The sequence below is a fragment of the Trichococcus patagoniensis genome, assembly GCF_003051085.1.
GTDB lineage: Bacteria > Bacillota > Bacilli > Lactobacillales > Aerococcaceae > Trichococcus > Trichococcus patagoniensis.
This window is the reverse complement of the sequence record NZ_QAOM01000013.1, coordinates 1-57,671: the sequence shown is the minus strand read 5'-3', so window position 1 is coordinate 57,671 and position 57,671 is coordinate 1. Positions and strand designations below refer to the sequence as shown.

52 protein-coding genes and 1 other annotated feature (1 of these 53 running past the window's edge) are annotated in these 57,671 nt (G+C 48.8%); of the genes, 42 read left to right on the top strand and 10 right to left on the bottom strand.

Going from position 1 to position 57,671, the window contains the following annotated elements:
- Positions 1–1,032: the 5' portion of a DNA polymerase III subunit beta gene (dnaN, locus tag C8U37_RS10000; RefSeq protein ID WP_108033094.1), read on the bottom strand. 120 nt of this gene lie to the left of the window's left edge; the window shows 1,032 of its 1,152 coding nt (coding positions 1–1,032); its start codon is at positions 1,030–1,032; the stop codon falls past the left edge of the window.
- A 177-nt stretch (positions 1,033–1,209) separates the two neighbouring features.
- Positions 1,210–2,541: a chromosomal replication initiator protein DnaA gene (gene dnaA / locus C8U37_RS09995; RefSeq protein ID WP_068562126.1), complete on the bottom strand. Its 1,332-nt coding sequence runs from the start codon at positions 2,539–2,541 to the stop codon at positions 1,210–1,212.
- Between the two features lie 570 nt (positions 2,542–3,111).
- Between dnaA and rpmH the strand changes: the two genes are divergently transcribed.
- From rpmH to treC, 6 genes are all read left to right on the top strand, one after another.
- Entirely contained in the window at positions 3,112–3,246 is a 135-nt protein-coding gene (gene rpmH, locus C8U37_RS09990) for a 50S ribosomal protein L34 (protein WP_072763781.1), read from the top strand.
- Between the two features lie 227 nt (positions 3,247–3,473).
- Positions 3,474–3,818, top strand: coding sequence for a ribonuclease P protein component (gene rnpA, locus C8U37_RS09985; protein WP_108033093.1), 345 nt, complete (start codon positions 3,474–3,476; stop codon positions 3,816–3,818).
- 35 nt (positions 3,819–3,853) lie between these two features.
- Complete coding sequence (gene yidC, locus C8U37_RS09980; RefSeq protein WP_108033092.1) at positions 3,854–4,684, top strand: membrane protein insertase YidC; 831 nt, start codon at positions 3,854–3,856, stop codon at positions 4,682–4,684.
- 35 nt (positions 4,685–4,719) lie between these two features.
- Positions 4,720–5,535 (top strand): RNA-binding cell elongation regulator Jag/EloR, encoded by an 816-nt coding sequence (gene jag, locus C8U37_RS09975; RefSeq protein WP_108033091.1) that lies wholly within the window; start codon positions 4,720–4,722, stop codon positions 5,533–5,535.
- A 216-nt stretch (positions 5,536–5,751) separates the two neighbouring features.
- Positions 5,752–7,197: a PTS system trehalose-specific EIIBC component gene (gene treP, locus C8U37_RS09970; protein ID WP_108033090.1), complete on the top strand. Its 1,446-nt coding sequence runs from the start codon at positions 5,752–5,754 to the stop codon at positions 7,195–7,197.
- Positions 7,198–7,276: 79 nt separating this feature from the next.
- Positions 7,277–8,932, top strand: coding sequence for an alpha,alpha-phosphotrehalase (gene treC / locus C8U37_RS09965; RefSeq protein WP_108033089.1), 1,656 nt, complete (start codon positions 7,277–7,279; stop codon positions 8,930–8,932).
- Between the two features lie 354 nt (positions 8,933–9,286).
- Here the strand turns inward: treC and C8U37_RS09955 are convergent, their stop codons facing one another.
- A complete protein-coding gene (locus tag C8U37_RS09955; protein WP_245879816.1) occupies positions 9,287–10,270 on the bottom strand; it encodes a DUF438 domain-containing protein in 984 nt (327 codons plus the stop codon).
- Between the two features lie 87 nt (positions 10,271–10,357).
- On the opposite strand from C8U37_RS09955, the gene C8U37_RS09945 reads away from it, so the two are divergent.
- Positions 10,358–11,488: a GerMN domain-containing protein gene (locus C8U37_RS09945; RefSeq protein WP_108033085.1), complete on the top strand. Its 1,131-nt coding sequence runs from the start codon at positions 10,358–10,360 to the stop codon at positions 11,486–11,488.
- A gap of 53 nt (positions 11,489–11,541) precedes the next feature.
- On the opposite strand, the gene treR is transcribed toward C8U37_RS09945, so the two are convergent.
- The gene (treR, locus tag C8U37_RS09940) at positions 11,542–12,258 is read right to left on the bottom strand and encodes a trehalose operon repressor (protein WP_108033118.1); all 717 of its coding nucleotides are present in this window, start codon (positions 12,256–12,258) and stop codon (positions 11,542–11,544) included.
- A 204-nt stretch (positions 12,259–12,462) separates the two neighbouring features.
- On the opposite strand from treR, the gene C8U37_RS14485 reads away from it, so the two are divergent.
- From C8U37_RS14485 to C8U37_RS09830, 23 genes are all read left to right on the top strand, one after another.
- A complete protein-coding gene (locus C8U37_RS14485) occupies positions 12,463–12,606 on the top strand; it encodes a hypothetical protein (RefSeq protein WP_170100253.1) in 144 nt (47 codons plus the stop codon).
- Between the two features lie 31 nt (positions 12,607–12,637).
- The gene (gene purE, locus C8U37_RS09935; protein ID WP_108033117.1) at positions 12,638–13,126 is read left to right on the top strand and encodes a 5-(carboxyamino)imidazole ribonucleotide mutase; all 489 of its coding nucleotides are present in this window, start codon (positions 12,638–12,640) and stop codon (positions 13,124–13,126) included.
- A complete protein-coding gene (gene purK / locus C8U37_RS09930; protein ID WP_425445663.1) occupies positions 13,110–14,252 on the top strand; it encodes a 5-(carboxyamino)imidazole ribonucleotide synthase in 1,143 nt (380 codons plus the stop codon). The genes purE and purK overlap by 17 nt, the downstream gene beginning before the upstream one ends.
- Position 14,253: 1 nt before the next feature.
- Positions 14,254–15,552: an adenylosuccinate lyase gene (gene purB, locus C8U37_RS09925; protein ID WP_086986327.1), complete on the top strand. Its 1,299-nt coding sequence runs from the start codon at positions 14,254–14,256 to the stop codon at positions 15,550–15,552.
- Between the two features lie 192 nt (positions 15,553–15,744).
- On the top strand, positions 15,745–16,455 hold the full coding sequence (gene purC / locus C8U37_RS09920; protein WP_108033083.1) for a phosphoribosylaminoimidazolesuccinocarboxamide synthase: 711 nt from the start codon (positions 15,745–15,747) through the stop codon (positions 16,453–16,455).
- Positions 16,456–16,522: 67 nt separating this feature from the next.
- Positions 16,523–16,774, top strand: a complete 252-nt coding sequence (gene purS / locus C8U37_RS09915) for a phosphoribosylformylglycinamidine synthase subunit PurS (RefSeq protein WP_108033082.1) — start codon at positions 16,523–16,525, stop codon at positions 16,772–16,774.
- Positions 16,774–17,454 carry a phosphoribosylformylglycinamidine synthase subunit PurQ gene (purQ, locus tag C8U37_RS09910; protein WP_086628702.1) on the top strand — a complete coding sequence of 227 codons (681 nt, stop codon included), beginning with the start codon at positions 16,774–16,776 and terminating at the stop codon, positions 17,452–17,454. The genes purS and purQ overlap by 1 nt, the downstream gene beginning before the upstream one ends.
- Positions 17,454–19,682 carry a phosphoribosylformylglycinamidine synthase subunit PurL gene (purL, locus tag C8U37_RS09905; RefSeq protein ID WP_108033081.1) on the top strand — a complete coding sequence of 743 codons (2,229 nt, stop codon included), beginning with the start codon at positions 17,454–17,456 and terminating at the stop codon, positions 19,680–19,682. Before purQ ends, purL begins: the two co-directional genes overlap by 1 nt.
- Entirely contained in the window at positions 19,658–21,118 is a 1,461-nt protein-coding gene (gene purF / locus C8U37_RS09900) for an amidophosphoribosyltransferase (RefSeq protein ID WP_108033080.1), read from the top strand. The genes purL and purF overlap by 25 nt, the downstream gene beginning before the upstream one ends.
- Positions 21,118–22,167 carry a phosphoribosylformylglycinamidine cyclo-ligase gene (gene purM, locus C8U37_RS09895; protein ID WP_108033079.1) on the top strand — a complete coding sequence of 350 codons (1,050 nt, stop codon included), beginning with the start codon at positions 21,118–21,120 and terminating at the stop codon, positions 22,165–22,167. Before purF ends, purM begins: the two co-directional genes overlap by 1 nt.
- Entirely contained in the window at positions 22,164–22,736 is a 573-nt protein-coding gene (gene purN, locus C8U37_RS09890) for a phosphoribosylglycinamide formyltransferase (protein WP_108033078.1), read from the top strand. The genes purM and purN overlap by 4 nt, the downstream gene beginning before the upstream one ends.
- Positions 22,737–22,824: 88 nt before the next feature.
- Positions 22,825–24,366, top strand: a complete 1,542-nt coding sequence (gene purH / locus C8U37_RS09885; RefSeq protein WP_108033077.1) for a bifunctional phosphoribosylaminoimidazolecarboxamide formyltransferase/IMP cyclohydrolase — start codon at positions 22,825–22,827, stop codon at positions 24,364–24,366.
- 305 nt (positions 24,367–24,671) lie between these two features.
- Positions 24,672–25,946: a phosphoribosylamine--glycine ligase gene (gene purD / locus C8U37_RS09880; RefSeq protein ID WP_108033076.1), complete on the top strand. Its 1,275-nt coding sequence runs from the start codon at positions 24,672–24,674 to the stop codon at positions 25,944–25,946.
- Positions 25,947–26,042: 96 nt separating this feature from the next.
- Positions 26,043–27,035, top strand: coding sequence for a zinc-binding dehydrogenase (locus C8U37_RS09875; RefSeq protein WP_245879815.1), 993 nt, complete (start codon positions 26,043–26,045; stop codon positions 27,033–27,035).
- Between the two features lie 108 nt (positions 27,036–27,143).
- On the top strand, positions 27,144–27,353 hold the full coding sequence (locus C8U37_RS09870) for a hypothetical protein (RefSeq protein ID WP_108033075.1): 210 nt from the start codon (positions 27,144–27,146) through the stop codon (positions 27,351–27,353).
- 190 nt (positions 27,354–27,543) lie between these two features.
- On the top strand, positions 27,544–28,935 hold the full coding sequence (gene mnmE, locus C8U37_RS09865) for a tRNA uridine-5-carboxymethylaminomethyl(34) synthesis GTPase MnmE (protein ID WP_108033074.1): 1,392 nt from the start codon (positions 27,544–27,546) through the stop codon (positions 28,933–28,935).
- Between the two features lie 129 nt (positions 28,936–29,064).
- A complete protein-coding gene (mnmG, locus tag C8U37_RS09860) occupies positions 29,065–30,960 on the top strand; it encodes a tRNA uridine-5-carboxymethylaminomethyl(34) synthesis enzyme MnmG (protein ID WP_108033073.1) in 1,896 nt (631 codons plus the stop codon).
- Between the two features lie 432 nt (positions 30,961–31,392).
- Positions 31,393–32,862: a prolyl oligopeptidase family serine peptidase gene (locus tag C8U37_RS09855; protein WP_108033072.1), complete on the top strand. Its 1,470-nt coding sequence runs from the start codon at positions 31,393–31,395 to the stop codon at positions 32,860–32,862.
- A 248-nt stretch (positions 32,863–33,110) separates the two neighbouring features.
- Positions 33,111–33,935: a hydroxyethylthiazole kinase gene (thiM, locus tag C8U37_RS09850; RefSeq protein WP_108033071.1), complete on the top strand. Its 825-nt coding sequence runs from the start codon at positions 33,111–33,113 to the stop codon at positions 33,933–33,935.
- Positions 33,922–34,560, top strand: a complete 639-nt coding sequence (gene thiE / locus C8U37_RS09845) for a thiamine phosphate synthase (protein ID WP_108033070.1) — start codon at positions 33,922–33,924, stop codon at positions 34,558–34,560. Before thiM ends, thiE begins: the two co-directional genes overlap by 14 nt.
- On the top strand, positions 34,557–35,201 hold the full coding sequence (locus C8U37_RS09840) for an HAD family hydrolase (protein ID WP_108033069.1): 645 nt from the start codon (positions 34,557–34,559) through the stop codon (positions 35,199–35,201). The genes thiE and C8U37_RS09840 overlap by 4 nt, the downstream gene beginning before the upstream one ends.
- An 8-nt stretch (positions 35,202–35,209) precedes the next feature.
- Positions 35,210–35,992, top strand: a complete 783-nt coding sequence (gene thiD / locus C8U37_RS09835) for a bifunctional hydroxymethylpyrimidine kinase/phosphomethylpyrimidine kinase (RefSeq protein ID WP_108033068.1) — start codon at positions 35,210–35,212, stop codon at positions 35,990–35,992.
- 555 nt (positions 35,993–36,547) lie between these two features.
- Positions 36,548–37,210 (top strand): HAD family hydrolase, encoded by a 663-nt coding sequence (locus C8U37_RS09830; RefSeq protein ID WP_108033067.1) that lies wholly within the window; start codon positions 36,548–36,550, stop codon positions 37,208–37,210.
- A 53-nt stretch (positions 37,211–37,263) separates the two neighbouring features.
- On the opposite strand, the gene C8U37_RS09825 is transcribed toward C8U37_RS09830, so the two are convergent.
- The 6 genes from C8U37_RS09825 to C8U37_RS09800 all read right to left on the bottom strand — a co-directional run bounded on the left by C8U37_RS09825 (position 37,264) and on the right by C8U37_RS09800 (position 44,172).
- Complete coding sequence (locus C8U37_RS09825; protein ID WP_108033066.1) at positions 37,264–38,592, bottom strand: amidohydrolase; 1,329 nt, start codon at positions 38,590–38,592, stop codon at positions 37,264–37,266.
- Positions 38,589–40,301, bottom strand: a complete 1,713-nt coding sequence (locus tag C8U37_RS09820) for an adenine deaminase C-terminal domain-containing protein (RefSeq protein WP_108033065.1) — start codon at positions 40,299–40,301, stop codon at positions 38,589–38,591. The genes C8U37_RS09825 and C8U37_RS09820 overlap by 4 nt, the downstream gene beginning before the upstream one ends.
- 85 nt (positions 40,302–40,386) lie before the next feature.
- Positions 40,387–41,460, bottom strand: a complete 1,074-nt coding sequence (locus C8U37_RS09815) for an ABC transporter substrate-binding protein (RefSeq protein WP_108033064.1) — start codon at positions 41,458–41,460, stop codon at positions 40,387–40,389.
- A 29-nt stretch (positions 41,461–41,489) separates the two neighbouring features.
- Entirely contained in the window at positions 41,490–42,527 is a 1,038-nt protein-coding gene (locus tag C8U37_RS09810; RefSeq protein ID WP_108033063.1) for an ABC transporter ATP-binding protein, read from the bottom strand.
- A gap of 33 nt (positions 42,528–42,560) precedes the next feature.
- The gene (locus tag C8U37_RS09805; RefSeq protein ID WP_108033062.1) at positions 42,561–43,340 is read right to left on the bottom strand and encodes an ABC transporter permease; all 780 of its coding nucleotides are present in this window, start codon (positions 43,338–43,340) and stop codon (positions 42,561–42,563) included.
- Complete coding sequence (locus C8U37_RS09800) at positions 43,333–44,172, bottom strand: ABC transporter permease (RefSeq protein ID WP_108033061.1); 840 nt, start codon at positions 44,170–44,172, stop codon at positions 43,333–43,335. Before C8U37_RS09800 ends, C8U37_RS09805 begins: the two co-directional genes overlap by 8 nt.
- A gap of 454 nt (positions 44,173–44,626) precedes the next feature.
- On the opposite strand from C8U37_RS09800, the gene rsmG reads away from it, so the two are divergent.
- From rsmG to msrA, 12 genes are all read left to right on the top strand, one after another.
- A complete protein-coding gene (rsmG, locus tag C8U37_RS09795) occupies positions 44,627–45,343 on the top strand; it encodes a 16S rRNA (guanine(527)-N(7))-methyltransferase RsmG (RefSeq protein WP_108033115.1) in 717 nt (238 codons plus the stop codon).
- Between the two features lie 316 nt (positions 45,344–45,659).
- A complete protein-coding gene (locus C8U37_RS09790; protein ID WP_086628685.1) occupies positions 45,660–46,424 on the top strand; it encodes a ParA family protein in 765 nt (254 codons plus the stop codon).
- Positions 46,414–47,307, top strand: a complete 894-nt coding sequence (locus tag C8U37_RS09785; RefSeq protein ID WP_108033060.1) for a ParB/RepB/Spo0J family partition protein — start codon at positions 46,414–46,416, stop codon at positions 47,305–47,307. The genes C8U37_RS09790 and C8U37_RS09785 overlap by 11 nt, the downstream gene beginning before the upstream one ends.
- A gap of 37 nt (positions 47,308–47,344) precedes the next feature.
- Positions 47,345–47,551 carry a DUF951 domain-containing protein gene (locus C8U37_RS09780; protein WP_086628836.1) on the top strand — a complete coding sequence of 69 codons (207 nt, stop codon included), beginning with the start codon at positions 47,345–47,347 and terminating at the stop codon, positions 47,549–47,551.
- Positions 47,552–47,601: 50 nt separating this feature from the next.
- Positions 47,602–48,702 (top strand): redox-regulated ATPase YchF, encoded by a 1,101-nt coding sequence (ychF, locus tag C8U37_RS09775; protein ID WP_108033059.1) that lies wholly within the window; start codon positions 47,602–47,604, stop codon positions 48,700–48,702.
- Positions 48,703–48,924: 222 nt separating this feature from the next.
- The gene (locus tag C8U37_RS09770; protein ID WP_108033058.1) at positions 48,925–49,611 is read left to right on the top strand and encodes a DUF1129 domain-containing protein; all 687 of its coding nucleotides are present in this window, start codon (positions 48,925–48,927) and stop codon (positions 49,609–49,611) included.
- Positions 49,612–49,883: 272 nt separating this feature from the next.
- On the top strand, positions 49,884–51,368 hold the full coding sequence (guaB, locus tag C8U37_RS09765) for an IMP dehydrogenase (protein ID WP_086986303.1): 1,485 nt from the start codon (positions 49,884–49,886) through the stop codon (positions 51,366–51,368).
- A 177-nt stretch (positions 51,369–51,545) separates the two neighbouring features.
- Entirely contained in the window at positions 51,546–52,238 is a 693-nt protein-coding gene (locus tag C8U37_RS09760) for a response regulator transcription factor (protein ID WP_108033057.1), read from the top strand.
- Between the two features lie 56 nt (positions 52,239–52,294).
- Positions 52,295–53,434: a sensor histidine kinase gene (locus C8U37_RS09755; protein ID WP_245879814.1), complete on the top strand. Its 1,140-nt coding sequence runs from the start codon at positions 52,295–52,297 to the stop codon at positions 53,432–53,434.
- A gap of 140 nt (positions 53,435–53,574) precedes the next feature.
- A complete protein-coding gene (locus C8U37_RS09750) occupies positions 53,575–54,894 on the top strand; it encodes a serine hydrolase (protein WP_170100252.1) in 1,320 nt (439 codons plus the stop codon).
- 98 nt (positions 54,895–54,992) lie between these two features.
- Positions 54,993–55,225 (top strand) — a binding site (T-box leader).
- Positions 55,226–55,277: 52 nt separating this feature from the next.
- Complete coding sequence (gene serS / locus C8U37_RS09745; protein WP_108033055.1) at positions 55,278–56,579, top strand: serine--tRNA ligase; 1,302 nt, start codon at positions 55,278–55,280, stop codon at positions 56,577–56,579.
- Positions 56,580–56,662: 83 nt separating this feature from the next.
- Positions 56,663–57,196 carry a peptide-methionine (S)-S-oxide reductase MsrA gene (gene msrA, locus C8U37_RS09740; protein WP_108033054.1) on the top strand — a complete coding sequence of 178 codons (534 nt, stop codon included), beginning with the start codon at positions 56,663–56,665 and terminating at the stop codon, positions 57,194–57,196.
- The last annotated feature ends 475 nt before the right edge of the window (positions 57,197–57,671 follow it).

Here is a 57,671-nt window from a genome sequence, read left to right as displayed (position 1 = left end):
TTGGCCGAATGTGCGCAGCGCATCCTTCATGTAATCAGGATTGAAGGAAATGATCAGCGGATCGCCACTGGCGGACTCATAAGCCAAGGATTCTTCCACATTGCCGACTTCAGGAGAGTTTCCAGATAATTCGACTTTGTTTGCGTCGATGGACAGTTTGACGACGTTGTTTTTTCCTTCATGCGAAAGCAGGGAGGCACGGTCGGTAGCCTGCAGCAAATCATACGCATTCAGGACGATCTGTGTGCTGGAGCTGGCCGGAATCAACCGGTTTGTATCAGGATAATAGCCTTCCAGCAAGCGCGAGTAGAAATAAACATTTTCGGCTTTAAAAAGGACTTGGTTCTCCGTGATCATCATTTCGATTGTCGGTTGGTTCTCAACGATCCGTGAGAGTTCCACCAAGCTTTTTCCGGGAATGATGACATTGTAAGTTTTTTCCAGCTGTGATTCCGGAGCCGCGATCGAGATGATGCGCTGGCTTAAACGATGGCTGTCCGTAGCGACAGCTGTCAATTTCCCATTTTGGATGGTCATGTTCACCCCAGTCAAGATGGGACGGCTTTCCTGGGTCGACGTTGCGATTACCGTATGCTGGATCACTTGTTTGAATAAAGCAGTCGGCAAGGTGATAACTTCATTCGAATCGATGACCGGGAAATTCGGATAGTTGTTTACATCGATTCCGTTGATTGTAAAAGATGCTTTTGCAGAAGTGATGTTTGTCTGGAAATGATCTTTGACTTCAATCGTGATTTTTTCATCAGCTAATTTTTTTACGATTTCGCTGAAGAAACGAGCCGGCAGGACAATGCCGCCTTGTGTGTGGATTTCGATCTGATTATTCTCTTCCGACACAGGGATCAGCGTTTCGATGGAAATATCCGAGTCGCTTCCGCTCAATACGATCCCATTTTCGTCAGCACTGATTTTAACCCCTGTCAAAATAGGGATTGTCGTTCTGCTGGAAATAGCTCTTTGTACGTCAGATAAGTGTTTGATCAAAACCTGACGATTAATGGAAAATTTCATAATAAGGGACCTCCGATGGTTATTCATATAAATTAAATAATATTAGTAATAGTAGTAGGGCCTGTTCATACTGTGGATAAGTGAAAGAAGCTGACAAAACAAATGGTTTTCCACTTGTGGATAACGTGTTCGTAAATGCCGTCTTATTTATTCACTTATCCACAACGCGCGAGCGGATCACTTTTTCAGACTGTTTTGGATCGTCTCGATTTCGCGTTGCAGGACAGGGTCTTTTTTTACGGAAAGGGCAATCTTGTCATGGGCGTGAATCACGGTTGTGTGATCCTTACCGCCAAATTCCGAACCTATTTTCGGCAAGGAATTGTCCGTCATCACCCGGGAAAGATACATGGCGATTTGTCTTGGCACTACGATTCCCTTGGTGCGCTTCTTGCCTTTCAATTCCTCGACGGTCACATGATAATATTTCCCGACCGCTTGCTGGATGGCATAGATGGATAAGGCTTTTGGTTTTTCTGAAGGCATGATGCTCTTCAGGGCGTCCGCTGCCAGACTGGTGGTGATGTCGGTCCCTTGTATCGCTGAATAGGCTTGAACCCGGACGAGGGCGCCTTCCAGTTCCCTGATGTTGGAATCTATCTGCCCAGCGATATAGCTGAGGGTGTCATCGGGAATTTCCAAGCGCTCGCTGTTGGCTTTTTTACGCAGAATGGCGATGCGTGTCTCCAGATCGGGCGGCGTGATATCAACCGATAAGCCCCAAGCAAAACGCGAGACGAGCCGTTCCTGCAGTTTAGGGATTTCGTTCGGCAAGCGATCGCTCGTCAGCACGATCTGTTTGCGCTCATCGTAAAGCGCATTGAAAGTATGGAAGAACTCTTCCTGTGTTCCTTCTTTGTCGGCAAAAAATTGGATATCATCGACCATCAATAAGTCGACGCTGCGGTATTCGTTGCGGAATTGCTCCTGTGTCCGATTCTGGATGGAATTGATGAAATCATTGGCGAATGTCTCGCTGCTGACATACTTTACTCTGGCGGTCGGTCGCAACTGCAGCATTTGATGGCCGATGGCGTGCATCAAATGGGTCTTGCCTAAGCCGACGCCTCCATAGAAGAAGAGCGGGTTGTAGATTGTGCCGGGTTCCTCCGCCACGACGAGGGCGGCAGCATGAGCCATCTGGTTTCCTTTTCCTATAACAAAGGTGTCAAAGGTATACTTGCTGTTCAGTTGGGCATCCTTGAAGAGACGATTGTTGTTGGTGCGTTTGATGGTCGGTTTTGCAATATCAGGCATTTCCTCATTCTTGATCATAAAAATGGGAGTCAGTTCTTTGCCGCTGAATTCGTAGATACCTTCGACAATTCTGCTCATCAAATTATTTTGCCAATAATCTTTATGTAAAGAAGAGGGAACTTCAATGATGATATTCGTATCAGTCAGTCGGACCGGGACTGCGCTGTCTATCCAAGTATCGTAGCTGACTTTGGACAGTGATTCTTGAAATTTTTCTTGCAGATAACGCCATAATGAATAGATGTCATCCAAATGGGACACCTCCTTTTAGTGAGTCCTTTTTATTTTAGCATTATATCAAAAAGTTTTCCACAACTCTTTTCATCTGTGAATAAAACAATTAACCGGTGCATAAATAGTTGTCCACAGGTTCAGGGAGGGTGTGGACAAAGCTTGCGTGCGAAGCAGTTGTCCACGGTCGTTTGTGGAATTTCGTTATTTTAAAACGTCGATTGTTACAGTGTTTGGTACATTTATCCACAGGTTTGGTGGGTGGGTTTTCTAAAGAAATACACACGTTGTAGGTATGTGGATAAATCGATTCGAAGGTGTGAGCAATCAAGGAGGCTGAAGGAGTTATCCCGTGGTATTGTGTATTAAAAAAAAGGTTGTGGATAATTTTATTTTGATGAGAATCACATTTTTTTCAAGAAAGGTGTTTTATCTTTCGATGTTTTGTGCTATTATATCTCAGTGAGTTCAATAAAATGAACCAATTTTACTTGACAGGTCACATTCTGTCTCTTTATAATGTTAATGGACTGTCTAAACAGTGAAATATAACCTATTTGAAGGATAGTTTATCAGGAGGTGTAAAGATCAATGAAAAGAACATACCAACCTAAAAAACGTCACCGTCAATCCGTTCATGGTTTCCGTAAACGTATGAGCACAAAAAACGGCCGTAGAGTATTAGCAAGAAGACGCGCTAAAGGCAGAAAAGTTATCTCTGCATAGATCACTGACCGTTTCAGTGGTCTTTTTTTTTAAGTATTTCGAAAAATGCAAAAATGTCTTTCTTAAATGGAGAGTATGACAAATGTGTCCAACAGAACCGAAAGCAGCAATGCCTCGGGATTGGGTTCATATTTGTGATGATAACGGAGAGAGAAATTTTTCTGTTTTTCTCCATTTGGGGGAGATTTTTTTTTGCATGTTATGATTGCAGATTTGAGGGAAGAAACATGAGGAAATCTTTTCGTGTTAAGAAAGAAAAAGAATTTCAGAAAGTATTTCATAATGGTGTGTCCAAAGCGAATCGCCAATTCGTGATCTATGTGATCGATAAAAAGGGACAACCGCATTTTCGGGTCGGTTTGTCCGTAGGTAAAAAAATCGGCAATGCCGTGGTGCGGAATGCCGTCAAAAGAAAAATCCGCCAGGCACTCACGGAATTGAAGGCAGATTTGGTTCAGGATGTTGACTTCATCGTGATCGCGCGCAAACCGGTAGCTGAAATGTCAGCTGCGGAAGTCAAGAAGAGTCTGACCCATGTCCTTAAGCTTTCGAACCTTTTAACAAACAAATAAATAAACTATCTTATTCCTATTAAGGAGGAATTCTCTTGTCAAAGCGTAAGCGATTACTTTTTACACTCAGCTTGTTTGCTGTTATGATGGTCCTGTCAGCATGTGGGACGGAGCCTATCACCTCGGATAGTACCGGTTTTTGGGACCGTTATGTTGTCTTTAATTTCTCCAATATGATCGTGTGGTTGTCCGATCTGTTTTTCAGAAATTATGGTCTAGGAATCATTGCCTTCACGATCCTCATCAAGGTTATCCTGTTGCCGCTGAATCATTTCCAGACGAAGAGCACGAAAAAAATGTCGGCTGTTCAACCGCAGATAAAAGCGCTGCAGGCAAAATATGCCTCCAAAGATCGCGAAACGCAGGAACATCTGCAGAAGGAAGTTTCCAAACTGTATGCCGATAACGATGTGAATCCTTACATGGGCTGTTTGCCTGTTTTGGTTCAGATGCCTGTATTGATGGCATTGTACCAAGCGATCAGCCGAACTGAAATTTTGAAGAGCGGCAGCTTCCTATGGATGAACCTGGGAGAACGCGATCCATTCTTCATTTTGCCGGTAGTGGCCGCGATACTGACGTATGCCACAAGCAAGTTGACGATGATGTCGCAGGCAGAAGCGAATTCTGCGACAAAATCGATGACGTACACGATGCCGATCATGATTTTGATGATGGGTATCAACTTCCCGAGTGCCCTGTCGTTGTACTGGGTAGCGAGCAATGCCTTCTCGGTCGGCCAGACGATGTTGCTGAACAATCCGTATAAGGCCATCCGCGAGCGCCAAGAAGCCGAAGCGCAAATAAAAGCGCGCGAAAAAGCATTGAAGAAAGCTCAAAATCCTAAAAAGAAAAAGAAAAACTAGTTAGACTTTGAAGTAGGAAAGGATGACATTCTATTATGGATAAAGTAATTGCGAAAGATACGACCGTTGATAAAGCGATTCGCAAAGGTCTGGATTTGTTGGGAGTCGATAGCCATGAAGCCGATATCGTCGTAATCTCTGAAGGCAAAAAAGGGATTTTTGGATTCGGGCAAAAAGAAGCAGTCGTGGAAATCACGCGCAAAGAAATCAGGGACTTTGATGAAGCAGGCGATATCCAGTTAGCTGAAATCGAAGAGACAGTCGAAGATATCGTAGAAGATCTTGAAGAGGATTATCCGGAAACTGCGGAAAAGATATTGGCTGATCAACCTGAAATCGATAGACTGATTTCTTCCGATGAGGATGAAGAAGCCGAAGATTATGATGAAGAATCTGGCCGCGATGAAGCGATTGCCGCAGTGACCGAGTATCTTACTTCGGTAGCTGAAGCATACGGGGCTCCTGCGATCGTGACGGTCGAAGAGAAGAACAATATGCTGATTTTCCAAATGGAAAGCGAAAAGCCAGGGTTATTGATCGGCAAATACGGAAAAATCGTCAATGCTCTCCAAATATTGGCGCAAGCGCTGGTGCAACGCTATGTGCGTCGCCGCCTGTCCGTAATCGTGAATGTCGGTGACTACCGTGAGCGCAGAGCTGCCGTATTGGAAAGCATCGCCGACCGTACTGCGGAACGCGTCATCAAAACGAAACAGCCCGTGTTCCTTGAGCCGCTGCCTGCTTTTGAAAGAAAACAGATCCATGCGCGCTTGAGCCAGAACAAACGCATCAAAACCCATTCCGAGGGCAAAGAGCCGCATCGTTATTTGGTTGTTGAGATAGCGGAGTAATCGTACATCCAAAAACCTTCACCAGGGAGTTTGATTCCCGGTGAAGGTTTTTTTGTTATGTTGTCCAGCTTGTTAATGCTTCATAAAATACGGAAAACAAGAAACTTGTCTATACAAGTAAAAAAACAGCGGATGGAAAACGCTTGCAATATAAAAACATCCGCGGTAAAATATAAATGTCAGGAACATGTATATACAAGTTGAGGAGGAGAAAAAATGGTAGATTTCAACAAAGATGCAAAAGATTTGCTGGAGTATATCGGTGGCCCCGATAATATTTCTGCAGTCAGTCACTGTGCCACTCGGATGCGTTTCGTCCTGAATGACCCCGCTGCCGCTAACATCAAGAAGATCGAAGACATACCCGCAGTAAAAGGAACCTTCACCCAAGCAGGACAATTTCAGGTCATCATCGGTAATGAAGTGCCACAATTTTATAACGAGTTCGCGAAGGTATCCGGCAAAGAGGGCGTCTCAAAAGATGAGGCAAAAGCGGCAGCCAAGCAGAATCAGAATGTTGTCCAACGTGCCATGGCTGTGCTGGCGGAAATTTTTACGCCGCTGATTCCGGCCATCGTAGTAGGGGGGCTTATCCTCGGGTTCCGCAACGTACTTGAAGGAATCAATTTCGCCAACGGCACGATCGTTTCCAATTCGCAGTTCTGGACAGGCGTCAATGATTTCCTTTGGCTGATCGGTGAAGCGATTTTCCACTTCTTGCCAGTCGGCATCACTTGGAGCATCACGAAAAAGATGGGCACTACGCAAATTCTGGGTATCGTTCTCGGTATCACATTGGTCTCACCGCAATTATTGAATGCTTATGGTGTCGCTGGCGCAACAGAGATTCCATTCTGGGATTTCGGTGCTTTCACGATCAACAAGATCGGTTATCAAGCGCAAGTCATTCCTGCCATGTTGGCTGGGTTTGTGCTGGCCTACTTGGAAATCTGGCTGCGTAAATGGGTTCCGCAATACATTTCGATGATTGTTGTTCCGCTGTTGGCCTTGGTTCCCACTGTCATAATCGCGCATACCGTGCTGGGTCCTATCGGTTGGACGATCGGACAATGGGTTTCAGAAGTCGTCTATGCCGGATTGACAGGGGACTTCAGATGGTTGTTCGGTCTGTTCTTCGGTACGCTGTATTCGCCGCTCGTCATCACGGGGCTTCACCATATGTCCAATGCCATCGATCTGCAGCTTATCGCCGATTTCGGCGGCACGAACTTGTGGCCGATGATCGCCCTTTCGAACATCGCACAAGGTTCGGCGGTAATGGCGATCATCTTCCTGCACAGAGGCAATGAGAAAGAGGAGCAGGTTTCCATACCGGCCGCGATTTCCTGTTACTTGGGCGTAACTGAGCCTGCCATGTTCGGTATCAACATCAAATACATCTATCCGTTCGTTGCAGCGATGATCGGATCCGGGATCGCCGGTTTGGTGGCTACGACCTTCAACGTCATGGCGAACAGTATCGGAGTCGGCGGGATTCCTGGTTTCTTGAGCATCCAGACCGATTCGATGGCGATGTTCATCGTATGTATGGCCATCGCGATCGTCGTACCGTTCCTGTTGACGATTGTGTTCGACAAGAAACAACTTTTCGCTCCCAAAGGGGATGTCGAGGATGCACCGGTTATCCAAACGCAAAAGTAAAAAATGAATTACCGGAGGCAAAAAGCTGTTAGTGAAGCTTTTTGCCTTCAGTCATAGTGAGAAGACAGGGGGTATTACAATGAAAGACATTCAAAAAAAAGTGATCTATCAGCTTTATCCAAAATCATTCAAGGACTCCGACGGCAACGGCATCGGTGATATCCAAGGGATCATCAGCAAAGTGCCTTATTTGGCGGAACTGGGCATCGATATGATCTGGATGAATCCGATCTTCGTATCCCCGCAAATGGACAATGGGTATGACATCACTGATTATTACGCCATCGATCCTGTTTTCGGCACGATGGCGGATTTTGAAGAACTGGTCAGCAAGCTGAAGCAGCATGGCATCGAAATCATGTTCGACATGGTATTCAACCATACGTCGACTACGCATGAGTGGTTCCAGAAAGCGTTGGCCGGTGACAAAGAGTACCAGGATTATTACATCATCCGCGATCCGAAAGAGGACGGCAGCCTGCCTACCAATTGGGGTTCGAAATTCGGCGGGGAGGCATGGGCGCCATTCGGGGACACCGGCAAGTACTACCTGCATCTGTTCGACGTCACGCAGGCGGATCTGAATTGGCGCAATCCGAAAGTGCGCCAGGAACTGCAGAAAGTCGTCAATTTCTGGTTGGAAAAGGGCATCAAGGGTTTCCGTTTCGATGTGCTGAACCTTATCGGCAAGGATGTCGCATTGGTCGACAGTCAAGGGAGCAACGAAAAGAGCCTGTACACGGATCGTCCGATTGTTCATGACTATATCCACGAGCTGAATCAGGCATCGTTCGGTACGCTGGAGGACATCATTACAGTCGGTGAGATGTCTTCGACCACTGTCGAAAACGGAATCCTTTATTCGAATCCGGACAGGAACGAATTGTCGATGATCTTCAGCTTCCACCATTTGAAGGTCGACTACAAAGATGGTGAAAAATGGACGGATCATCCCTTCGATTTTCTTGAACTGAAGCGGATTCTGAATGAGTGGCAGGCGGGAATGTCGGACGGGAACGGCTGGAACGCACTGTTCTGGAACAATCATGATCAGCCGCGCGCCAACAGCCGCTTCGGCGATCCGCAGCGGTATCCTTTCGAGACAGCCTCCATGCTGGCGCAAACGATCCATCTGCTGCGGGGCACACCTTACATCTACCAAGGCGAGGAAATCGGCATGACGAATCCGGATTATGACGACATCAGCGTTTATAGGGATATCGAATCGCATAATGCCTACCGCGATCTGAAACTTGCCGGGTTGACGCATCAAGAGGCCATGCACATCATCAAAAAAAAATCCCGCGACAACAGCCGGACGCCGATGCAATGGGACAACAGCCTGCACGCCGGATTTACGACAGGCGAACCTTGGCTGCAGGTGGCGGCCAATTATCCGGAAGTGAACGTCGAAAAGGAACGTGCGGAAGGCAAAATTTTCCGTTACTACCAAGAGTTGATCCGTATCCGCAAAGAGCATGCGGTCATTGCGGATGGTTCCTACGAGGGCATCCGCTTGGACGATCCCGAAGTGTTTGCCTACATCCGTGAGAACGAGGAGGAAAAAGTGCTTGTCCTGAACCATTTCTATGCCGGCGATTACACGATCAGCATACCGGAAGAATGGGTGAACAAGGCCAGCAGTTTCCTGGCCGGCAACTACGGGGAAAGACAGCTTGCGCCGTCCTTCACGCTGAAGCCGTACGAAACCATCGCTTTCAGGATAACCAAATAAACAGAAGGGCCGTCTCCTTTTGGGGATGGCCCTTCTGTTGGATTCGCTGCCGGCTGACCGGAGGAGAGCAGTAAAATCCCTTCTCAGTTCCGGTGAAGCGTGCGTTCACAGGAAGACACCAGTGGTCAGTGGCGCCTACTCCGGCGAAGCTGCCCTCGTCGGAGTAGGCAGAATAGAATGTGGCCGAACTCCGGCGGGGCCTCAGCTCGCCGGAGGATGGGGAAAATTGAGGCGAATGGAGAGAGCGAGCGGCCGACAAACAGACAGTAAGTTCCTTGCCGACGAAAAAAGCTGCCTCAAAAAGAGACAGCTTGCATTTATTTTGTTTTCGGTAGTCATTTCCGGAACGATGGTTTAGGACAGGGTGCGTTTTTCGCCATCAAGATCGAGGATCGGTTGGATGTCCTGCACATATTCAAGGGTTCCCATATAGCTGCCGTCGTCATCCCTGACGGCGCGATAGGTGACCAGGATGAATTTGCCCATCGCGCGGAACCACATCGATTCGCTTTCTTTCGCGCCCGATTTCAGGTCGGCGAGCAGTTTCGTGACGATCGGCAGGCTCTTAGGCGGATGGCAGTTCATGACATCGCGGCCGATCGCGCTGCTGGTGCGCTTGAAGAATTTTTCTTCGCCGTTGTCATTGTAGTAGCGCACGATATTGTCCGCATCCACAAAAGTCAATTCCAAAGGGATGTTGTTCAGCATCTTTTCCAATTGGTGCGGCGTCAGATACCCGGTTTGGAAATTGATGTAGGGATTCGCTTCCGACTCCAGTGTTTCATGTGAAACATCTTCAGGAAGGGAACGTTCCGGCACCCATTTTGCTTCCGGTTTGACGATGCAGTAGCCGATTTCTTCAGATTCCTTGGCGATCTGCAGCCAGTGGTCTTCGTTGAAGATATCGATGATCATCGGCAGGAGGATGTCTTCTTCCTTCGTGATCATTTCCGTCATTTCGTATTTCAGGTCGGAGAAGGCTTTCGGAATTGCGTCGAAATCCTCTTTTTGCAGCAGGTTCTTCAAGTCCTTATACATGGAGCGGATATCGTCGTCGACACCCCACATGACTTTCGGCGGAGCCGTGATGCCTTGGTTCTCCATGATCGGGAAGATGGCGTATTCTTTGCGGGCATAATGCTTATCGAATTCGCCGATCCGCCGAAGAGCGAGGCGTGCACGTTGCAGAGGCGTTGGATGTCTTCGGCGTCTATCCCTTTGCCCATCAAGCCTTGCTCCATGACGGAAATCTCGTAGACGCTGACGCCCGTGAAATGTTTCTTTTAGTTTTGTGCTGGCTTCATTATACTTGAAACAAGCTGGATAGTGCCACAGCATTCGTGCGTTGCAGCGATAGTTAGGGCAATGCCTTAGAAAGCGGTTGTGATATAATGAAGACAACTAAGGCAGAAGGTGGGAGAATATATGAGAAAGAAAGTTTCGAACCTGATGGTAGCGTTATTGGTGCCCCTATTAGCTTCTTGCAGTCTCTTTGGAGGCTCTGATGCCTCATCCGATTCTTCAGGTGTCAACAGTGTGTCTTCTTCCGTGTCCAGTTCAACAGACAGCGGCTCGGCTTCCTCGTCCTCTTCCGAACCTGCAGACGCAGCGACAATTGAGGCTTATTATCCGTTCAGCGCATCCGTGTTCACCAAATATTTGGGTGAAGGGAATGAATACGCTTCCTTCACGATCTACCCGCAATATATCGAAGGCAACCGGATGCAGATCACTTCCAACAACGGAGGCACGCAGATTGTGACGGTATTGGAACTGGCTGATGGGGAACTCAGAGAAGTATTCACGCGTCCGGAAACCTATTTCAGGGAAAATATGCTGGAAAAAACAGCAAGCGGCGATGCAGCAAACCAGTTGGATATTCTGTTGAAGGAGCCTTTGGAAGTCGGGAACAGTTGGGTGAATGCGAGCGGAGTCCCTTCCGAAATCACGAATCTGACGTCACAGATCGAAACGCCAATGGGCAATTTCGAAGCGCTTGAAGTGACGACGACCTATGAAACTTCCACTACCAAAGACTACTACGTAAGGGATATGGGCTTGGTGAAACGGGTGACGGATCTTGGGGATGATATGATTGTCTCTTCCAGTCTGGAAGCCCGCAATGAGAACGTTCCGGAAACGCAACAGTTGCGCGTTTTCTATCCGGACAGCGATCTGATGGGATTGGATGCAACAAGTGTTTCCTTATCCTATGCGACCAATGACATCACTCGCACCATTCTGGCGGAGGCGTTGAAGAACGTGCCGGATGCACCAGGGGGAAGTCTGATCGGACCGAATGTCTCCATCAACAGCTTGTCCTTGAGTGACGATGGGCGTGTCTATGTGGACTTCTCGCAGGAATTCGTTTCTGAGATGAATGCCGGGACATCGGCTGAATCCCTGATTTTGCAGGGTGTCGTCAATACGATCGGGGAATATTACGGTGTGCAGGAAGTCTACCTTACCGTGGCCGGAAACCCATATGAATCAGGGCATATCCTGATGGCCGAGGGGGCCTATTTCACCGTTGATTATACGAATGTCAATGAGTGATCAGCTCTTACATAAGCAAAAAAGATGAAGCCGGTTGGGCTTCATCTTTTTTCTTATAGGCTGTGTTTTCTGCGGGCGAACTCGACGAAGCGGAAGCGGTCCAGACGATGGCGCGACTCTGTGTACTGGAACAGACGGGTGTCTTCAAGATAGACTTCACTCTTGACGACGACGACGTGTGTGTCATCCTTCAGATCCATCAGCTTGTGATCTTCCCGCGTAGCCGCCTCTACGACGAATTCCTTTTTGGCATAAGCGATATTCAGGCCCAATTCATTCTCCAAGTACGCATAGATGGAAGTTTCGGCAGCTTCGGAAGGGATTTGCTCGATGATGTCATGGAAGAGGTAGTCTTTATCCATGATGACGACTTCCCCGGCAATCTTCCGCAGCCGGATAAGGGAAATCACTTTGCGGCCGGGATCCACTTTCAGATTTTCGGCAAGGAAATCCGGAATGGTCTCGAGCTTGTTCTTGATGACGATGGTTTCATTTGGGATCTCCTGGGCATCCTGAAGCTCCTTGAAACTGGTCAATCCGGAAACGGGAAAATTGAACCGTCTGATGTCCAGCACGATGGAACCTTTGCCCTGCTTCTTCTGGATATAGCCGCCTTCCAGCAACAAAGCCAAGGCCTTTCTGATTGTTTCCCGTGAAACATGGTAGTGGTCGGAAAGGTTCTTTTCGCTGGGCAGCAGGGATCCGGTCTCGAATTCTGCATGTTCAATTTTTTTTCTCAGATCCATATAGATATCAAAGAATTTATTCATGATCATCAATCCTCCTGTGAATGGATGGTTTTGTTGGAACTAAAATAAATAAATTGAAAAAACCATGTTTAATAATATTATTTCATTTTATTTTATAGGATAAAATCCGAAATAAAAGAATATCAGTAATTTTTTAGTTTGAAAGAGTTCATATACCATCATTTTATCATATTGTTGCCATTCACGGTGGCAAAGAGTTGATTTTTGAATAAAAAAACAGGTGTTTTTTTGATGCGAAATGCTGGCAGCGGTTCTCCTGATTGGAACCAAAAACAGATTATTTCCGAACGAAAACGCCATTTGTTCCCAAAAACGTTTGGAATAATGAGAGATGATGTGCTATATTAAAAATGAAAAATTGATAATGGGGGAAAAATGGATGAATACGGTTGTTTCTGTCGTAATGGGTAGTACTTCTGACTGGGAAACTATGAAAGAAGCTTGCTTGATACTGGATGAATTCGGCATCGCTTATGAAAAGAAGGTGGTTTCGGCTCACCGGACACCGGATTTGATGTTCACCTTTGCGGAACAAGCACGGGCTGCAGGAACGAAAGTCATCATTGCCGGCGCAGGAGGCGCAGCGCACCTTCCGGGGATGATTGCTGCGAAAACGACGCTTCCGGTCATCGGTGTTCCTGTCCAATCGCGCGCATTGAGCGGAATGGACTCCTTGTTGTCCATCGTCCAGATGCCAGGCGGCGTGCCGGTTGCGACGGTAGCCATCGGCAAAGCTGGGGCAATCAATGCCGGTCTGCTGGCGGTACAGATCCTTTCGATCGAAAATCAAGATTTGGCCGATCGATTGGAAAAGAGACGGGAAGAATTAAAACAAAAAGTTTTGGAAAGCAGTGAAGACCTTGTATAAAATACTGAAACCAAATGACGTGATCGGCATCATCGGCGGCGGACAATTAGGCCGTATGATGGCACAGTCCGCGAAGCGGATGGGATTCACCGTCGGGATTTTGGATCCGGGAGAAAATTGTCCGGCAGCCCAAGTAGCGGATTGGCATATCCAGGCGGCATACGCTGATGCAGTGGCACTGCGCGAATTGGCTGGGAAATCCGATGTCGTGACATTCGAATTTGAGAACATTGATGCGGCAGCCCTGCAGGAAGTGGAAGCATTGTCCAGCATTCCGCAAGGCAGCGAAATTTTGACGATCACGCAAGACCGCATCAAGGAGAAGGAATTCCTTCAATCCGCAGGGGTATCGATCGCGCAATTCGCGGTAGTCGAAAATGCGGAACAACTGGATGCGGCCATCAGCAAAATCGGCTATCCGAGTGTTTTAAAAACGACCCGTTTCGGGTATGATGGTAAGGGACAGGTTGTCCTGAAATCGGAAGCGGACAAAGAGGAAGCCATGAAACTGGCAGCGGACAGCATCTGCGTTTTGGAGGCGTGGGTCCCGTTCACCAAAGAGCTTTCGGTCATGATCGTACGCAACCAAAAAGGCGAAGCGACGGTATTCCCGGTTTCCGAAAATATCCACATCAATAATATTCTGCACGAATCGATCGTGCCGGCCCGCGTCACACCTGCGGTAGCCGAAAAAGCCAACAAAGCTGCCCTACAAATCGCCGATGCGCTTCAGTTGGTGGGTACGCTTGGCATCGAAATGTTCCTGGCATCGGATGACACGATCTTCATCAATGAGTTGGCGCCGCGTCCGCATAATTCGGGCCATTACACGATCGAAGCAATGAACGTTTCCCAATTTGATGCCCATATCCAAGCAGTCGCCGGATTGCCGATGCCGACAGCGCGGCAATTGTCGCCTGCCATCATGGTCAATATCCTTGGACAGCATATGGAAGGCACGATCGCGCTGCGGGAAGAAAAAGCGGATTGGTTTTTCCATTATTACGGCAAAGCGGAATCACGCACAGACAGAAAAATGGGGCATATCACCATTTTGACGGATGATCAAGAAGCAACCTTATCAGAAATAGACAACACCCGAATCTGGAACGGAGGAACAATTTAAAATGATTACACGTTATACACGCCCTGAGATGGCTGAAGTTTGGTCCGAATACAATCGTTACAAATGCTGGTTGGAGGTCGAAATCCTGGCTGATGAAGCTTGGGCTGCCCTAGGCGAAATCCCTGCGGAAGACGTTGCTAAAATCCGTGCAAATGCAACTTTTGACATCGATCGTATCCTTGAAATCGAAAAAGAAACAAGACATGACGTAGTGGCATTCACTCGTGCTGTTTCCGAATCGCTGGGAGAAGAAAGAAAATGGGTCCACTATGGCCTTACGAGTACCGATGTGGTCGATACTGCCTACGGTTACCAATTGAAACAAGCCAACGATATCCTTCGCAAGGATCTGCAGAACATGCTGGAAATCATCGGCGAAAAAGCGAAAGAACACAAAAAGACTGTCTGCATGGGCCGTACGCACGGTGTACATGCGGAACCTACAACATTCGGACTGAAGCTGGCCACGATGTATTCAGAAATGAAACGCAACATCGAGCGTTTTGAACATGCCGCTAAAGGCGTTGAAGCCGGAAAAATCAGCGGGGCTGTCGGGACTTTCGCAAACATCCCGCCATTCGTGGAGGAGTACGTCTGCGAAAAATTGGGCACAAGACCGCAAGAGATTTCGACGCAGGTTCTGCCGCGCGATCTGCATGCCGAGTATATGGCAACGATCGCTCTGATTGCGACAAGCATCGAACGCTTCGCAACAGAAATCCGCGGATTGCAAAAATCGGAAACCCGTGAAGTGGAAGAATTCTTCGCGAAGGGTCAAAAAGGTTCTTCCGCAATGCCGCACAAACGCAATCCGATCGGTTCCGAAAATATGGTAGGCCTTGCCCGCGTCATCCGCGGCTACATGGTCACTGCTTACGAAAATGTAGGCTTATGGCATGAACGCGACATTTCCCACTCTTCAGCGGAACGGATCATCCTTCCGGATGCAACGACATTGTTGAACTACCAATTGAACCGTTTTGCGAATATCATCAAGAACTTGACCGTGTTCCCTGAAAATATGCTCCGCAACATGAATGCGACTTTCGGATTGATCTATAGCCAACGCGTGCTGTTGAAATTGATCGACAAAGGCATGAGCCGTGAAGAAGCTTATGACTTGGTACAGCCGAAGACTGCCCTCTCATGGGATAATCAGACCGATTTCCGTCCATTGGTGGAAGCGGATGAAGTCATTATGGCAAAATTAACGAAAGAAGACATCGCTGATGCCTTCAACTATAACTATCACTTGAGTCACGTCGACGAAGTATTCGAAAGACTTGGTTTAGGCGACTGATGGAAAGGCTGGGACTACGGTTCCGGCCTTTTTCTGTACACCGGATGCCTTGGAAACAGTGAAGAAAAACCGGAATTTATTTCAATTTTCATGAAAATTCCATTGACAAGCGGGTGGCAGATGATACAATATAAACGAATGAATTAGGTGTTTATACAAATTAATGTTCGGATTTAGAAAGGGACGGGAACGATGGAAAGAAAAGAATTGCTTTATACTGGGAAAGCTAAAAAGATGTACGCTACAGATCAGGAGAATGTCCTTTGGGCAGAATACCTAAATCAAGCTACCGCATTGAATGGCGTAAAGAAGGACACTATCGAGGGCAAAGGCAAACTCAACAATCAGATCACCGGCCGCATCTTCGAGTATCTGGCTGAAAAGGGAATCGCTAGCCACTACCTCCAAGAACTATCAGAAACCGAACAATCAGTAAAAAGAGTCAATATGTTCCCATTGGAAGTGGTTGTGCGCAATGTATCCGCAGGAAGCTTCGCGAAACGTTTCGGCATGGAGGAAGGCGTCGACCTGCCGTTCCCTGTTTTGGAGTTCTACTACAAAGACGATGCGCTCAATGATCCTTTCATCAATGATGCCCATGTACAAGTTCTGGGCGCGGCAACAGATGCAGAAGTTGCGGAAATCAAGCAGCAAGCGCTGAAGATCAATGCAGCCTTGATCGAGATGTTCAAGGGAATCGGCATCCGCCTGATCGATTTCAAAATCGAATTCGGCAAGACAGCTGAGGGAGAAATCATCCTGGCTGATGAAATTTCACCGGATACATGCCGCCTTTGGGATATCGAAACGAACGAACACTTGGACAAAGACATCTACCGTCGTGACTTGGGGGATCTGATCCCGGTCTACGTGGAAGTGCTGGACCGCCTGAACAAAATGTAAGCCATCCGAATGCAACCAACGAATAAACAAAAAACAAAAAAAAAAAACAAAAGCGAGGAATTTGGACATGTATAAAGTAACCGTGTATGTAACGTATAAAGACTCAGTATTGGATCCGCAAGGGGAAGCCGTGAAGGGTGCCGTCCACCGTATGGGCTACCCAACAATCGAAGATATCCGTATCGGAAAATATTTTGAAATCCAAGTATCCAAAGAGGAAGAGAACGTTGAACAAGTCATCGAAGAGATTTGCGACAAATTGCTGGCTAACGTGGTTATGGAAACTTACCGTTATGAAATCCAGGAGGTTGAAGCTTAATGAAATTCGCTGTCATCGTTTTTCCTGGATCTAACTGTGATTTAGATATGTATGCAGCCATTAAAGATATTCTTGGAGAAGATGCAGAGTATGTGCAACATTATGAAACAAGCCTTGAAGGTTTCGATGCTGTCCTATTGCCCGGCGGATTCACTTATGGCGATTACTTGCGTACAGGTGCGATTGCCCGCTTTGCGAACATCATGAGCGAAGTTGTCCGTTTCGCTGAAGAAGGCAAGCCTGTATTCGGCACTTGCAACGGATTCCAGATTTTGGCTGAAGCCGGCTTATTGCCTGGTGCTTTGCGCCGCAATGATACATTGAAGTTCGTCTGCAAACCGCAGGATCTGAAAGTCGTGAACGCCGATACGCAATTCACTTCCCTCTATAAAGAAGGCGAAATCATCTCTGTTCCGATCGCGCATGGCGAAGGAAACTACTTCTGCGATGCAGAGACTTTGGCTGACCTGAAGGCCAATAACCAAATCGTATTCACTTATGCCAACGGCAACCCGAACGGAAGCATCGAAGACATCGCCGGCATCATCAACAAAAAAGGCAATGTCCTAGGCATGATGCCTCACCCGGAGCGTGCTGTCGAAGCTTTATTGGGATCAGCGGATGGCCTGCGCCTGTTCCAATCCATGGTTGAAAATTATAAGAAGGAGCTGAACAAATAATGGCATTTTTAGAACCAACGCCAGAACAAGTAAAAGAGTCCAAAATTTATCGTGAATGGGGTCTGACAGACGAAGAGTACGGCACAATCTGCGATAAAATTTTGCATCGTTTGCCGAATTATACTGAAGCTGGCCTGTTTGCCGTTATGTGGAGCGAACACTGTTCTTATAAAAACTCAAAACCAGTCCTGAGAAAATTCCCTACTACCGGCCCGCAAGTGTTGCAAGGACCCGGTGAAGGCGCTGGTATCGTTGATATCGGCGACGGCCAGGCTGTCGTTTTCAAAGCGGAAAGCCACAACCATCCATCAGCTATCGAACCCTATGAAGGAGCGGCTACCGGTGTCGGCGGCATCATCCGCGACATCTTCAGCATGGGCGCACGCCCAATCGCGATCCTGGACTCTTTGCGTTTCGGCGAATTGGACAATGAACGCACGAAACATATCTTCGAAGAAGTTGTTGCCGGAATCAGCGGTTACGGCAACTGTATCGGTATCCCGACTGTCGGCGGCGAAACGGTCTTTGACCCTTGCTACAAAGGGAATCCGTTAGTCAACGCAATGTGCGTCGGCTTGATCGATCAAAAAGATATGCAGAAAGGTCAAGCTGCCGGAGTCGGCAACTCGATCATGTACGTAGGCGCAAAAACAGGCCGCGATGGTATCCATGGCGCCACTTTCGCTTCCGAAGAATTCAAGGAAGAGGAAGAAGCGCAACGTTCGGCTGTCCAAGTAGGCGATCCGTTCATGGAAAAATTATTGATGGAAGCTTGTTTGGAATGCATTTATGACTACTCCGACGCTTTGGTCGGTATCCAGGACATGGGTGCTGCCGGCTTGGTCTCTTCCAGCTCGGAAATGGCTTCAAAAGCAGGCAGCGGCTTGCTTTTGAACCTTGATGATGTTCCACAGCGCGAAACAGAAATGACACCTTACGAAATGATGCTTTCCGAGTCGCAGGAGCGTATGCTTTTGTGCATCAAGAAGGGCGAAGAGCAACGCATCGTCGACCTGTTCAAAAAATATGAATTGGATGCAGTCGTGATCGGTGAAGTTACTGATGATGGCATGTACCGTCTATCCCATGCAGGCAAAATGGTGGCGGAACTTCCGGTTGATGCTTTGGCTGAAGACGCACCGGTCTACTACAAACCGACTGCAGTGCCTGCCCGCATCGCTGCATTCGCAGCTATGGAAGACTACAAACCTGTCTTCACATCAGCGCAGGATACATTAGTGGCTTTGTTGCAACAAGCGACGTTGGCTTCCAAGAAGAGCGTCTATAACACGTATGATTCCATGGTCCGCACCAGCACGGTCGTAGGGCCAGGAAGCGATGCCGCAGTTGTCCGCGTCCGCGGCACCAAAAAAGCGATCGCAATGACAACCGACTGCAACGGCCGTTACCTGTATTTGAATCCGGAAATCGGCGGACAGATCGCTGTCGCTGAAGCTGCCCGTAATATCGTTGCCAGCGGCGGAAAACCATTGGCGATCACAGACTGCTTGAACTACGGAAATCCTGATAAACCAGAAATTTTCTGGGAATTAAGCACTTCCGCAGACGGCATCTCTGAAGCTTGCCGCCAATTGGATACGCCTGTCATCTCAGGGAACGTTTCCCTTTATAATGAAACCGACGGCGTGGCCGTTTATCCGACACCGATGATCGGTATGGTCGGCTTGATCGAAGATCTTGCGCACATCACTACGCAAGCTTTCAAAGCTGCAGGTGACCGCATTGTCCTGATCGGCGAAACCAAAGCTGACTTCAACGGTTCCGAACTGCAAAAAATGGAATTGGGCAAAATCGAAGGTAAACTGATGGACTTTGACTTGGCTGTCGAAAAACAAAACCAAGCGAACGTCCTCAAAGCAATCAAAGCCGGCTTGATCGCCAGCGCGCATGACTTGTCTGAAGGCGGCTTGGCTGTCGGCTTGATGGAGAGCGTCTTTGACACTGGTTTAGGCTTCGACGTAACGGTTGCCATGGATAAAGCATTGCTGTTCAGCGAAACGCAATCACGCTTCATCCTGACCGTGAAACCTGAAAATATTGCCGCTGTGGAAGCGATCTTCGGATCAGCTGCTGCACAAATCGGAACCGTGACTGCTGACGCTGTCGCAAAAATCGCTGCCGAGAACGAAACAATCAATTTGGATGTTAAAGAAGTACAAACGAAATGGGAGGAGGCTATTCCATGCTTGCTGAAACAAAAAGCTTAAACGAAGAATGTGGCGTATTCGGCATTTGGGGAGACGACAATGCCAGCCAGTTGACTTACTTCGGTTTGCACAGCTTGCAGCACCGCGGACAAGAGGGTGCAGGGATAGTTTCATGTGATGAAGGAAAATTGTTGGTGCACCGCAATCTTGGTCTGATCAGCGAAGTCTTCAAGGACGGAAATGATCTGCAGAGGTTGACCGGAAACCGTGCCATCGGGCATGTGCGTTACTCCACTTCCGGACAGAACAGCATCGAAAATGTGCAGCCGTTTTTGTACCATTTCTATGATATGGATATCGCTATTTGCCACAACGGCAACTTGGTGAATGCCAAATCATTGCGCCGCAATCTTGAGGAAAATGGCGCCATCTTCCATTCGACTTCGGATACGGAAGTTCTGATGCATCTGATCAGACGCAGCCAGAAAGACAGCCTGATCGAAAAGATCAAAGAGAGCTTGAATCAAGTCAAAGGCGGCTTCACTTATATCCTTTTGACCGAAGAGAAAATGTTCGGTGCCGTCGATCCGAATTCATTCCGTCCACTTGTCATCGGCCAATTGCCGAATGGTGCGTATGTGATGGCCAGCGAAACGTGTGCCATCGATACGATTGGCGCTGATTTTGTCCGCAACGTCAACGCCGGCGAACTGGCGATCATTGACGACAACGGCTTGACGATCGAAAAATATACTGATGACACAACCATTTCCATCGCTGCAATGGAGTATATCTACTTCGCGCGTCCAGATTCCAATATTGCCGGCGTGAATGTGCATACTGCGCGCAAACGGATGGGAACGCGTTTGGCCATCGAAGCACCAGCGGTGACAGCCGATATCGTCATCGGTGTGCCCAATTCTTCCTTGTCCGCAGCGAGCGGATTCGCCGAAGAAAGCGGCACGCCTTACGAAATGGGCTTGATCAAGAACCAATATGTCGGACGCACGTTCATCCAACCGACACAGGAACTGCGCGAATTGGGCGTGAAGATGAAACTGTCCGCCGTAAAAGGGGTTGTCCAAGGCAAGAGCGTCGTCATGGTGGATGATTCCATCGTGCGCGGCACAACCAGCAAACGCATCGTGACTTTATTGAAAGAAGCGGGCGCCAAAGAAGTGCATGTCCGCATCTCTTCTCCGCCTTTGATCTACCCAAGTTTTTATGGCATCGACATCAGCAAGTCGGCCGAACTGATTGCTGCAAAAATGACCGTCGATGAAATCTGTGAATACATTGGTGCAGACAGCTTGTCTTTCCTTAGCCAAGAGGGTCTGATCGATTCAATCGGTTTGAAATTTGATATGCCGTATTCAGGCTTGTGCATGGACAGCTTCAACGGGGTCTACCCGACTGGGCTTTATGACTATGAAGCGGATTACGTGAACAATATGACAGCTATTCAAAAAGAGAATCTAAAGGGAGGACAAGTTTGATGGAAAACGCATATGCAAAAGCGGGTGTGGATGTCACAGCCGGTTATGAAACAGTAAGCCGCATCAAGAAACACATCGACCGCACAAAACGTCCAGGCGTTTTTGGCGAAGTCGGCGGATTCGGCGGAAACTTTGACCTTTCTGAATTGAACTACAAAAAACCTGTGCTTGTATCGGGTACGGACGGTGTCGGCACGAAGCTGATGCTGGCCATCGAAGCCGGAAAATTCGATACGATCGGGATCGATTGTGTCGCGATGTGCGTCAACGATGTCGTAGCGCAAGGCGCAGAACCTCTTTATTTCTTGGATTATGTAGCTGTCGGCAAAAATCGTCCGGAAAAATTGGAGCAGATTGTTGCTGGCGTAGCTGAAGGTTGCGTCCAAGCCGGTGCTGCCCTGATCGGCGGAGAAACAGCCGAAATGCCTGATATGTACGATCCGGAAGATTTCGATCTGGCCGGATTTACGGTAGGGGTTGCGGAAAAAGATGCTTTGTTGACACCTGCCTTGATCAAAGAAGGGGATGTGTTGGTTGGTTTGCCTTCATCAGGCATCCATTCGAACGGCTACTCCTTGGTGCGCAAAATCTTCTTCAAAGACAATGACTACAAATTGAGCGACAAAGTGGCAGGCATTGAAGACCAGGAATTGGGCGACGTTTTATTGACGCCTACAAGAATCTACGTGAATGCCCTCTTGCCGTTGATCAAAAAACAGCTCTTGCATGGCGTTGCCCACATCACCGGCGGCGGCTTCGTCGAAAACGTGCCGCGCATGCTTCCTGAGAACGTCCAAGCGGAAATCAAATTGGGCAGCTGGCCTGTCTTGCCGATCTTCCAAGTGATGGAAAAAATCGGCAACATTCCGGCTCTTGAAATGTACGAAATCTTCAACATGGGCATCGGCATGGTGCTGGCGGTCGCTCCCGAAAACTTGACGGAAGTACTGGGCGTTCTGACTGAGAACGATGAAAAAGCCTACGTGATCGGCTCCGTGGCTGCAAAAACATCAGAAAAAGAGGTTATCCTGAAAGAGGCTCAAGCATGAGGATAGCTGTCTTTGCTTCAGGAAACGGCTCGAATTTTCAAGCCATCGCCGAAGCCATCGCGTCAGGCCAAGTGGATGCGACGATCGCTTTCCTGTTCTGCGACAAGCCGAAAGCTTATGCGATCGAGCGCGCCAATCAATACAATATCCCGGTGATTTCCTTTACGCCGAAAGGCTTCGAGGATCGAATCGCCTACGAAAATGAAATTTTGAAGCACCTGGCTGAAGAAAAAGTCGACTTGGTCGTCTTGGCCGGCTATATGCGGATTGTCGGACCGACTTTGCTATCGGCCTACGCCGACCGCATCGTCAATATCCACCCATCCTTGCTGCCGGATTTCCCGGGTAGGCATGGCATCCAGGACGCTTTCGAAGCAGGTGTTCCGGAGACCGGCGTCACCGTCCATTTCGTTGATGAAGGGGTCGATACCGGCCCAATCATCGCCCAAGAAAAAGTGGCAATCCTCCCGGAGGACACGCTGGAGACTTTGGAGACTCGTATCCATCAAGTGGAGCACCGGATCTTCCCGCAAGTGATCCGACAACTGGCACAAAAGAATAAAGGCTAACAAAATGGATGAGGACTCCGCGATTGCGGAAGTCCTTCCTTTTGTTGAAACCCCATTAATCCATCAAAAATTTAAGGAGTGACACACAGTGACAAGAGCATTGATCAGTGTTTCAGATAAAACAGGCGTTGTAGCATTTGCGCAGGCATTAGCAGCAAAAGGAATCGAAATCATCTCAACTGGCGGAACGAAGAAGGCTTTGGAAGAGGCAGGCGTACCGACTATTTCCGTAGAGGATGTAACCGGCTTTCCTGAAATGATGGACGGCCGCGTAAAAACGTTGCACCCACTGATCCATGGCGGACTTTTGGGCAGACGTGATCTTGCGGACCATATGCAAGCCATGAAAGAGCACAATATTGCACCGATTGATTTTGTTGTCGTCAACCTGTACCCATTCAAAGAAACAATCAGCAAAAACGACGTGACTTTGGCTGATGCCATCGAAAACATCGACATCGGCGGCCCGAGCATGCTCCGCAGCGCTGCCAAGAACTACGCAAGCGTGACTGTCCTGACCGATCCGATCGACTATGCAAAAGTCCTTGTCGAATTGGAAGCTACAGGCGAAACGACTTTCGAGACGCGCCAAGCTTTGGCTGCAAAAGTGTTCCGTCATACAGCCAGCTATGACGCTTTGATTGCGCAATATTTGACTAATGTGGTCGGCGAAACCGAACCTGAAAAATTGACAGTGACCTATGATCTGAAACAGAGCCTGCGTTACGGAGAAAACGGTCACCAAACCGCGACTTTCTACCAGGAACCGTTGGCTGTGCCGTTCTCGATCGCGAGTGCGGTCCAATTGCACGGAAAAGAATTGTCTTACAACAACATCAAAGATGCTGATGCTGCTATCCGTATCGCCCGCGAATTTGACGAGCCGGCTGTGGTTGCCGTTAAGCACATGAATCCATGTGGCGTCGGTATCGCAGACGACATCGATGCAGCCTTCGATCGTTGCTATGCAGCTGATCCTGTCTCCATCTTCGGCGGCATTGTGGTTGCGAACCGTCCTTTGGATGTGGCGACTGCCGAAAAACTGAACAGCATGTTCCTGGAAATCGTTTTGGCGCCAAGCTATACGGAAGCAGCTCTAGCCATTTTATTCAAGAAGAAAAATGTCCGCATCATGACTTTGGATTTCTCGGCTGCAAAAGCAGGCGGAAAAGAATTCGTCTCCGTATTGGGCGGCATGCTGGAACAGACGCAAGACATCAACACAGAAGACGTACCTGCTAATTGGGAAGTCATGACCGAACGTCAACCGACTGAAGACGAAATGAAAGCAATGGATTTCGCCTGGAAAGTCGTTAAACACGTGAAGAGCAATGCCATCGTGTTGGCAAACAGCAAACAGACAGTCGGCATCGGCGCAGGCCAGATGAACCGTGTCGGATCCGTAAAAATCGCAATCGAGCAAGCTGAAGCAGCCAACGCCATCGAAGGCGCTGTATTGGCGAGTGATGCTTTCTTCCCGATGAACGACAGCGTGGAATATGCTGCCAAACACGGCATCAAAGCCATCGTTCAACCAGGCGGTAGCATCAAAGACCAAGATTCGATCGAAATGGCAAACAAATACGGCATCACCATGCTGAAAACAAGCGTAAGACACTTCAGACACTAAAAACAAGATGTGATGAATCCTACGCTCAGAGTTTGAGCACTAACGAAGTTCAGGACCAAACAGCCTGCTCTTGGCTGGGTGGGCATGAACAGCGTTAGGCGGAGAACTCTAGGATTCAGAACTCGATTAAAAACAAGATGAGATGAAATCCGTTTAGACCCTGAGCACTAAGAGGACAAACGCAAAGCGGGCGCTTTTTGCCCGTGCGCGGTTGTCAGCTTAGGCGGAGGGGTCTGGATTTCAGAACTCGATTAAGAAACAGCACCATTATCAAGCTTCATATAAAAGGTTGGAGGATCTAACAGATGAAACTTCTTGTAATCGGCAGTGGCGGACGCGAGCATGCCATCGCTAAAAAATTAACTCAAAGCCCGTTGGTGGAGACTGTTTACTGCGCCAAAGGCAACCCAGGGATGGCCCAGGACGGCATCACGCTGGTCGACATTGCGGAAAACGACCATCAAGGATTGGTTCAATTCGTCAAAGACAATGGCATCGCCTGGACTTTCGTCGGACCGGAAATCCCTTTGTTTGAAGGGGTAACGGATGCATTTGAAGCGGCTGGCCTGAAAGTCTTCGGACCTTCAAAAAAAGCGGCTGATTTGGAATGTTCGAAACAATTCGCAAAAGATCTGATGAAGAAATACGGCATCCCGACTGCAGCCTATGAGACATTCGAGGACTATGAAGCAGCTGTTGCTTACGTGAAAGCCAATGGTGTTCCGATCGTCATCAAGGCGGACGGTCTGGCAGCCGGAAAAGGCGTCGTTGTCGCGATGACGATGACTGAGGCTCTGGATGCGCTGAACGACATGCTGCTGCAAGGCAAATATGCAGCCGGCAAGCCGAAAGTCGTCATTGAAGAGTACCTTGAAGGGGAAGAATTCTCCTTGTTCGCTCTGGCGAACGGTGCGAAGTATTACTATTCAGGCGTCGCACAAGACCACAAGCGGGCTTATGATGGCGACAAAGGCCCTAATACGGGCGGCATGGGCGCTTATTCGCCTGTACCTCAAGTATCTGAAGCGATGATTCAAGAAGTGCTGGATACGGTCGTAAAACCGACTGTAGAGGCAATGGTGGCTGAGGGCGTCCCATTCAAGGGAGTCGTCTATGCCGGCTTGATGATCACCGCCAAAGGGTTGCGCGTCATCGAATTCAATGCCCGTTTCGGCGATCCGGAAACACAGGTCATCATGAATCAGATGGCATCCGACTTGGCGCAAGTCATCGATGACATCCTGAACGGAAAAGATCCGGTCATCGAAATGTATACCGATCGTTACACTTTGGGTGTCGTTATTGCCGCTGAGGGCTATCCGGAAGCACCGATGAAAGATATCCCGTTGCCTGATCTGGATACCGAAAATGCCGAATGCATCGTCTATGCTGCAGGCGTGAAGGCTGGCGAACAAGGCTTGTTGTCCAACGGCGGACGCATCCTGTTGATCGCTGGCCAAGGCGAAACGCTGCAGGACGCGCAGGACAAAGCATACCGTTACCTGAATGCAAATCCGATTGCGCATACGTTCTATCGTTCCGATATCGGAGCAAAAGCAATCCGTTTTACGGAAAAATAGCAAGGTGAGGGGGAGGCTTCGGTCTCCCTCTTTGTATTTCTGTCCGGAAAAGCTATACTGAATCTAACAGAAATATCTATTTGAGGAGTGATTGATATGGTGAAAACATTGATTCACAGCGGAAAAGTCGGATTGGAAGGTTTGAAATGGGAAGACCGTGCGGAAAAGCCGGCAGGACCTTCCGAGATAAAAATAAAGGTCAAAGTAGCCGGACTGAATCATCGCGACCTTTTTGCCTTGAGCCAAGTCCATGAGAAGCATCCGGTTGTTATCGGATCGGATGCTGCCGGCATCGTTGCGGCTGTCGGAGTAGAGGTGACGCGTTTCAAAATCGGTGATGAAGTGATGCTTTATCCCGGCAGCGGGTGGCGCGAGAACAGCGATACGGCACCGGAAACTTTCACGATCCTCGGTAGTTCGGAGCAGGGGACGATGGCAGAAGAAATCGTTGTTTCCGAAGAGAATGCGGTCCATAAACCGACTCATCTTTCTTGGGAAGAAGCAGGCGTCCTGTCCCTGTCCGCTTTGACAGCTTACCGCGCCTTATTCACAAAAGGCGGAGTATCTGAAGGCATGAAAGTCCTGATTCCGGGCATCGGCGGCGGAGTAGCCAACTATCTGCTGCAATTCGCCAAGGCCGCTGGAGCGATAGCGTACGTCACTTCCCGTTCCCAAGAAAAATTGGGAATGGCGCTGCAGCACGGAGCCGAAAAAGGCTTGCTGCACGATGAGGATTGGGTGGAAGCGATGGGTGGCGGAAAAGTGGATGTCGTGATCGAGTCGGTCGGAGCAGCCACTTTCGACAAATCGCTGGATGCGGTGCGCAGGGGCGGCACCATCGTGACTTTCGGCTCATCAACGGGCGATCTGGTCACCTTCGATCTGCGGAAATTCTTTTATGGACAGTACACGCTGAAAGGCTCAACGATGGGCAGTTTTGAAGAATATGAAGCGATGGTCCGCTTTGTGGAGGAACATGAGCTCCATCCGGTAGTGGACGCCGTTTATCCGGCAGAGGATTTCAAAGCGGCCTTCCTGCGGCTGGAAAATGCCGAACAGACAGGGAAAATCGCCTTGCAGATCGGCTGAGCCGTAACAAAACGGACAAAATAATTCCGGCGGGTAAGCAGGACCTCCTCAAAACGCTATGCTATACTGTTTGAGAAGTTGAACGCTGTTTGTTTGAGGAGGCTTTCCATGAACGTTACCGAGTTGTTGTTTATTGCATCGATGATTACTTTGATCGTAGGTTTTGTGGGTGTCGTGATGATCATTGTGTTGGGTGTGATGGATTTGCTGCACATCCAATTGCGTGTTCAGGTAGACAGGAAAAGATACCTCCGTAACGTCGTCATCTTGTTGGTGGCCGGAGGTTTGTTGAGTACGGCCTACCTGATGATGAAATAAAATAGCCAGTGATTAAATGCTTGCATTGCGACGGCATTGCTTGTATAATCGGCTAGAAATCTATTTATAGTAAGCTGAAAAGAATATCCAAAATGAAATGCAGTCAAAGTGCTTTTCCTCCCGCCAGAACGAAGGGGAGGAGTGGGCGCTTTTTTTGTACGCTGAAACAACCGAGAAAGGACGATAATGAATGATTATAAATGAATTTGATACCATCGCTGCCATTTCGACGCCGCCGGGAGAAGGGGCCATCGGGATTGTGCGTTTGAGCGGAGATCAGGCAATCCAGATTGCCGATGCCTTATACCGATCCGGTACGAAGCACTTGGCTGACGTCTCCACACACACGATCAATTACGGCCATCTTTATGATCCGCGCACCGGCGACATGATCGATGAAGTCATGGTGTCAGTCATGCACGGACCGAAGACTTTCACCCGCGAAGATGTTGTGGAGATCAACTGCCACGGCGGCGTCGTGAGCGTCAACCGGATTCTGCAGACGATTCTCCAGAACGGCGCCCGCATGGCGGAGCCCGGGGAATTCACAAAGCGCGCCTTCCTGAACGGCCGGATCGATCTGTCGCAAGCCGAAGCAGTCATGGACTTGATCCGTGCCAAAACGGACCGGGCGATGAACGTCGCTTTGCATCAGTTGGACGGCAAATTATCAGGCATGATCCGCGATATCCGTCAGATCATCCTGAACACGTTGGCCGAGGTAGAAGTGAACATCGACTACCCGGAATACGACGACGTCGAGGAAGTGACGACGAAGCTCCTGAAGGAACGCACCATTGAAGTGCGCGGACATATCCAGCATCTGTTGGATACCGCCAAGCAAGGGAAAATCCTGCGCGAAGGCCTTCAGACAGCCATCATCGGCCGCCCGAACGTCGGGAAGTCCAGTTTGCTGAACCGCTTGTTGCGTGAAGAGAAAGCCATCGTGACCGATATCGCCGGCACTACCCGCGATACAATCGAGGAATACGTAAACGTCAGAGGTGTTCCTTTGAAGCTGATCGACACGGCCGGCATCCGCGAAACGGATGACGTCGTGGAAAAGATCGGCGTTGAACGCAGCCGCAAAGCCTTGGCCGAAGCGGATCTGATTCTGCTGCTGATCAACCAGAACGAAGGGCTGACGGAAGAGGACAAGCAATTGTTGGAAGACACGAAGGACATGAACCGCATCATCCTTATGAACAAAATGGATTTGGATGCGAACATGACGACAGCCGACCTGGAACCTTGGAGCGACCCTGAAAGAGTCATCGAAACATCCATGCTGAGCGAAAGCGGATTGGATCAACTGGAAAAACAGATCACGAAGATGTTCTTCTCCGGGGAAACCGGCGAGACGGATGCAACCTACGTATCCAACGTCCGCCATATCGCGCTCTTGAACGATGCGATGGATTCGTTGGATGAAGTACTGACTGGTATCGCATCCGGCATGCCGATTGACCTCGTCCAGATCGATTTCACCCGTTGTTGGGACCTCCTCGGAGAAATCACCGGCGACAGCGTCCAGGACGAACTCCTCACCCAACTATTCACACAGTTTTGCTTAGGCAAATAACAGGATACGATGAATTGCGGGTAGAGGGTGAGCACTAAGGGGACAACCACAAAGCGGAACCCTCTGCAATTCAGAGTTCAACTAAAATGATTAGCACAAATAGATAGCACAAACGAAAGGAATGGAAAAATGAACAGATTTGAAGCTGGAAGTTTTGATGTGATTGTTGTAGGAGCCGGACATGCCGGATCCGAAGCGGCGCTTGCCGCTGCGCGTATGGGATGCAGCACGATGCTGGTTACGATCGATTTGAACATGGTCGCCTTTATGCCCTGCAACCCATCCATTGGCGGACCTGCGAAAGGTGTCGTCGTAAGAGAAATCGATGCATTAGGCGGCGAGATGGGACGCAACATCGATAAGACCTATATCCAAATGCGCATGCTGAACACAGGGAAGGGACCTGCAGTCCAAGCGTTGCGCGCACAAGCGGATAAGGATGACTATGCCCATCATATGAAGCACACCATCGAGAAACAGGAGAACCTGCTGCTGAAGCAAGCCATCGTCGAGGAACTGATTGTTGAAGACGGGGAAGTCAAGGGCGTCGTGACCCATACAGGCGCCGTTTACCGGGCTGGGGCCGTCGTCATCACAGCCGGAACCTCTTCCCGAGGGAAAATCATCATCGGGGATTTGGTCTACTCTTCCGGACCGAACAATTCGCAGCCATCCATCAAATTATCCGAAAATCTGCTTGATCTCGGATTTGAATTGGCGCGCTTCAAGACCGGCACGCCGCCGCGTGTGATGGCTTCGACCATCGATTATTCCAAAACCGAAGAACAACCCGGTGACGTTGAGCCGAACCATTTCAGTTTCCTTTCCAAAGATGAAGACTATCTGAAAGATCAATTATCTTGCTGGCTGACTTATACGAGTCCGGAAAGCCATGAAATAATCCGTGACAATCTCCACCGCGCACCAATGTTCACGGGTATCGTGGAAGGTGTAGGGGCGCGTTATTGCCCATCGATCGAAGACAAAATTGTCCGTTTCAGCGACAAGCCGCGCCATCAGCTTTTCCTTGAGCCAGAAGGCCGCGAAAACGAAGAAGTTTATGTGCAGGGCTTGTCCACCTCATTGCCGGAGGATGTTCAGCTTGATTTGATCCGTTCCGTTCCTGGGATGGAAAATGCGCAAATGATGCGGACAGGCTATGCCATCGAATACGATGTCGTGAAACCGCATCAGTTGCGTCTTTCCTTGGAAACGAAATTGGTGAAGAATCTGTTCACTGCCGGTCAAACGAACGGCACATCCGGTTATGAAGAAGCTGCCGGACAAGGCATCGTCGCCGGCATCAATGCCGCTTTGGCTGTGCAAGGGAAAGAACCCTTGATCCTGAAACGCAGCGATGGCTACATCGGCGTCATGATCGATGATTTGGTCACGAAAGGAACAATGGAACCGTATCGCCTGTTGACTTCACGCGCCGAGTACCGTCTGTTGCTTCGCCATGACAATGCCGACTTCCGCTTGACCGAAATGAGCCGCGAAATCGGTTTGGTGACGGAAGAACGCTATGCGTCATTCCTGGAGAAAAAACAGGCCGTCGAAAAGGAAATCGCTCGCCTTGAAAAGACCCGCCTGAAACCGACTGAAGAACTGCAGGCTTTTCTTGCGGAACAAAAATCCGCTCCTCTGAAGGACGGTATTTTGTTTGCGGACCTGCTGAAGCGTCCGGAATTGAAGTATGAAGGTCTGATCGCTTTTGCGCCGTTTGAAGTAGCCTTGCCGAAAGAAGTCATCAAGCAAGTGGAAGTGCAGATCAAATATGCAGGCTACATCAAGAAAGCCGCCGAAAAAGTGGACAAGCTGAAGAGAATGGAAGAAAAACGCATCCCTGCGAACATCGATTACGATGCGATCAACGGAATCGCGAACGAAGCCAAACAGAATCTGAAGAAAATCCAACCGGAAACGATCGCCCAAGCAAGCCGGATCAGCGGCGTCAACCCAGCCGACATTTCCGTCCTGATGGTCTACGTGACCCAAGGAAAGATCGCAAAAACGGCGGAATAGAGCTTAGACGGAGTTTTCTGGGATTCAGAATGCATTTGAGTAGAGCGTGATGATTTGCAGTAAATAAGAATAAGAATCGGGGCTGCCTCCTTTTTTTTCGAGGCAGTCCCGTCTTTTTGTCGTTTTCTTTTTCTTCTCCGGCGAGCGGAGGCTCCGCCGGAGTTCGGCCCACATTCTTCCTGTGTTCTCCGATAAGCACGGCTTCGTCGGAGTTGAGTTTGATTGTTGCCGCCGTCCTCCGGTGAGTGGATCCTTCACCGGAGTTGCGCACGCATTCCGTCATTCTCCTCCGGCTAACGTCCGCACAATAAAGATGGGCTGCCACATTTCGGGACAGCAACGGCTTTTTTGATTGCAGTCCCGGATTTTTGAATAACGAATTATAGTATAATGGAACGTGAATGAAACAAGGAAGAACAGGAGGGGAAGCAGATGCGTTACCATCATGAAATCATCGAACCGGATTCGGCGCAACAGGCCGAAACATATGCTGGCGTCGTAAAGACCAGCATCTATGTGAAAGGCTATGAAGGCGGACCGGGTGTACCGAAACTCATCATCGAACTGGAGGATGAAGTCGACAGTGTCGATCCGAGCGGCTGGCAGGTCATGACGGCCGGCGCGGAACGCACAGTGACGGACGTCTACACATCCGATGAAAACGGGAATCCGCAGGAAAACTCAAACTTCATCGCGATCGATATGGAGACCGGCTTCAATGATGCGACGTTCAGCGTGATCGGATCTCCGTTCACCTACAATACGACGACATCGATGAATGAATGGTCCCCAGTTTATGAGGTCGCAATCGTTGCGCCTTCGATCACGATCGAGGATGAGGACTACTCTTTAAGCATCACGGAGGATGCCGTGAACAACCGCATCTCACCGGATACCGATTTGTTCACGGCCAGAGGGACTTTCAGCGGCACCTACGTGAATCCGATGACGGATCAAGAAGAGGAATTGACGCTTTCGACGGCTGCTTATGAGCCGGAAGGACTTGCCGAAGGGGAAGCGAATCCACTGGTCATTTGGTTGCACGGCCAAGGGGAAGGCGGGACCGATCCCGACATCGCTATCCTTGGAAATGAAGTTTCGGCATTGGCCAAAGAGGAGATCCAATCCAATTTCAAAACGGGTGATGTGACAGGGGCTTATGTTCTGGCTGTCCAAACGCCTACCTATTGGATGGATGAAGGGGACGGCACGAACGGGAACGGCAGCGGCATTTCCCGCTACACCGAAATCCTGATGGCTACCATCGAGGACTATGTCGCTGCCCATCCGGACGTCGATACCGACCGCATCTATCTGGGCGGTTGCTCGAACGGCGGTTATATGACGATGAACATGGTCATCCAATACCCGGAATATTTTGCGGCGGCCTACCCTGTCTGTGAAGCCTACGCCTATTATGAATATGAACGGAACAGCGACGGGACATACGTGAAAACGAATGATGAAGCTACCGGAACATCGAGTTTTGTGAAGACGGACCAACCTTGGTTCACCGAAGAAAAAATCCAGGCAATCAAAGACCTGCCGATTTGGCTTGTCCAATCCGCGGATGATCCGGTTGTCATCCCTGCAAATTTCGTGCTGCCTACCTACCAGGCACTCATTCAGGCAGGAGCGGAAAATGCTTGGTTGTCCTACTATGAAACGGTTGAAGGGACGGACAGTCCAGGCACGACTTACCTTGGACACTTCTCCTGGATCTACTTGTTCAACAAACAGGTGACCGGCGTCCAGGATAAGGAAGCGATCGCGGCTGCCACCGATACCGAAACATTCGGGGCCGAGCCGAGCAACGCCACTGGAGGCGGTGCGGCGGCAGTTACAGTCGGCGAAACCACTTATGCGAATCTGTTCGAATGGCTGAATGCGCAATCCAAATAAAATGGGAGCAGCAAAAATCATCCTTGAGTAAGGATGACGCATATGCTAAGATGAGGTCATAACTGCATACGAAAAAAGGGAGCTTGTGTCAGCAGGCTGAGAGGAAGTAATCAACTTCGACCGATTACCTGATTTGGATAATGCCAACGTAGGGACATAACATTGAATGATTCTATTCAGCGGGAAATGCCTATTCGGACATTTCCCGCTTTTTTTGTCGCATCAAACAAACTATTTGGAGGTACCCCATGTTCAAAACGCTATTCGAAAACGTCCAGCAACAGGCGCCGCTGGTCCACTGCATCACCAATTATGTCACCGTGAATGATGTCGCCAATGTCCTTTTGGCTGCGGGAGGATCACCGATCATGGCCGATGCCCCCGAAGAAGTCGCGGATATCACTACCATCTGCACCGCTCTGAACCTGAACATCGGCACACTGAACAGCCGAGCCGTGGAGTCCATGCTGCTGGCAGGTCGCCAAGCCAATGCGCTCTCCCATCCTGTCGTTTTGGATCCGGTCGGTGCGGGGGCCTCCCCTTTCAGGACCGAAGCGACATTCAGGTTGCTGGAGGACATTGCCTTCACCGTGATCAAAGGCAACATTTCGGAAATGAAGACAATCGATTCCGGCAGCGGCACGACGAAAGGCGTCGATGCCGACATCAGCGATGCCGTGACCGAGGAGACGCTCGAGGCAACGGTCGCTTTCGCCAAACGATTGGCCGACCGGCATGATGCGGTCATCGCAATCACCGGCGCCATCGACATCGTCGCGGATCGGGACAAAGCCTACATCATCCGCAACGGACACCCGCAGATGGCGAAGGTGTCCGGAACCGGCTGCATGCTTTCCGGACTGATCGCGGCCTATTGCGGAGCCAACCCGGAGCAATTATTGGAAGCCACCGCAGCAGCGGTATGCCTGATGGGCGTCAGCGGCGAGCTGGCTTACGAAAGGATGCTGCGCAATACGGCAGGCACATCATCCTACCGCAGCTACATCATCGATGCAATCAGCAACATGTCGGCCGAAATACTGGAAGGAGGCGCTAAAATTGAGAGTAGATAAGAATGATTTGTTGCTTTACGCGGTGACCGATCGCCAATGGCTGGGGAACGCGTCCTTGGCGGAACAACTTGAAGAAGCCATCCAGGCGGGCGTTACCGTCGTGCAATTGCGGGAGAAGGAATTGGATTTCGACGCCTTTGTCTCCCTGGGCAAGGAACTGCAGGCCGTGGCCAAACGCCACCGCGTCCCATTCATCATCAATGATGCCGTCGATGTGGCCTTGGCTCTGGATGCGGATGGCGTTCATGTGGGGCAGAGCGATATGCAGGCGGGCGACGTCCGCAGCCGGATCGGAGAGGGAAAAATCCTTGGCGTTTCTGCCCATTCCGTCGAAGAAGCGTTGACGGCGGAACGGAACGGTGCCGATTATCTGGGTGTCGGTGCCATCTACGGCACAGCGACGAAGCTGGATGTCAACACGCTGTCGATCGAAACGCTGCAGCAGATCTGCCAGGCGGTGAGCATACCCGTTGTGGGGATCGGAGGCATCGCTGAAGGGAATATCCTCAACCTGAAGGGCAGCGGCGTCGACGGAGTTGCCGTTGTATCCGCCATCTTCGCGCAGAAGGACATCACGGCAGCAGTGAAGAGGTTGCGCCCGTTAGCGGAAGAGATGGTGAAATGATGAAACTGGAAGCGGCCATCTTTGACCTGGACGGGACGCTACTGGATTCCATGCCGATCTGGGAAGGGTTGGGACAGAATTACTTGCTTCAGAAAAAGGTGCAGCCGGCTCCCGGTCTGCAGGATACCTTGAATACAATGAGCCTGCAGCAAGCTGCCCAACATTTTCGTGAAGCTTACGGATTGCGCGAAGATGAAGAGACAATCATTTGGGAAATCCAAACGCTGATTGCGGATCTTTACCGTTATGAAGTCCCGCTTAAAGCCGGAGCAGCGGAATATCTGCAGACATTGCAGGAGCAGAATGTGAAAATGTGCATCGCCACCGCGACCGAAAGGAAATTGGCCGAGAGTGCCTTGGAGCGTTTGGGCATCCGGGAATACTTCAGCACCATCCTGACCAGCAGTGAAGTAAAGGCAGGCAAAGACAATCCGCTCATTTACCATAGGGCTGTCGAACATCTCGGGGCTCCCCTCACGAAAACCATCATCTTTGAGGATGCCCTGCACGCCATCGAAACGGCAACATCAGCTGGGTTCCGTGTAGTCGGCGTCTATGATGAGAGTGCCGCACAAGATAGGGAGCGTATCGAAGCGTTGACGGAGCAGTATATCTATTCATTTTCGGATTGGAAAGGATGAGCAAAAACATGAAAACAGTATTGACGATCGCCGGTTCGGACAGCAGCGGCGGAGCTGGGATTCAAGCGGACCTCAAGACGATGATGGCGCATAAAGTTTATGGGATGAGCGTGATCACGGCGCTGACGGCACAGAACACGACAGGCGTGGCCGGAATCATGGAAGTGATGCCTGAATTTGTGGCGCAGCAATTGGATTGCGTCTTTAAGGATATCCGGCCGGATGCGGTGAAAATCGGTATGGTGTCGAATGCCGCGATCATCAAGGTCATCGCCGAGAAGCTGATTGAATACAAAGCGGAGAATATCGTCGTAGATCCGGTCATGGTGGCCACAAGCGGCAGCAGCCTGATGCAGGATGATGCCAGCCAGGCTTTGCGGACGCTGTTGTTGCCGTTGGCTGATGTGATCACCCCCAATGTGCCGGAAGGAGAAGCACTGAGCGGTGTCAAGATCGAGACGAAGGCGGATATGTTGGCTGCCGCGGCCCGCATCGCTTCAGCAGCAGGCACTAGCGTACTCCTGAAGGGCGGCCATCTGAAGGACAGCGCCGACGATCTGCTCTTTTCGGACGGGAAAGCCAGCTGGTTCGAGTCGGAACGGATCGAAAACCCGAATACGCACGGCACCGGCTGCACGCTTTCCTCAGCCATCGCCGCGAATCTGGCTTTAGGCCACGGAATGGAAGCGAGCATCCGCCAAGCCAAAGCCTACATCACCGGCGCGCTCCGCGACGGACTGGATCTGGGCAAGGGCAGCGGCCCTCTCAATCACGCTTACCGCATCAACTGAAAAGAGAAGGGAGGCCCCGAGATAAATGAGGCCTCCCTTCTTCTTATTGTGTGCCCGCTAGCCGGAGGAACGCGCCGGAATGTGGGCTCAGCTCCGGTGAAGAATCCGTCCACCGGAGAACACCGGTAACTTTCGGGCCCAACTCCGATGAAGCCGTGCTCATCGGAGAACGCATGAAAAAATGCAGGCCGAACTCCGGCGAGGCCTCCGTTCGCCGGAGTAACATTTCAACCACAGAATCTTACGCAAATTTTGATATTCCGTCAATTGCCCCTATCCAACTACCCGCATCGCAATGCCAAAGGGCTGGAAGAGTTAAATCAGTACATTAAGAAATCTGTTATACCTTAACGTTCGGAAATAACGGTTATATGATGATGAAAACGAGTGAATTCTTTCCAAATTCTAAATAAACCCTCATTATTCTGTCGTTTTTGTTTGCTATAATTTTGATTATAGTGAACATTCGGAATTTTTGAGCTCCTGCGTTAAAAGTAGAGTGCACCTCTATTGTCCGCATCCAGTTCATAGTTGCGATCGAAGGGAAGATGGAAGATGGGATTATTATTATTCGATTTTGATGGTACCTTGGCGGAAACATGCAAAATAAGCGAAATGGCTACAATGGATACGTTTGAACAATTCGGCTATCCCGCTCCAACCACTGAACAACTTCGAGCGGACAGAGGAAAACCGCATGTCGTGAAGTTCACCGGCTATCTGAAGCAGTATGCACTCTCCCCGGTCGAGATGGATAAGCTGATGGAAGTCTTTTGGGACAAATACGAGAAATATGAAAATATGCTGTTGGAATCGTATGATTTAGCGCGGGAGTCCCTGATGGAACTGAAAGGGAACGGCCATCATCTGGGTGTGATTTCCAACAAAGCAACCAAGGCTTTGTTGCGCAGTCTGGCTGCATTGGACCTGGTGGACCTGATGGAAGTGATCATCGGATTGGATAACATGAACCAGCACAAACCGAACCCGGAAGCCATCTTCACCGCCTGGGAGCAGATCCCCATGGCGAAGGATGACACGGTCATGATCGGTGACACCATCTATGATATGCAGATGGGCAAAATGGCGGGCACAAAGACTGTCGGCATCACTTGGGGCGGAAGCTCCGCCCAAATTATGCTGGCGGAACAGCCCGACAGCATCGCGCACTCTTTCGTCGAACTGGAAATCATTCTTGCAAACCTGCTGGATGCGTAAATAGATTGAAAAAAGCCGCTGTCCTTTATTCGGGACGGCGGCTTTTTATGTAGTCAGAGGATTTCTTTACTCTCGTTTAATTTTGCTTGTTTGATGAAGTCGTGCATTTCGGATGCCAATGCAGTCTTTAAAGCACTCAAATCCTGGGTGAGCAATTGTTTGCAGGAAACGATTGGAACCCCGTTGATGAAGACTTCCGATACGTTTCCTGCATTTGCGGAATAAACCAGTACAGCATATGGATCGAATATTGGAAACATATTTGCGGAGTCTGTTTCGACGAGGACAAGATCGGCCTTTTTGCCTGGTTCCAGCGAGCCGATCTTATCGGCCAATCCCAATACTTCGGCGCCTCCGAGCGTGGCTAGGCGGACTATATCACGGGCTGGGAAAGCTGCACGGTCCTGCAGATGGGTTTTATGGAAATTGGCGAACATGCGCATTTGGGTGAACAGATCCAATGTATTTCCGCTGCTTGGCCCATCTGTGCCGAGCCCGACCCGGACACCTGCCTCCAACATGGCATTTACAGGTGCGACGCCTTTGGCAGATTTCGTATTTGCCCCGATACAGTGAGCAACGGCCACGTCATTTCGCTTCAAGAGTGCGATATCTTCAGCTGTGACCAGAATGCAATGTGCAGCTATAAGCCGGTCGCTCAAGACACCCAGGTCATTCAGGAAGGCTACCGGCGTTTTTCCGTATTTTTCCTGGAAGTAGCGGATTTCATAGTCCATTTCACTCAGGTGCAAAGTGATCGGAACACCGTATTTTTCAGCGATGGCAGCTGCCTGCTGCAAAGCTTGCGGGCTGTTCGTGTTGGGGGCATGCGGCGCGATGGCAGGCGTGATCAACTCGTGGTCTAGCCATTTCGGGATGAAAGTTTCCGCATAAGCCAGTCCGCCATGCGGTTCAGTCGTGTCGCAAGTGGCGAAGTCGATGATGGTTTCCCCCAGGATGGCTCGCACTTTCATTTCATCGGCGGCTCTTGCCAGCTCATCTTCGAAATAATACATATCCATGAACGTGGTTACGCCTGCCAACTGCATTTCAGCGATGGCATATTTACCGCTGTGGTAGGCCAGTTGTTTGGTCATGCAGGCTTTTTCCAGCGGGAAGAGAAAACGGCGCAGCCGATCCGGCGTATCATCGCCGAGTGAGCGGAAGGGAATCATGCCGATATGGGTGTGGGTGTTCACCATCCCGGGCATGGCGATGGCATTCCTTCCGTCGACCATCCGATCATAGCCAGCATTCGGCTGCTGTTCAGCCGGACCCACAGCAAGAATCTGGTCGTCTTCGAAAAGGATAAAGCCCTTTTCGAAGACATCATAATCCGCGTTCATGGTCAGTACAGTGACGTTTGTTATCAGTGTTTTCATTTTTCCCTCGCAATCAACGGAATGGTGGCATGGGTATGCACATCCATCATGCCGTAGTCAGTTATTTTGATGGCCGGCGACACCGGCAATGATAAAGTCGAGAAACTCATTATTTCGTTGCTGTTCCGGTATCCCAAAGCAACCATCGCGGAACGGACAGCATGAAGTTGGCGACCCAATGTCTGAACCGGAACATCACTCAATATGCCGCCGATCGGTAGCGGACAGGATCCGAGGATATTTCCGTCCTGAACGACGATATAGCCGCCATGCAGGGAAAGAAGTTCATGTTGGGCAGCAAGCATATCCTCTGCATCGGTCCCCATCACCATCAGATTGTGGTGATCATGCGCCCAAGTCGTTGCGACTGCGCCTTTTTCCGTCAGCGCATTTTCGACCAAGCCGAAGCCGATATTTCCGTTTTTTCCGTAGCGCTCCATTACAACGATAAGCGCCAGTCCGCTGTTTTCCCAGTCCAGATAGCCGTCTTTCACCGTTACTTCACGCTGGACCGGTTCGGTGAAGGTACCCACTTGTTGGATTTGGATAACATTGCAGCAGACTGTAGCATCAGTGGTTGTGACAGGGATACGCAAATCACCGGGAGTCAATGCTCGACAGTGGATGGAGTCATAGAAATGTTCCGGGTATGCAGGTTTCTCATTCGGATAAGCGATGGCCGCCCCTTTCGTGTGCACCAATTTTCCGTTCTTGTAGACCGCATTTATTTCAAGAGTCGCCAGATCATCCAACAATATGAAATCTGCTTTGAAGCCGGCAACGATAGCACCTCGGTCCTGGAATCCCATCCGTCTTGCTGGTGTATAAGTCGTGCAGTAAATGGCCTGTTCAATCGGCATGCCGGCTGCGATGGCAGCACGGACATTGGCATCAAGATGGCCATCCAGCAGGTCATCCGCCATGATATCATCGGTGATGATCGCTACATATTCATAGAAATTATGTTTCTCTATGACAGCCATGTTTTCTGGGAGGATGGATTTCTTCTGGAACTCCAGGAACATCCCGTTGCTGATTTTTTCATAAATCGATTCAGGGCTTTGGTGGGTGTGATCCGCTGTGATGCCAGCATACATGAACTTCGCCAAATCAACGCCAGAAACACGCGGCACGTGCCCTTCCAACGGAAGAAATGGTTTCTTTATCTGCGTTTCCCGGAGGATCTGACGGATCAAAGAGTCGGGCTCACTGGTGATGCCTTTGAAATTCATAGCTTCCCCAAGGGCGATGACACGCGGATTATTCAATAGGTTGAGCACTTCAGCCACCCCAATGAATCCGCCTGTTGTCTCAAGTTCGGGCGTGGTGGACGGGACAGATGACGGAATCGCATAGTAGATATCAAGGGCGGTGTCTTCCTCCAGAAAAGCCTCCATGCCTTCCAATCCAAAAACGTTGGTTATCTCATGAGCATCGGCAACAACGGTAGTGACGCCATAAGACAGAGCTGCCCCCGAGAAAAGGGAAGGGGGGATCATGGAACTTTCGATGTGCATATGGATGTCGATCAATCCGGGAATCACATATTGACCGGACGCGTCCACCGTTTCTTTTGGTTGCAGTGGCTGAAGGTCTTCAGCGCTGATATAGTAGAATTTTCCACCCGCGATCGCGATATTTTTCCGTTCGAAAGTCTTCAGGAAACTGTTGAAGACGGACGCATTTTCGATGATTAGGTCGATTTGCATAAGAGCCTCCTAAATTGTTCTTTTCACTATTATAGAATAAGGGATACAGGAAAAGCCACGGCTGCGCCGTGGCTTTTGGCTTTGCTTATTGGTTCAGTGTTTTATTCCATTCTGCGATCCAAGCTTCGTAGTTTTCGTTGACGAATGCGAAGTCGATTGCTTTAGCGCGTTCGGCAACAGCGCCGTAGGTTTTGTTCGCTGCTGTTGCTTCATCCAAAACAACCTCTTTGTTCGTAGGTGCTTCGTTCAACGAGATGGCAGTCACTTCCTGCAATTCCTTGCTCAATTTCCAGTTGATGTAAGCATAGGCCAACTCTTTGTTTTCAGAGTTTTTGTTGACGTTCAATGTGTTGAAGTTAGCATACGTGCCTGATTCCGGAACAACGTACTGGACATCCGGATTTGAGCCTGAAATGATGGGATAAGCGAAGTCACCAACGACTGCGGCAACAATTTCACCTGATTGGAACATGTTGGCCAAGTCTGAAGATTTTGTATAGGTTTTGACGATATTCGGTTTAAGTTCCGTCAATGCTTCGAATGCGGCTGTTCCGTCGTCGGTTGTGATATCCGTTTCTTTGAAGTCGCTTGCGACGTAGATCATCGCTGGACCGAAAGTCGTGGTGATGTCCGGAATGGAGATTTTTCCTGCCAAAGCTGGATCCCAAAGGTCGGACCATTCGTCAATCGTCATACCAGCGGCTGCCTCATCGTAGATGATGCCGATGCTGTTGATGGTGTAAGCAGGACCGGATCCATCTTCGGATAATTCTTTGGCGCTGTCGATCAGGTTCGCCATATTAGGCACTTTTGTTGCATCCAATGGCTCGAAAAGTTCTTCGGATACGCCGGATGCCGCATTGGCTTGGGACAATTCGATCACATCAATCGTGTTGTTCGGGTTATTTTGGAATTTCGTGAAGCGCTCGCTGCTGTTCCCGACTTCGGCAACGATGGTGATGCCATTTTCTTCTTCAAATGGTGCAAAAACGTCCGAGCGGATGACATCTTCCCCGATTGCGAAGGTCGAAACAGTTAATTCGCTGCTCGTTTCCGATCCGGCTTCAGCCGAGCTTTCCGTTGTGCTACCGCCATTTCCGCATGCTGCCAAAAGTGCTGTACTTGCTAAAGATAAGCTGATCCATTTCCAATTTTTCATCTGATAAAACCCCTTTTTATTTATTTTTTTTACACTAAAACAATTTTTGAAGGCGGCAAGTACAATTGAACCTTGTCGCCGGCTTGGTGAGCTGCTTCATTGGTGCCGTTCACGAGGAGTTTTCCCAGCGGCGTCTCCACTTCGTACTGGTAACTCTTGCCCAGGAAAGTGCGGACCAGTACGGTTCCCTCTATTGTATTAGCGGCTTCTTCCGCAATGGTCGTAAGGATAATGTCGTCCGGACGGATAGTCCCGGTGATTTCTTGGCGATCCGTCGAACGCGTTGTGCTGAAAGGGGAGCCATCCGTTGCCGTGAACGTGTGCGTCCCTCTGGCGGTAAGCGCGATAAAGTTTTCGAATCCGATGAAACGTGCGACAAACTCAGTGCTCGGGTTGCTGTATATTTCTTCCGGCGAAGCAAATTGTTCGATAACGCCCTTATTCATTACAGCTACCTTGTCAGATATGGAGAAGCACTCCTCTTGGTCGTGTGTAACGAATACTGTCGTTATCCCTAGTTGACGTTGGATCCTCTTGATTTCGATACGCATGGATATGCGCAGTTTTGCATCAAGGTTGCTCAACGGTTCGTCCAGCAACAGCAACTTAGGTTCGATTACCAAGGCACGCGCTAAGGCGACACGTTGGCGCTGTCCTCCGGATAATTGTTTTGGATAGCGTTCGGCAAACTCATTCAGGCCCGTGACTGCCAGCATTGCCGTAACTTTTTGATCAAGCTGTTCTTTTTTCTCTTTCCGCAGCTTCAAACCAAATCCTACGTTTTCCCTGATGGTCAAATGGGGGAAAAGCGCATAGGATTGGAACACCATTCCGAAATTCCGTTTGTGCACAGGAACTTTCGTCAAATCGGTCCCATCGACTGCAAAGGTGCCGTCGTTAGGTTCAATCAACCCTGCAATGACGCGCAGGGTAGTCGTTTTTCCGCAACCGGATGGCCCCAATAAGGAAACCAATTCGCCTTTTTCCATCGCGAGGTTCAAATCTTTTAAAATATCGTTTTTCCCGTCATAACTGACGCGGATATCATTTAAATCAACAAAAGCCATTTATGCATGTTCCTCCTTCGTAGTTAAAAAAAATCAGGTAATCGATGACAATCCGAGCGTCTTTTCGATCAGGTACATCAATACGATGGTCGCCAGCATCAGCAATACGGAGAGCGCCGAGACGGTCGGATCATAGTTGTATTCAACGTAACTCATCAAAGCAGTCGGTAATGTCGAAATCCCAGGACCTGATAAAAACTGAGAAACAGGAATATTGTTGAAGGAATTGATGAATGCCAACATGAATGAAGCGAATATGCCTGATGTGATGTTCGGCAGAATTACTTTGAAAAAGGCGCCCGCTTTCGTGCTGCCTAATGTCCAAGCTGCTTCTTCAATGGAGAAATCCAACTGTTCCAAGCTGCCACCTACGACGCGAATGATATAAGGCAAGCTGACCAGAAAATGTCCCAACAACAGTCCTTGGAAAACAGGCAACTGCAGGGTGATGACAATGAACTGGAACAACGAGTAGCCGACAACGACGCCGGGTATGATGGTCGGCGAAAGGAAAAAGTTTTTTAACCACTCGCGTCCCATGAAATTGTTGCGGGATAAAGCATAGGATGCGGGAACTCCAACTAGGAGTGCCAGGATGGTCGCAGAGAATGAAATCTTTAGACTCAGCAGGAAGCTGTCCACAAAAGCGGCGTTTTCGAAGACATTTGCGTACCATTTGAAAGAAAAACCTTCGATCGGGAATTGGATGGTCGGGTTCTTGCCGAAAGAAGTGACCACGATGACGAACAAAGGGATGAACAGGAATGCATAGACCAGCAAAACAAAGAATGTAAGACCTTTTTCTTTACGCATGTTGTTCTTCACCTCGCTTATCGAGGACGGATGCGATCAAATTGAAGATCTTCATGACTATCAGAGTAGTCACAATCATGATCAGTGCGATGACGCTGGCATTTGTCCAGTTGCCCAACGTCATGGCGTTTTGGTAAAGGAATGTTGACAGCATCATATTTTTGTTTCCGCCCAATAATTGCGGTGTTGTATAGGCGGTCAAGGTTCCTGTGAATACTAGGATGCTGCCAACGATGATGCCCGGTACACTCAGCGGCAAGATCACCTTCAGGAAGGCAGTCAAGCGATTGGCACCCAGAGTTTCTGCGGCCTCCATGATTTCAGTGTCGATATTTTCGATGATCCCAACCAATGTGATTACCATCAGCGGTAAGAACAGGTAGATCGAGCCGATCGTAATCGCGAACTCGCTGTAAAGCAAAGGGATCGGGGTGTCGATGATGCCCGTGTTCATCAAAAGGTTATTGATTACCCCTTTTTGGCCTAAAATATTGATCCAGGCGAAGCTGCGGACAACTGAATTGGTCAGAAGCGGAAACAGTACCAACGCCATCATCAGGCTGCGGAATTTTTTGTCGGCTCTGGCGATGAAATAGGCAGTCGGAACACCTAACAGAGCGCAAAAGAAGGTGACGACCAACGAAATCCTTAACGTGCGCATGAAGATGCTCACATTATATGAGTCCTGAAAAAAAGCGATGTAAGATGCGAAAGTCAGACTGCCATCAAAAAAAGTTGGCCAAATAATGGAGACCAACGGCAACACGAGAAAGACGATCAGCAGGATGAATCCCGGTGCGATAAGCATGTACGGGATCGATTTTGACGACATGCAGTAATTCCTCCTTTTTAGTGAACAACCTATTTATATTATCCGGGTTTGGAGGACATAGAAAGGATGTTTGGAAATATCCAACCACTAACAAAAAATAATATAGTGCCGATTATATAGAATCGTTCGGCTTATTTCAAGGATAAAGCGAACAAATTAGAAAAAACTAATATTGAAAGTTCGTGTTTTGTTCATTTTGCCTAGTCAGTTATAAATTTTCCAGCTTTTTTGACAATGTTCGATTTAATCCTAACCATCAGCACAGCGATTTCTGATAAATGTTCGTGTTTGCCACAATCAGGCTGACGCACTGAGAGAGTTGGACGAGAGTTTCCGTTTCAATCAAAAGATTGCTCAGTAAGAGAAACTATAAGAATCCCTTGTACAGACCGCTCTTTCAGGATAAAGTAGAGAGGTAGAAAAACAGACGAAGCCAACGATGAAAGGAAACATTATGAATCCAGAACAATTTACCCAGGCCCTTGCCGAAAAAGGGATCCTTTTGAATGAAACGCAGCTCGAACAATACGCGACCTATTTGCGCCTGTTGCGCGAATGGAACGAAAAAATCAACCTGACGGCCATCACCGAGCCGGATGAAGTCTATCTGAAGCATTTCTATGACTCCATTTCGCTGGGCTTCCACATGGATTTCGCCCAAGAGGAAGTCACGCTTTGCGACGTCGGTGCGGGTGCCGGTTTCCCGAGCATCCCCCTCAAGATCGCCTTCCCTAAATTGCAGGTGACGATCGTGGACTCATTGAACAAACGGATCACCTTCCTGGAGACTTTGGTTGCCGAATTAGGTTTGACGGGTGTCTCCTGTTTCCATGATCGTGCGGAAACCTTTGGACAGAACAAGAAATTCCGTGCCCAATTCGATGTGGTGACGGCGCGTGCAGTCGCAAGACTGAGCGTCCTGAGCGAACTGTGTCTGCCTTTGGCCAAAAAAGGCGGTACTTTTGTCGCGATGAAAGCAGCAAGCACGGAAGAAGAGCTCCGCGATGCAGAGCGCGCCATCGCAACCCTGGGCGGCAAACTCGAAGAGGATATCTTTTTTGAGCTGCCGAACGGTGCGGGCGAGCGTCATATCGTAAAAATCAAGAAAACAAAAGAAACACCGAAGACCTACCCGAGAAAAGCGGGGACACCGAATAAGAATCCGTTGTAAACCGGAAAAGGAACGGCCTGGCCCCCTGCTGATCTGCAGGGTGGCCGGGTCGTTTTGAGTTGGAAGTATGATCTTGAATTGATTTTCCCGGAGAGGCTTTATCTATCCTATATTTTTCTGAACTTTTTTGTTACAATAGTCTGGTAAAGTTATAGCCTTTTATATAAATAGACATACTGAGCGATAAATGATGATTCATTTTGAAGAAATGCGTAGGAGAAAAGGCGCAGGTATCGTTTTTTCTCTTTTTTTAGGCAAAAAAGTGGAACGGCGTCAGAGCAGCTTCAAATGAACGAAAGAAAGTGGAGGAGAACAGATGGCACGGATTATTGCAGTCGCAAATCAGAAAGGCGGCGTCGGAAAAACGACGACCACCGTCAATTTAGCAGCTTCTTTGGCCTACTTAGGCAAAAAAGTGTTATTGATAGATAGTGATGCCCAGGGGAACGCCACCAGCGGACTCGGCATTTCAAAAGCAGATGTTGAAAAAGATATATATGATGTATTAGTGAACCAAGAGCCCATCGAGAATGTCATCAGAGAATCCTCACGGGAAAATTTATGGGTCGTGCCGGCAACCATCCAATTGGCAGGAGCCGAAATCGAATTGACGAATCAGCCGCATCGTGAAGCGCGCCTTTATGATGCAGTGCAGTCATTGCGTGACGAATATGACTTCATTTTCATCGATTGCCCACCATCTCTGGGGCATTTGACGATCAATGCTTTCACCGCCAGCGATTCGGTATTGATTCCGGTCCAGTGTGAGTACTACGCCTTGGAAGGGCTGAGCCAACTGTTGAACACCTTCCGCCTAGTTCAGAAGCATTTCAATAAAGACCTGAAATTGGAAGGGGTCTTATTGACGATGCTGGATGCCCGGACGAACCTCGGCTTCGAGGTCGTTGATGAGGTCAAAAAATATTTCAAAGAAAAAGTATACAAGACCATCATTCCACGAAATGTCCGCTTATCGGAAGCGCCAAGCTATGGACAATCGATCGTTGACTATGATATCCGTTCAAAAGGAGCGGAAGTTTATCTTGAGTTGGCAAAGGAAGTGTTAGCAGATGGCGAATAAAAACAGCAAAGGGCTAGGACGCGGCATCGACGCGCTCTTCAGCAACTTTGAAGATATCGAGAAGATCGATGAAAAGACAGAGAAGGTACAGGAGATCCCTTTAGACGAAATACGTCCCAATCCTTATCAGCCACGAAAAACCTTCGATGACTCGACTTTGCGGGAATTGGCTGATTCAATCATGCTGAACGGCGTCATCCAACCGGTCATCCTGCGCCAATCCAGCGTGAAAGGCTATGAAATCATTGCAGGCGAACGCCGCGTCCGCGCGTCCCGCTTGGCCGGCAAAACCACGATCCCGGCAATCGTCCGCGAATTTGATGAAACAGCCATGATCGAAGTCGCCATTCTGGAAAATCTGCAGCGGGAAGATCTGACTCCGCTGGAAGAGGCGGAAGGCTACCAAACCTTGATGAACAAGCTGAATCTGACTCAAGCCGATGTGGCCAAACGATTGGGCAAAAGCCGTCCGTACATTGCCAACCACCTGCGTCTGCTGAATCTGCCGCAGGACGTCAAACGGATGCTGCAGGAAGGCTTGGTCTCCATGGGGCAAGCCCGTACGCTTTTGGGTTTGAACGATGAATCGTTGATCAGCGAATTGGCGAAACGTGCTGCCGAAGAAGGCATCACTGTGCGCCATCTGGAATTGCTGGTCCAACAACTGAACAATCCTGGAGATGTCGCCAAAAAGACAACCAAGAAGAAAAAAGAAACGAAACCGGTATACATCAAAGAGAGCGAAGAGCGCTTGATGGATAAATTCGGGACATCCGTACAAATATCCAGCAAAGGCGAAAAAGGCAAGATCGAGATCGAATACCTTTCTCCAGCCGACCTGACCCGGATTTTGGATATCCTGCAGATTTCCCTGGACGATTAAGCAGAGACGAAGACATCAGAAAGAGGTGCATGTAGCCTTGGTACAACAAGATTATGGATTGCATGATGTGGTCGAAATGAAAAAACCGCATCCCTGCAAAAACAACTCATGGGAAATCATCCGAATGGGTATGGACATCCGGATCAAATGCCTGAAATGCGGGCAAATGGTCATGATGCCGCGCCGTGAATTCGAGAAGAAAATGAAAAAAGTACTGACTAAGGCAGAAGAAACTGTCGAATAGGTCTTTGAAGTAATAAATATTAGCAATATAAGTGGAAAGAGTGTGAAGAAATGTCATTAACAGCAGGAATCGTAGGATTACCGAACGTCGGTAAATCCACTTTGTTCAACGCCATCACCAAAGCGGGAGTGGAAGCGGCAAACTACCCATTCGCGACGATCGACCCAAATGTCGGAGTAGTCGAAGTTCCCGATGAACGTTTGAATAAATTAACAGAATTGGTGAAACCCAAAAAAACCGTCCCGACAACTTTTGAATTCACGGATATCGCGGGAATCGTAAAAGGCGCCAGCAAAGGGGAAGGTCTCGGAAACAAATTCTTGGCCAACATCCGCCAAGTGGATGCCATCTGTCATGTTGTGCGTTGTTTCGAAGATGATAACATCACACACGTCAGCGGTAAAGTGGATCCATTAGATGATGTCGAAACCATCAACTTGGAACTGATTTTCGCGGATTTGGAATCCATCGAGAAACGCTATACACGCATCAGCAAAATTGCCCGCACGAAAGATAAGGATGCTGTTTACGAATTAGCGATATTGGATAAAATCAAAGAAACGCTGGAAGCTGGTAAATCCGCGCGCACAATCGAATTCACACCTGAAGAAGAAGTGTACGTGAAAAACCTGTTCCTATTGACGACAAAACCTGTTCTTTATGTCGCAAACATCTCCGAAGAGGACGTAATAGCCGGCGGAGACAATGAAATGGTGAAAATTGTCCGTGATTTTGCAGCGACAGAAGGCGCAGAAGTTGTTACCGTCTGTGCCCGTATCGAAGAAGAAGTGGCCGAATTGGATGATGAAGAAAAAGCTGAATTCCTGTCGGAGTTGGGCATCGAACAATCCGGGCTTGATCAACTGATCCAAAAAGCTTACACGCTGCTTGGGCTGGGAACTTACTTCACAGCAGGCGAAAAAGAAGTCCGTGCCTGGACATTCAGATTAGGGATGAAAGCACCACAGACAGCCGGCATCATCCATTCCGACTTCGAACGCGGCTTCATCCGTGCCGAAACAGTTTCCTACAATGACCTATTGTCTTACGGCAGCATGCAAGCAGCCAAAGAAGCAGGAAGAGTAAGACTTGAAGGAAAAGACTACGTAGTCCAAGACGGCGACGTAATGGAATTCCGCTTTAATGTATAGGATACGATGAAATGCGGGAGGGGATGAGCACTAAGAGGATATTACGAGAACGGTCGCTCTTTGACCGTGACGTAATATCAGCTTAGGCGGAATCCCCTGCATTTCAGAGTTCAACTAAGAGAGTGTGATGAATCCTGAACACCGTTAGGCGGAGAAGTCTAGGATTCAGAACACGTTTGACAAGGATAAGGATACCGCATGTAATCAGGGGAGGATCTACCATTGGAAGAAACGAATAACATCAAACAAACGAAGGTCGAAAACCAAGCATTATGGCATACTTTGACAAAAAGAAATGAACAATACATGCTGGGCCTAGACAGAACCTTGAGAGCTGCAAACCTGGAAGAGGAGCGCAGAGAAGAAATCTACAATAAGATGATGAAAGAGTTGGTAGATGCCCAAAAAACCGGTAAAACCGCTCGCCAATTATACGGCACAGTCTCGGAATGCGCAGCGAACATCCTGGTCAACCCGGCAGATGCGGAAGTGAAAACACGTTCCGCTGATTGGCTGATCGCCGTGGACGGCGGTTTGTTGCTGGGATCTCTTTTCGCGATGATTTCAGGCATCTCTTTGCTGACGAACAGCGGGGAAGGCGTCATTGGAATGGGTCTGATCACTTTGATGATGAACTTTATCGTAGGCGGCATCGCTATGCTCATCATCTCCAAGTACACACCGAATCCGGATGCGCCAAAAGGTGAAAAAGGCTTCGGAAAATACATCTTTGCGACGACGGCCGCTATGCTGCTGTGGATGCTCATCATGACAGCGTCGATGATGCTTATTCCCGCCAGCGTGAATGTCGCATTGTCTGCATGGGTGTATATCGCGATTGCGGCTATAGGTTTTGCTGCGAAAGTTTATCTGAAGAAAAAATATCATATCGTGGGCGGCATTTTGTAGGCTGTCAAATGGTGGAGGCCGAGATGCAAAGAAAAACTTGTATCTCGGCTATTTTCGTATATTGACAGAAAAAAACTGTATATGAATCCTTGAATGCAAATGTAAGTGCCAATTCCGAACATTAAGGCAGTTGCAAATCAACAGCATTCGATAAAAACGCTTCTATATGAGAATTGTATGATAAAGGGAGCTTTGCGCTTGACGTAGGTTGTTGGTGGTGGTATTTTAGATGATAAAAAATCAGCATAAATAAAAAGGAGTGTTCATCGAAAATGTCAAATTGGGAAACAAAATTCGCTAAAGAAGGTTTTACTTTTGATGATGTATTATTAGTCCCGGCTGAAAGCCATGTATTACCTAACGATGTGGATTTATCGATTGATTTAGCTAAAAATTTACACTTGAATATTCCTATAATGAGCGCAAGTATGGATACTGTTACCGATGCAGCAATGGCAATCGCAATGGCTCGTCAAGGCGGATTGGGCGTCATCCACAAGAACATGACCATCGAAGCGCAGGCTGAAGAAGTGCACAAAGTAAAACGTTCCGAAAGTGGCGTTATCATCGACCCATTCTTCCTGACTCCTGATCACTTGGTTGCTGAAGCAGAGAATCTGATGAGCAAATACCGCATCAGCGGCGTGCCTATCGTTAACGATATGGGCGAGCGCAAGTTGGTAGGGATTTTGACGAACCGCGATCTGCGCTTCATTGCAGATTATCAAGTTCCAATCGGCGATGTCATGACCAAAGAACATTTGGTTACCGCTCCTGTAGGGACTTCTTTGAAGGATGCTGAATCAATCCTGCAAAAATACAAAATCGAAAAACTACCTCTAGTCGATGAAACCGGCCGTTTGGCTGGCCTGATCACGATCAAGGATATCGAAAAAGTAATCGAGTTTCCCAACTCCGCAAAAGATGCACACGGCCGTTTGATTGTTGCGGCTGCAGTAGGTGTGACAAGTGACACATTCGAACGCGCCCAAGCGTTATTGGACGCAGGTGCAGATGCAATTGTCATCGATACAGCGCATGGCCACAGCGCCGGCGTTATCCGCAAAATTAAAGAAATCCGCGAACAGTTCCCTGAAGCGACCCTGATTGCCGGAAACGTAGCGACTGCAGAAGGAACCCGCGCACTTTTTGACGTCGGGGTCGACGTAGTCAAAGTCGGAATCGGACCGGGCTCCATCTGTACAACTCGTGTCGTAGCCGGTGTCGGTGTTCCTCAGATAACAGCCATCTATGATGCCGCAAGCGTAGCGAGAGAATACGGCAGAGCAATCATTGCTGACGGAGGGATCAAGTATTCGGGAGACATCGTCAAAGCGATGGCTGCCGGTGGACACGCAGTCATGCTGGGCAGCATGTTGGCTGGTACGGATGAGTCTCCGGGCGAATTCGAAATCTTCCAGGGCCGTCGTTTCAAGACTTACCGTGGTATGGGCAGTCTGGCAGCAATGGAAAAAGGCTCAAGCGACCGTTACTTCCAAGGCGGCGTGAATGAAGCGAAGAAAATGGTTCCGGAAGGTATCGAAGGTCGTGTAGCCTATAAAGGTGCAGCCAGTGATATCATCTTCCAACTGCTCGGCGGTGTCCGTTCCGGTATGGGCTATGTCGGTGCAGCTAATTTGCAAGAGCTTCGTGATAATGCGCAATTCATCAAGATGTCCGGTGCCGGATTGATCGAATCCCATCCGCATGACATCCAAATCACAAAAGAAGCACCAAACTACTCCATCCAAAGATAAGCGCATGAAATCAAAATGTCCGGGACACTGTTCCTGGACGTTTTTTTTATGTTCGCGGTTTGCAGGAGCTTTCTGATATAATTAAAACGGAATTTCTTTATGCTTCCTTAAGCAAAAATTTAGAACAATTTGGTACGATGAGAGAAAATATATATTTTGGGGAAAGGGTTGTCCTATATGAATAAAGTGTTGATTGTCGATGACGACAGGGAAATCGTGGATTTATTGAGCATCTATTGCAAAAATGAAGGCTACGATCCGATTAAGGCTTATGACGGCGTAGATGCTTTCCGTAAGCTTGAGGAAAATGCGGACATCCAACTGATCATTTTGGATGTGATGATGCCGAAGAAGGATGGCATATCGGTAGTGAAGGAGCTGCGGGAACAGAATAATCCGATCCCGATTCTGATGTTGAGCGCAAAATCCACGGACATGGATAAGATCCAAGGCTTGACAACAGGTGCGGACGACTATGTTTCCAAGCCATTCAACCCACTGGAAGTAATGGCCCGCATCAAATCGCTATTGCGCCGGACCAATATGCAGGCAGATGCTTCAGAGGTGGACGCGATTGAAATCGGTCCGCTGATCATCAAGAAGGATTCGCATGAAGTCAAGACATTGAACGGAAAGAGCATTCAATTGACCGCGTTGGAATTCGGCATCTTGCATTTATTGGCGAGCCATCCGAATCGCGTCTTCAGCGCCGATGAGATTTTTGAACGCGTTTGGCAACAGGAAAGCATCGTATCCGCCAAAACTGTCATGGTGCATGTGAGCCATCTTCGCGATAAAATTGAAGAGGCGACAGGCGGCGAGAAAGTCATCCAGACAGTATGGGGTGTAGGCTATAAGATTGGGGAGTAGGCATGCCTGCATAAGGGCTGGCCTGAAAAAATCAGCTGAGTCGGGAGGGTGCAGCTTTGTTTAACAAGTTGAAGAAAAAAGAACTGAGTGAACTCGTTTTTGAAGGGGCCTTGACGCTGGGCATCGTCTATCTGCTCTATATCGGGATGGAGCTGATGTTCAACCGACTGGTCGCGACCCCTCCCTCGATTTTGAGGGAAATCCCCTCCTTAAGGCGATTCGTGATGGTAGTTGACGCGTTTCTGACCATCTACGATGATGTTTTCCAATGGATAGCGGCGATTTTTGCGGCCATCTTCACCGGTTGGCGTTTGGCCAGGAGATACAAACAGATGCAGTTGACGCATATCCTGGACGAGTTGCATTATATCGCAGCGGGGCACTTCGATCATCGGATCGACGCGAACAATGCCGGCAGCTACGTTGATGTTGTGGATAGCATCAATACGCTGGTGGAAAGTACGGTCCAAGCGATGGCAGAGGAACGGAAAATTGAACAATCGAAGGATGAATTGATCACGAACGTCAGTCATGATATCCGCACCCCTTTGACTTCCATCATCGGCTACCTGGGATTGATAGAGGACAAGCAATTTACGAGTGAAGAGGATGCTTTGCGTTACATCCATATCGCTTACACAAAGGCGCTGCAGATGAAGGTGCTTGTCGATGATCTTTTCGAATACACCAAAGTGCGTCAACCGACGACCCCGCTCCTTTTGAAGACGATCAACATCGGCAATTTTTTGGAGCAGATCGTCGCGGATTATGAATTGGAGTCGCGCAAACGCCATATGGAGACCGAGGTAATCATGAAGACGAGTCCGTTGATGATCGAAATGGATGTCGATAAAATGGCCCGGGTCTTCAACAATCTGATTTCCAATGCCCTGAAGTATGCGCATGGCGGCACTTGGGTACACATCGAAGCGGAAAAGATCGGCTCTGAGGTGATCGTTGCCGTGAAAAACAACGGGGAGCGCATCCCTGAAGAATCGCTGCAGGAATTGTTCGGGCGCTTTTATCGGGTGGAAAATTCCCGTTCGAAAGAGACGGGCGGGACCGGGTTGGGACTGGCGATCGCCCAAAGCATCGTCACGCTGCACGGCGGGTATATCTATGCGGAATCGGATGAGACGGAAACCAAATTCGTGCTGCATCTCCCTTTGAGACAGACTCCGCCCGTCAATGAATAAGGAACGTACGCTTTCTGTGTACGTTCCTTTTTTTGGTTGTCTTTTTACAGCATTTCCGCTAACATAGAAGGGTATATGAACCGAACGAAATGACTGATTGGAGATAACTACAAACAATGATAACTATAAAAAACCGAAAAATGATTATAGGAACACTATCGGCTGCTTCTGTATTGGCGAACAGCTTGTTTGCTGCACCGGTTGCTTTGGCTGCTGAACAACCTTCTGTCGATGCGAAAGCCGCTTTCGTGATAGAAGACGAGACCGACAAAGTGCTTGTCAATCAAAACGGGGAAGAAGCGCTGGGCATAGCCTCAATGACAAAGATGCTGAGCATCTACTTGATACTGGAAGCCATCGAAGAAGGCAAATTGACTTGGGAAAAGCAAATCACCGTCAGTGATTACGTCTATGAAGTCAGCCAGAACTACAATTTTTCGAATGTGCCTTTGCGCCAGGACATCACGTATTCTGTGGAAGAACTGTACCAATCTGCATTGATCTATTCCGCAAACGGCTCAACAATCGCTTTGGCGGAAGCATTGGCTGGTTCCGAAGCAAAATTCGTCGATCTGATGAAGGCTCAGTTGGATGAGTGGGGCGTGGAAAACTATGAGCTCTACAATGCCACCGGCTTGTCGAACAGCGATATGCCGGAAGAACATCTTTATCCAGGCGCTTCGGCCGACGGATACAACAAAATGACAGCACGTGGCGTAGCGATGGTCGCGGATCATCTGATCGATGATTATCCTGAAGTTTTGGAAACGACTGCCATTCCGGAGTTGGCTTTCCAAGCGGGAACCTCCGATGAAATCATGATGCACAGTTATAACGTGATGTTGCCTGGTATGTTTTATTACCGTGAAGGCGTTGACGGCTTGAAGACCGGAACAACACTGGAATCCGGTGCATCCTTTACTGGTACCGCAATGCAAGATGAAATGCGGATCATCACTGTGGTCATCGGTGCTGATGAGAGCACCAAACGTTTCACGGAAACCGATCGTTTGATGGACTATGCCTTCTCGACCTTCGAGAAGACGACGGTAGCGGCGAAAGGCGATGCCGTTTCCACGCAAGAGCCGATTACCGTAGCCAAAGGGAAGCAAACTGAAGTCGGGCTAGTCTACAACGAAGAGCTTGTGACTGTTACCGAAAAAGGCGCAGAAGAGCTCGCGCTCACAACCGTCTTCACACCAGCTGAAGAGAGCCTGAATGAAGACGGCGAGATTGAAGCGCCTATCGAAAAAGGCACAGAAGTCGGATCCGTCGCTGTGACGGTTGAAGGCGACGAGTTAGGCTATCTGGACGGAACGACTTCCGAGGATGTCAAAGTCGCGGTGGCAAGCAGCGTTGAGAAAGCCAATATCTTTGTGCGCGGCGGCCGCGTTGTCGCAGACCTGTTCGGAAATGCTTGGCAAACAGTATCCGATTTTGTCGGAGGATTTTTTGACTGATCCGGAATAGTTGCAGGTTAATTTGGACCAGCCGCTTTGTTGACAGCATAGGGTTTGTTCAGTAAAATGAGGGTATCGAATCTTAGCCTAATTGAATAGAGAAAGCCATGCATGTGACCAGTAGATGATGTGAAGCGCCCCAGAGAGTCAGTGGTTCGGTGAGAACTGACCCTTCACCTGTTGAATCCCCACATGAAGCGAACAATGAAAACAAGAAATTGACTAAATTGTTCCGGATCCGTCCGTTAACGCAATGAAGCGCAGCCAGACCTATTTGGGATTGGCTGAAGTTGGGTGGTACCGCGAACGTTAAAGCCATTTCGTCCCAGATTGTTCTAGGGATGGAGTGGCTATTTTTGTACACATAATGAGGAGGAAACAATATGTTGGATGTAAAATTTTTGAGGGATGGATTTGAAGCCACTGCAGAGAAGTTGGCTGCACGGGGCGTTAAAACAGAGGAGTTGGTGACGTTCAAGGAATTGGATGTGCAACGCCGCGAGAAACTCGTTGAGACGGAGAATCTGAAGCAATACCGCAATGGCGTTTCCCAGGAAATTGCGCAATTGAAACGGAACAAAGAGAATGCCGATGATAAGATTGCCGAAATGAAAGAAGTCGGCGACAAAATCAAAGCATTGGATGAAGAACTGAATGAAATCGAAGAAAAGACGACTTTCATCGCCACAAGATTGCCTAACTTGCCGCATGCCTCCGTTCCAGTCGGTGCGGACGAAGAGGATAACGTGGAAGTAAGAAGATGGGGTACACCACGCGTGTTCGATTTCGAACCGAAAGCCCACTATGATATCGCCGAGTCATTGGATATCCTGGATTTTGAACGTGGCGCTAAAGTGACCGGAAGCCGTTTTGTCTTCTACAAAGGCTTGGGAGCACGCCTGGAACGCGCTTGCTACAACTATATGCTGGACTTGCATACCGAAGAACATGGCTACACGGAAATGATTCCTCCATACATGGTGAATGAAGCTTCCATGTTCGGTACCGGACAATTCCCTAAATTCAAAGAGGACGTCTTCCAGTTGACGGATGAGCGCAATTTCACGCTGATCCCTACAGCAGAAGTTCCTTTGACGAACTATTACCGCGATGAAATCATGAATGAAGCGGAGCTGCCTGTCTATTTCACGGCGATGAGTCCGTCTTTCCGTTCTGAAGCCGGAAGCGCAGGACGCGACACAAGAGGCTTGATCAGGATGCACCAGTTCCATAAAGTGGAGATGGTGAAATTCAGCAAACCGGAAACTTCCTATGAAGAATTGGAAAAAATGACGGACGATGCTGAATCTGTACTGAGAGGTTTGAACCTGCCGCACCGCACCATCACGTTATGTACGGGTGACATGGGCTTCTCCGCAGCCAAAACTTATGACATAGAAGTCTGGATCCCAGCTCAAGATACCTATCGGGAAATCAGTTCTTGTTCAAATACGGAGGCATTCCAAGCCCGCCGCGCGAAAATCCGTTACCGCAACGAAGAAACAGGGAAATTGGAATTTGTTCACACGTTAAATGGCTCAGGGTTGGCTGTCGGCCGCACTGTGACTGCGATACTTGAGAATTACCAAAACGAAGACGGTTCCGTTACGATCCCTGAGGCACTTGTGCCATACATGGGCGGCATCACGAAAATAACCAAAGAAAACGCAAGCAACAAACGCTGATCGCAAGCAAGATATGCAAGTAAGCTTTTGATCATGTGATACAATCATTTCAGACGAAAATGCGTACGAAAGGAATGATAAAAGTGACAGAACCAAGATTGGAAAAAGCTACTTTTGCCGGAGGATGTTTTTGGTGTATGGTCAAGCCGTTCGATAGCCTTCCGGGCATCGAATCAGTTGTTTCGGGTTATACCGGCGGACATAAAGAGAATCCGACCTATGAAGAAGTTTGCGCCGGAACAACCGGGCATACGGAAGCTGTCCAAATCACATTTGATCCAGCTTTGTTTCCGTACAAAGATTTAGTGGAGGTATACTGGCAGCAGACAGATCCTACTGATGCCATGGGTCAGTTCGTAGATCGCGGTGCTTCTTATCGGCCGGTTATTTTTTATCATTCACCGGAACAAAAAGAGATAGCAGAAACTTCCAAACAAGCACTGCAGGACAGCGGGAAATTCACTAAACCAATCGTGACCTCCATTGAACCGGAACAACCGTTTTATGCTGCGGAAGAATATCATCAGGATTTCTACAAAAAAAGCAGTGCGCATTATCATGGGTATCGTTCCCATTCAGGCAGAGATTCGTATATCGAATCACATTGGAAAAAGTAGACAGCTTTCCGAGACAACAAAATAGTAAAGAAGAGTCCTTCCGAAGAAATTTCCTTGGAAGGGCTCTTCTTTTTTTGCTGCAAATGGCAGGATGGGCTTATTCCCGCGACCTTTTATTTTCAGCATGCAACAAAAAATATAAATAATCAAAAAAGACTTGCCAAAAAGCTGTACAACAGGTAAGATTAGTTTTCGTTGACTGAACCGAAGGACACCCATAAAAAGTATCCATGGCTGTTGACGCCCGTATGAACTTTCAGGCCAATTCATAAAAATAACATTTTTTGAAAAAGTTGTTGACAAATTGGTTCCGCAAGTGGTATTATATAGAAGTTGTCACGTGAGAACGTGCGACACATTAGACCTTTGAAAACTGAATGAAGAATGAACGAACCAAATGTGCAAGGAGCTTAGACTTCGGTCGAAGCAAACGAAGACGATACTTTGTATCGCAAACATCAAGTCAGCAAGAAAT

Coding starts and splice junctions, on each gene's coding strand:
- C8U37_RS09875 (WP_245879815.1), top strand. CDS start 26,043: ATGGTGAAAACATTGATTCACAGCGGAAAAGTCGGATTGGAAGGTTTG.
- C8U37_RS09790 (WP_086628685.1), top strand. CDS start 45,660: ATGGCACGGATTATTGCAGTCGCAAATCAGAAAGGCGGCGTCGGAAAA.
- C8U37_RS09815 (WP_108033064.1), bottom strand. CDS start 41,460: ATGAAAAATTGGAAATGGATCAGCTTATCTTTAGCAAGTACAGCACTT.
- mnmE (WP_108033074.1), top strand. CDS start 27,544: ATGATTATAAATGAATTTGATACCATCGCTGCCATTTCGACGCCGCCG.
- treR (WP_108033118.1), bottom strand. CDS start 12,258: ATGAATAAATTCTTTGATATCTATATGGATCTGAGAAAAAAAATTGAA.
- purL (WP_108033081.1), top strand. CDS start 17,454: ATGGCATTTTTAGAACCAACGCCAGAACAAGTAAAAGAGTCCAAAATT.
- jag (WP_108033091.1), top strand. CDS start 4,720: ATGGATAAAGTAATTGCGAAAGATACGACCGTTGATAAAGCGATTCGC.
- guaB (WP_086986303.1), top strand. CDS start 49,884: ATGTCAAATTGGGAAACAAAATTCGCTAAAGAAGGTTTTACTTTTGAT.
- purN (WP_108033078.1), top strand. CDS start 22,164: ATGAGGATAGCTGTCTTTGCTTCAGGAAACGGCTCGAATTTTCAAGCC.
- C8U37_RS09830 (WP_108033067.1), top strand. CDS start 36,548: ATGGGATTATTATTATTCGATTTTGATGGTACCTTGGCGGAAACATGC.
- C8U37_RS09785 (WP_108033060.1), top strand. CDS start 46,414: ATGGCGAATAAAAACAGCAAAGGGCTAGGACGCGGCATCGACGCGCTC.
- purB (WP_086986327.1), top strand. CDS start 14,254: ATGATTACACGTTATACACGCCCTGAGATGGCTGAAGTTTGGTCCGAA.
- rnpA (WP_108033093.1), top strand. CDS start 3,474: ATGAGGAAATCTTTTCGTGTTAAGAAAGAAAAAGAATTTCAGAAAGTA.
- thiD (WP_108033068.1), top strand. CDS start 35,210: ATGAAAACAGTATTGACGATCGCCGGTTCGGACAGCAGCGGCGGAGCT.
- ychF (WP_108033059.1), top strand. CDS start 47,602: ATGTCATTAACAGCAGGAATCGTAGGATTACCGAACGTCGGTAAATCC.
- purS (WP_108033082.1), top strand. CDS start 16,523: ATGTATAAAGTAACCGTGTATGTAACGTATAAAGACTCAGTATTGGAT.
- rsmG (WP_108033115.1), top strand. CDS start 44,627: ATGAATCCAGAACAATTTACCCAGGCCCTTGCCGAAAAAGGGATCCTT.
- C8U37_RS09855 (WP_108033072.1), top strand. CDS start 31,393: ATGCGTTACCATCATGAAATCATCGAACCGGATTCGGCGCAACAGGCC.
- treP (WP_108033090.1), top strand. CDS start 5,752: ATGGTAGATTTCAACAAAGATGCAAAAGATTTGCTGGAGTATATCGGT.
- purQ (WP_086628702.1), top strand. CDS start 16,774: ATGAAATTCGCTGTCATCGTTTTTCCTGGATCTAACTGTGATTTAGAT.
- C8U37_RS09810 (WP_108033063.1), bottom strand. CDS start 42,527: ATGGCTTTTGTTGATTTAAATGATATCCGCGTCAGTTATGACGGGAAA.
- C8U37_RS09760 (WP_108033057.1), top strand. CDS start 51,546: ATGAATAAAGTGTTGATTGTCGATGACGACAGGGAAATCGTGGATTTA.
- C8U37_RS09870 (WP_108033075.1), top strand. CDS start 27,144: ATGAACGTTACCGAGTTGTTGTTTATTGCATCGATGATTACTTTGATC.
- C8U37_RS09825 (WP_108033066.1), bottom strand. CDS start 38,592: ATGAAAACACTGATAACAAACGTCACTGTACTGACCATGAACGCGGAT.
- C8U37_RS09800 (WP_108033061.1), bottom strand. CDS start 44,172: ATGTCGTCAAAATCGATCCCGTACATGCTTATCGCACCGGGATTCATC.
- purM (WP_108033079.1), top strand. CDS start 21,118: ATGGAAAACGCATATGCAAAAGCGGGTGTGGATGTCACAGCCGGTTAT.
- C8U37_RS09955 (WP_245879816.1), bottom strand. CDS start 10,270: ATGCTGTGGCACTATCCAGCTTGTTTCAAGTATAATGAAGCCAGCACA.
- C8U37_RS09750 (WP_170100252.1), top strand. CDS start 53,575: ATGATTATAGGAACACTATCGGCTGCTTCTGTATTGGCGAACAGCTTG.
- purF (WP_108033080.1), top strand. CDS start 19,658: ATGCTTGCTGAAACAAAAAGCTTAAACGAAGAATGTGGCGTATTCGGC.
- mnmG (WP_108033073.1), top strand. CDS start 29,065: ATGAACAGATTTGAAGCTGGAAGTTTTGATGTGATTGTTGTAGGAGCC.
- thiM (WP_108033071.1), top strand. CDS start 33,111: ATGTTCAAAACGCTATTCGAAAACGTCCAGCAACAGGCGCCGCTGGTC.
- serS (WP_108033055.1), top strand. CDS start 55,278: ATGTTGGATGTAAAATTTTTGAGGGATGGATTTGAAGCCACTGCAGAG.
- treC (WP_108033089.1), top strand. CDS start 7,277: ATGAAAGACATTCAAAAAAAAGTGATCTATCAGCTTTATCCAAAATCA.
- purD (WP_108033076.1), top strand. CDS start 24,672: ATGAAACTTCTTGTAATCGGCAGTGGCGGACGCGAGCATGCCATCGCT.
- C8U37_RS09840 (WP_108033069.1), top strand. CDS start 34,557: ATGATGAAACTGGAAGCGGCCATCTTTGACCTGGACGGGACGCTACTG.
- purC (WP_108033083.1), top strand. CDS start 15,745: ATGGAAAGAAAAGAATTGCTTTATACTGGGAAAGCTAAAAAGATGTAC.
- C8U37_RS09820 (WP_108033065.1), bottom strand. CDS start 40,301: ATGCAAATCGACCTAATCATCGAAAATGCGTCCGTCTTCAACAGTTTC.
- purE (WP_108033117.1), top strand. CDS start 12,638: ATGAATACGGTTGTTTCTGTCGTAATGGGTAGTACTTCTGACTGGGAA.
- C8U37_RS09945 (WP_108033085.1), top strand. CDS start 10,358: ATGAGAAAGAAAGTTTCGAACCTGATGGTAGCGTTATTGGTGCCCCTA.
- rpmH (WP_072763781.1), top strand. CDS start 3,112: ATGAAAAGAACATACCAACCTAAAAAACGTCACCGTCAATCCGTTCAT.
- C8U37_RS09805 (WP_108033062.1), bottom strand. CDS start 43,340: ATGCGTAAAGAAAAAGGTCTTACATTCTTTGTTTTGCTGGTCTATGCA.